Raw genomic sequence first — 57,032 nt, forward strand, 5'->3', positions numbered from 1 at the left:
GCGTCGTCCAGGCGGACGAATCGCTGGAAGATCCGGTCGCGGTCGGCGGGCGGCACACCCGGTCCGTCGTCGGTGACCGACAGCACCACCCGCTCGTCGGCGGCGTGGTCCACGGCGACGTCAACGGTGTTCACGGCATGCCGCTGCGCGTTGTCGACCAGGTTGCCCAGGACGCGGGCGAGCTGAGTACGGCTCCCGGTGACCGCGACGGGCTCCTTCGGTGTCGCGATCCGCACGGCGACCCGATCACGCACACGGTGCTCCAACTCCTCGCGGACCAGGACCGTCAGGTCCACTCGATCCGCACGCGGTTGCTCACCCGCGTCGAGGCGGGCCAGGAGCAATAGGTCGGCCGCGAGATGTTCCAGCCGGATGGTGTCGCCGATCAGTCCGTCCACTTCCAGCAGTTCGGGGTGTGCCTGGGCCACCTCGAGCTGGGTGCGCAGGCTCGCGATTGGGCTGCGCAACTCGTGTGCGGCGTCGGCGATGAACCGGCGCTGGCGCTCCGTGGACTCCTCCAGCGCGGCGAGCGTGGCGTTGGTAGTGCTCGCCAGTCTGCCGATCTCGTCGCGAGATCCCGGCTCCGGCACGCGGCGGGAGAGATCGCCGTCCATGATCTCGGCGAGCTGCCTGCGAATCGCCTCCACCGGGCGCAGGGCGCGCCGGGTGACCAGCCAGGTCACCAGGGCGACCACGGCGAGCAGCGGGGGCAGGCCGATCAGCATCGCTTGCCGTGCGTCCGCCACCGCGCTGTCGGCGGTCGCCAGCGAGGAGCCCGCGTAGACGGTGGCGGGCTGTCCGCCCCGGATGGTCACCGCGAGGGCGGCGACCCGGAACGGATGCGGCCCGTCCTCGTCGTCCACCGTCAGCCGCACGTCGCCGAATTCGGCGTCGGCCGCCGTGGGGTCCGTGGGTTGCGACAGGCTTTCGCGGTCCGGCTTCTCGTCCTCGTCCTCTTCGTCCTCCTCGTCTTCGTCATCGTCATCGGAAGTCTTGGCGTACGGGCCGAACTCGGCCATGGGCGGTTTGCCCGCGAGGTCGTCGTCGGCCGCGAGCACGCGGCGGTCGAGCGAAACGACCTGCACCGGTTCGCTTTCGGCATCGGGAAGCCGCAGCCGGGCGAGATCCGTGCCCGTCGCGAGCTGCGTCGCCACGTCCTGCGCGGTGGACTCCGCCCGCATTTCGGCGCTGTGCACCAGGTTGTGCCGCAGCACGGCCAGCACCACGAGCCCGGCCGCGGTCAGCGCCACCGCGACCACGACCGTCGCCGCGACCGTGGTGCGCACGCGGACCGAGCGCCACCAGGCCCGCGCGGTTCGCTCAGGCACGATCGGCCGTCAGCCGGTAGCCCGCACCGCGAACGGTGGTGATCGATCGGCGCCCGAACGGCGCGTCGATCTTGCGGCGCAACGTGCTGATGTAGACCTCGACGATGTTCGGGTCGCCGTCATAGGCGAAGTCCCAGACATGGTGCAGGATATCGGCTTTCGACACCACCTCCCCGGCGCGGACGGCCAGGTGCTCGAGCACGGCGAACTCCTTGGCGGTGAGCGTCACGTCCTGCGTGCCGCGACGGCAGGTCCGGGTGCCCGGGTCCACGGTCAGATCACCGACGCGCAGCAGACGGGCGCCGCCGCGGGTCCGGCGGCGCAACAGCGCACGGATGCGGGCCAGCAGCACCAGGTAGGAGAACGGCTTGCTGAGGTAGTCGTCCGCGCCGGTGTCCAGGCCCTCGGCCTCGTCGTATTCGCCGTCTTTCGCGGTGAGCATGAGCACGGGCGTCTCGTGGCCACCGGCGCGCAGCGCGGCGCAGACGCGGTAGCCGTTCATGCCGGGCAGCATGATGTCGAGGATGATCAAGTCGTAGTCGGTTGTCGTCGCCAGATGCAGGCCCTCGGCGCCGTCGTGCACCACATCCACGGCGAATCCCTCGGCAGACAACCCTTTTGCCAGCGTGCGAGCCAGACGTTTCTCGTCTTCGACGATCAGCAGACGCATCCCCCAAGAGTGGCAGACGGATCCTGAAACCGTCTTCAGGTGACTTCAGCTCGCCTTCAGCTCGGTTCGCCACAGTGAACGCATTCGAGATCATCACTCGCGCAGGAGGTTTCCCATGACAACCGTATTCCGCCGTGCTTACGCAGGTCTTCGCTGGCTACTCGTCGGCACGGCCGTCGCGGCCGCCGTCGTCGGTCTGAGCGCGGTCCTGTCCGCGGTGGCCACCGGCGGTCCGGACGATCACACCGTCGCGTTCCGCTCGGTCGCGGCGGACCGGTCGCTGGTGGCCGATACCGGTATCAGCAGGCAGCAGGCCATCGACAAGGCCCTGGCGGCCGTGCCGGGCGGACGGGTCACGTCCATTCAGCTCGACACGGACCAGGGGGTCGCGGTGTGGGAGGTGGAGCTCACCACTCCCGCGGGCGTGGAACACGACGTGACGATAGATGCCGACAGCGGCCAGGTCCGCACCGTGGTCGACCCCGACTGACCGCCTCGGCGGACGCAGGTGTGACGGGTCGGTGCGGGGGTAAGCACGAGGTGTTTGCTGCCGGGCGGCAGGGATCCGGAGGGGGATTCCGGCCGTGGCTTCGCCGGTATCCGTGGTCCGTGGCCGACGTAACGCGTGACGCCCCGGAGACGCGTTCGCCGAGCATCGAAGATTTGCCCCGCGGGAGGTTTGCCCGGGAGTAGCCTCAAGTTGTCCACTCGAGGAATCGAGGTCCGGATGCACGAGATGGCCATCACGCGCGGCGTCATCGACGCCGTCTGTGAGCACGCGGCGGGCCGGCGGGTCCATTCCGTCACCGTCGAGGTCGGCGCGCTGTGCGCTGTGGTGCCCGATGCCATGCGGTTCTGTTTCGAAGTCGCGGCCGAGGCGACGGTCGCCGAGGGCGCGGACCTGGTCCTGGTGGAGATCCCGGGGGTGGCGGCATGCCGTACCTGTGGCGCCGAGTTCCGGCTGCCGGACCCGATCCTGCTGTGTCCCTGCGGCAGCGCCGATGTCGAGATTCGGTCCGGGCGCGAGCTGCGTATCCGATCCATGGAGGTGAGTGAGGCATGTGCGCAACCTGCGGGTGCGGCGACGACGCCGCCGCGCTGATTCGCGTCCCGCACGATCACCAGCACGCCGACGGGCACGATCACGCCCATGCGGACCATGAGCACACGCACGAGGACCCCCATCCACACGAGCACGGCCCCGGCGCCGACCACGTCTACGTGCCCGCCACCGAGACGGTCACCTTGGAGCTGAAGGTCCTCGCCAAGAACGACGAACTGGCGCAGCGCAACCGGGACTGGCTGGCCGAGCGCGGCATCCTCGCGCTCAATATGACGAGTTCGCCGGGCGCGGGTAAGACCACGCTGCTGGAGCGCACCATCCGTGAGTCCGGCCAGGCCCCGATCGCGGTGATCGAAGGGGATCAGGCGACATTGCTCGATGCCGACCGGATCAAGGCGACGGGGTGCCGTGTGGTGCAGGTCAACACCGGCGCGGGATGTCACCTCGACGCGGAGATGATGTATCGCGCGCTGGAGACGCTCGACCCGGCGCCGGGCACGCTGCTGTTCGTCGAGAACGTCGGCAACCTGGTCTGCCCGGCGCTGTTCGATCTGGGGGAGCGGGAGAAGGTGGTCGTCATCTCGGTGACCGAGGGGACCGACAAACCGCTGAAGTATCCGCACATGTTCCAGGCGGCGGGGCTGGTCCTGGTGAACAAGACCGACCTGCTGCCGTATGTCGATTTCGATTTGGACCGATGCCGGGAATACATCCATTCGATACACCCCGGCGTCGAGGTCCTGCCGCTGTCCGTGAGCAGCGGAACAGGCCTGTCTACCTGGTACGACTGGCTGGCCGAGCAGCGTCGCGCGGCCGGTCCGGCGGCTCTTGAGGAAGCCGCCGGGCGCGCTTAAAGTGAAGTGATCAGGATCACATCTGCGGGTGACCCCTTCTTCGAGAAAGGCGAGATTCGGCCCCCGTGGTCCGCTGCGGAAGGTGGCGAGAAATGCCCACTCAGGAAGCAGTACGAGCCGAAGAGACGCTGATCCACGTTCTGTGGATCAACGCGGGACTCAGTTGTGACGGTGATTCGGTCGCCCTGACGGCGGCCACGCAGCCGAGCGTCGAAGAGATCGCACTCGGCGCGCTTCCCGGTCTGCCGAAGATCGCCGTGCATTGGCCGCTGATCGACTACGAGTGCGGCCCCAACGGCGGTGCGGACGACTTCCTGGAGTGGTTCTTCAAAGCCGACCGCGGGGAACTCGAACCGTTCGTGCTGGTGGTCGAGGGCTCGATTCCGAACGAGCAGATCAAAGAGGAGGGCTACTGGTGCGGGTTCGGCAACAATCCCGCCACCGGCCAGCCCATGACGACCAGCGAATGGCTCGACCGTCTCGCGCCGAAGGCCACGGCCATCGTGGCGGCGGGCACCTGCGCGACCTACGGTGGCATCCACGCCATGGCGGGCAACCCCACCGGCGCGATGGGCGTGCCGGACTATCTCGGCTGGGACTGGAAGAGCAAAGCGGGTATTCCGATCGTCTGCGTGCCGGGCTGCCCGATCCAGCCGGACAACTTGTCGGAGACGCTGACCTATCTGCTCTACATGGCGACCGGCCAGGCGCCCATGATTCCGCTCGACGACGCGTTGCGGCCCAAGTGGCTGTTCGGGGCGACGGTGCACGAGGGTTGCGACCGTGCGGGTTACTACGAGCAGGGTGAGTTCGCCACCGAGTACGGCTCGCCGAAATGCATTGTGAAACTCGGCTGCTGGGGGCCCGTGGTCAAGTGCAACGTGCCCAAGCGTGGCTGGATGAACGGCTTGGGCGGCTGCCCGAACGTCGGCGGCATCTGCATCGGCTGCACCATGCCGGGATTCCCGGACAAGTTCATGCCGTTCATGGACGAACCACCGGGCGGAAAGCTCTCGTCCAGCGCATCGGGGCTCTACGGATCGGTGATCCGCAGCCTCCGTCACATCACCGGACGCACGGTCGACAAGGAGCCGCACTGGCGGCACCGCGGCCGGAAGCTGGAAACCGGCGCGACCCGCACCTGGTAGGAGGTTCTCTGATGACCCAGATCATTCCGGAGCCGTCGCACAAAACGATCGAGCCGGACCGCCTCGTCGAGATGGCGTGGGACCCGATCACTCGCATCGTCGGCAGCCTCGGCATCTACACCAAAATCGACTTCGAGAATCGGGAAGTGGTCGAGTGCCACAGCACCTCGTCCATCTTCCGCGGCTACTCGATCTTCATGAAGGGCAAGGACCCGCGCGACGCGCACTTCATCACCAGCCGCATCTGCGGCATCTGCGGCGACAACCACGCCACCTGTTCGTGCTACTGCCAGAACATGGCCTACGGCGTGCGCCCGCCGCACCTCGGCGAGTGGATCGTCAACCTGGGCGAGGCCGCCGAGTACATGTTCGACCACAACATCTTCCAGGAGAACCTGGTCGGCGTCGACTACTGCGAGAAGATGGTCTCCGAGACCAATCCGGGCGTGCTGGCCAGGGCCGAGAACACCGAGGCGCCGCACGCGGGCGACCACGGGTATCGCACCATCGCCGACATCATGCGCGCGCTCAACCCGTTCACCGGTGAGTTCTACCGGGAGGCGTTGCAGGTCAGCCGGATCACGCGCGAGATGTTCTGCCTGATGGAAGGCAGGCACGTCCATCCGTCCACGCTGTATCCCGGTGGACCGGGCACGGTCGCGACGATCCAGTTGATGACCGACTACATGTCCCGGCTGATGCGCTACGTGGAGTTCATGAAGAAGGTCGTGCCGATGCACGACGATCTGTTCGACTTCTTCTACGAGGCGCTGCCGGGCTACGAGAAGGTCGGCCTGCGGCGCACGCTGTTGGGTTGCTGGGGCTCGTTCCAGGACCCGGAGTTCTGCAATTTCGAGTACAAGGACATGGCGGACTGGGGCCGCAAGATGTACGTGACCCCCGGCGTCGTGGTCGACGGCAAACTGCTGACCACCTCCCTGGTCGACATCAACTTGGGACTGCGGATCCTGCTGGGCAGTTCGTACTACGAGGACTGGACTGATCAGGAGATGTTCGTCAAGACCGATCCGCTGGGCAACCCGGTGGACCGCCGCCATCCCTGGAACCAGCACACCAACCCCCGGCCGCAGAAACGCGACCTGGACGAGAAGTACAGCTGGGTCATGTCGCCGCGGTGGTTCGACGGCACCGATCACCTCCCCCTGGACACCGGCGGCGGCCCGCTGGCCCGGCTGTGGTCGACGGCGCTGGCCAACCTCATCGACATCGGCTACGTGAAGGCCACCGGGCACAGCGTGCAGATCAATCTGCCCAAGACCGCGCTCAAGGGGCCGGTCACGCTGGAGTGGAAGGTGCCGGTGCACGGCAGCAACACCCTCGAGCGCAACCGCGCGCGCACCTATTTCCAGGCGTACGCGGCGGCCTGCGCGCTGCACTTCGCGGAGAAGGCGATGGCGGAGATCCGGGCCGGCCACACCAAGACCTGGGAGAAGTTCGAGGTGCCGGAAGAAAGCATCGGCTGCGGCTTCACCGAGGCCGTGCGCGGCGTGCTGTCGCATCACATGGTGATCCGGGACGGCAAGATCGCGAACTACCACCCGTACCCGCCGACGCCGTGGAACGCCAGCCCGCGCGACAGCTTCGGCACGCCGGGTCCCTACGAGGACGCGGTGCAGGGCCAGCCGATCTTCGAGGAGAACGACCGCGAGCACTTCAAGGGCATCGACGTCATGCGCACCGTGCGCAGTTTCGATCCGTGCCTGCCGTGTGGCGTGCACATGTATCTAGGCAAGGGCAAGACGCTGGAGAAGCTGCATTCACCGACGCAGACGCTCACTCCCGAGTGAGTCCGCGTCGGGCGAAACGACCCGGAGGTGACGGTGGAGGATCGCCCGGACGACCGGGACGACGCGACGCTCGACGACTCCCGGTGGCGCGAAGCCGGTGATCGCATCGAGACCTTGCTGGAAGCGAGTTCGGCGGGCGGTGCGCTCGCCCGCGAACGCGCGGAGCAACTCGTGCGCGAACTGGTCGAACTCTACGGCGCGGCGCTGACCCGCGTGGTCGAGCTGCTCGACGACGCGGCGGTCGAGCGGTTGACCCGCGACGATCTGGTCGCGAGCCTGCTGCTCGTGCACGGGTTGCATCCGCACGATGTGACCACCCGCGTAGGGAACGCGCTGGACAGCGTGCGTCCGTATCTCGGTTCCCACGGCGGCGACGTCCACCTGGTCGACATCGTCGACGGCGTGGTGCGCTTGGAACTGGCGGGTAGTTGCAAGAGCTGTCCGTCCTCGTCGGTGACGCTCGAACTGGCCGTCGAGGACGCGGTGCGGGCGGCCGCGCCGGAGATCGAGTCCATCGAAGTCGTCGCCGCGCAGACCGAGTCGGCGGGGGTGATCTCCGCCGACTCGCTGTTCTCGCGCGTGCGCGCGGACGGCGCGCGGTCCGGCAACTGGGTCGCGGTCCCCGAACTGGCCGAACTCGACGCGGGCGAGGTGGGCGGCTTCGACGTCGCCGGGCTGACGGTGCTCGCCTGCCGGGTGGGAACGGAGCTGTACGCCTATCGCGACCACTGCCCCGGATGCGACCGCTCGCTCGCGGGTGCGGCGCTGGAGCGGCGCGTGGGGTTCCCGGCCGGTGACGCGGTGCTGCGGTGCCCGACCTGCCGGGCGCACTACGACGTGGTGCACGCGGGCGCCCGGGTCGACGGTGACGGTCACCTCGAGCCGCTCCCCGTGCTCGTGCGCTCCGGCGAACTGTCGGTGGCGGTGCCGGTGGAGGTCCACGGGTGAGCACACCGTTTCGCGCGCTCCAGCGGATCGCCGCCGATCGCGGGCCCGCCCCCCGGCCCGGCGAGCGGTGCGAGATGTGCGCGGAACCGATCGCCGACCGGCACCAGCACGTGGTGAACGTCGAAGGCAGGCAGCTGATGTGCGTATGCCGCGGCTGCTACTTGCTGTTCGTCGACCAGAACGCGGAGCTGCGATATCGCGCGGTGCCGGACCGGTATCTCACGTTCCCGGATTTCACGATCAGCCGGGCCGAATGGGATGCACTGGACATCCCCGTGAATCTGGCGTTCTTCTTCCGCAATTCCGCACTGGACCGGACGGTGGCGTTCTATCCAGGACCCGCCGGCGCTACGGAATCGGAATTACCTCTGGAGCAATGGAATTCGATCATTCACCGGCATCCCGAGCTGGACGTGCTCGCCCCGGACGTGGAAGCGCTGCTCATCCGGGTGCCCGACCGCCGCACCGAGCGGGCGGCCTGCCTGCTGCTACCGATCGACGCCTGCTACGAGTTCGTCGGCCGGATGCGGCTGCTGTGGCACGGATTCGACGGCGGCCAGGACGTGCACCGATACCTGGAGGAGTTCTTCGCCGAGGCGTCGGCGCGCGCGAAAACCGGCGGTGCGGCATGAGCCCGGTGTACTCGACGACGTTCGCCGTGCTCGAGATCAAACCCGAGCCGTACGCCGTCGCGCCGATCCTGTCCGCGCGCGTCGGCATCGCCGCGCTCGCGGAGGAGCCCGTGCACGCCATCGCCCTGCGCGCGCAGGTGCGCATCGAGCCGTTCCGCCGCGGCTACTCCGACGAGGAGGCCGCGGGGCTGGTCGATCTGTTCGGCCCGCGCGAACGGTGGCACGAGACCCAGCGCTCGTTTCTCTGGATGCATTGCGCCACCATGGTTCCGAGTTTCACCGGCGGCACCCAAGTGGACCTGCCGATGCCGTGCACCTACGACTTCGAGGTGACCGGATCGAAGTACCTGCACGCGTTGCGCGAGGGTGTGGTTCCGCTGCTGTTCCTGTTCAGCGGGACGGTCTTCATCCGGGGCACGACCGGATTCGCCATCCAGCAGATTCCATGGGACCGGGAGGACAAGTTCGAGATGCCCGTATCGGTGTGGCAGGGCCTGATGGACGCGTACTTCCCGAATACCGGGTGGGTGCGGCTGCACAACGACACGCTCCGGGCGCTGGCCACCTACAAGTCCAGCCACGGCCTGCACGGCTTCGACGACGCGGTGACCCGCCTGCTGACCAGCACCGAGGAGACGCCGTGACGACCGCCGAAGCTCGTGCCCGCGCCCGCGCCGTGGCCGACGCGGTGCTCTACGAGGGCTACCTGCTGTACCCCTACCGGGCCGACGCGCGCAAGAACCAGTCGCGCTGGCAGTTCGGCGTCCTGGGGCCGCACGGGGCCGCCGCGGCGGGGCTCGGCGAGGAGTCGACGCTGTCGGCGCAGTGCCTGATCGACCCGGAGGAGAATCCCGAACTCACCCTCACCGTGCGGTTCCTCCAGCTCCAGCGCCGCCAAGTGGTGGACGGGGACGGTACGCCCGTCGCCGAGGTGACCGACGGCGCGCGGTCGTGGCTGTCCTGGGACGAGGCGGTCGAGCAGGAGATCACCGTCGGCCCGGTCCCGCCCGCCCGCGCGATCCTGCCGCTGGACATCCCGGGCGGCTCCGACGCCGAGCAGATCGCCACCGCGGCCGTCTCCGCGCCGGGCACGTTTGTGCGGACCCGGCTGCCGCTGACGGGTGAGCTGGAACTCGCCGCCGACCGGGACGACGGCTTCCTACGGCTCACGGTCGTCCTGCGCAACGTGGGCGCACCCGCGACCGACAAGCGCGACGCCATCGCCCGCTCGCTGATCGGCGCGCACATCATCGCGGAGATCACCGGCGGACAGTTCGTCTCCCTGCTGGAACCGCCGCCCGACGCCACCGCCGTGGCCGCCCGCTGCGATCGGTACCGGTGTTTCCCGGTGCTCGCGGGGCCGCCCGGCGACTACAGCGTGCTGCTCATCTCGCCGATCATTCTCTACGACCACCCGGAGATCGCGGAGCAGAGCGAAGGAGCGCTGTTCGACTCCACCGAGATCGACGAGATCCTCACGCTGCGCATACTCACCATGACCGATGCGGAGAAGGCGAGCGCCCGAGCCACCGACCCGCGCGCGGCGGAGATCATCGACCGCTGCGAGGCCATGTCGCCCGACGCGATGCGGCAGTTGCACGGGGTGCTGCGCGACCCGCACGCCGAGGGGCCCGGGTTGATCCCGGAGATTCCCGAGGGCGTCGATTGGTGGGACCCGCTGGCCGACAGCGCCGTTCGCCCGGACTTGGACGCTGTGCCGGTCGCGGGGGCGCTGGTGCGCAAGGGCAGCCGCGTCCGGCTGCATCCGGCGCGCCGGGCCGACGCCCAGGATCTGTTCTTCGACGGGCAGTGCGCCCGGGTCGTCTCGGTTCACGAGGACGTGGACGGACAGGCGCACGTCGGGGTGGTGCTGGACGCCGATCCGGCGGCCGAGCTGCACGAATGGTACGGGCGCTACCTGTATTTCGCGCCCGACGAACTGGAGCCGCTCGACGGCACCGAGGAATGAAAGGAAGTCCGCTATGGAAACCGTGGGAGTGGTCTCGACGACCGTCGTCGCCGTGCTGGTGGCGGCGGGAGTGTATCTCGGCGTGCGGTCGCTCCCGGATCTGCGGCGATATCTGAAGATCCGGCACATGTAGCGGGGACCGGAAAGGAGCATCATGGGTGAGCATCGCGAAGAGCCGCAATCGGCACGTGGCGCGCCGGGTTCGCGCGACGCGGGCACGGGCGTCGCGGCCGGAGGCCCGGCGGACCGGGAACCGGGCCACATCGGTCACGAGGAGATAACCTCCGCGCATCCGGAAGACGCCAAGAAGGGCACCGAGTTCTCCTCGGAAGCCCCGACCGGCACCGAAGCGGCGGCACCTCCGTACGACGAGCGCAAGGACACCGCCAACGCCCCCGCGGAGACGGCGACCGGAAAGGTCGACGACGCGCGAGTGGGCGGCGCGACGACACCCACCGAGAAAGAGGGGTGACTCGACGGCCGCGGTGCTGATCGCCGGGATCGGCAACATCTTCCTCGGCGACGACGGATTCGGACCCGAGGTGGTGCGGAGGCTGCCGCACCACCCCGACCCCGGTGTGCGCGCGGTGGACTACGGCATCCGCGGCATGCACCTCGCCTACGACCTGCTCGACCCGTGGGCGGCGCTGCTGCTGATCGACGCGCTGCCCGACCGCGGCGCGCCCGGCCGGGTCGAGGTGTTCGGCGCCGAGCCGGAGGACACCGGCGCCCAGCTCGACGCCCACGCGATGAGCCCGGACGCCGTCTTCGCCGGGGTACGCGCGCTGGGCGGCGTGTTGCCGCCCACGGTGGTGATCGGCTGCCAGGTCGCCTGCGTGGAGGAGGGCATCGGCCTGTCCGCGCCGGTCGCGGCGGCGGTGCCGGAGGCGGTCGCCGCCGTCGGCGAGGTGCTCGCCGCGTTCCTGCCCGCCGGGACATCCGATGGCTCCCCGCTTCCGCGGGCCACAGCGCGACAGGAGGACTGACCGATGTGTCTGGGCATCCCGGGACAGGTGCTGGCCATCCCTGACGGCTACCACGATCAGATCGCCTTGGTCGACGTCTCCGGCGAGCAGCGGAAGGTGAACATCGGGCTGCTCGACGACGATCCGGCCCGGCCGGGTGACTGGGTGATCATCCACATGGGCTTCGCGGTGGAGAAGACCGACGCGGCGGGAGCCGAGGCGGCGCTGCAAGGGCTGCGTCTGCTGCAACGCGGGGACCAGTCATGAACACTGTGCGGCTGCGGCGGCGTCTGCTGGTGCGCGGTGTGGTCCAAGGCGTCGGATTCCGGCCGTTCGTCTACACCACCGCCGCCGAACTGGCTCTGTCCGGCAGCGTGAGCAACAACAGCAACGGCGTGATCGTCGAGATCGAGGGAGCGGCCAGAGATCTGGACGAGTTCGCCCGGCGGCTGCGCCTGCGACCGCCGCCGCTGGCGGTGATCGAGTCGGTCGAGCAGGCCGACATCCCGGCGCGCGGCGGCACCGGATTCCACATCGCGGGCACCACACGCGAGGGCGGCGGTCGCACGCTCGCCTCACCCGATGTCGCGATCTGCGCCGATTGCGAGCGCGAGTTGCGCGATCCGCGCAATCGCCGTTATCGCCATCCGTTCGTCAACTGCACCAACTGCGGTCCGCGTTTCACCATCATCGCGAGCCTGCCCTACGACCGCGAGCGCACATCGATGGCCGACTTCGCCATGTGCGAGCGGTGCGCACGGGAATACGCCGATCCCGCCGATCGGCGCTTCCACGCGCAGCCGATCGCCTGCCCCGACTGCGGCCCCACGCTCGCCTATACGGGACCGGGAGCCGGTACGCCGCTGACTGCCGCGCGGCAACTGCTGCGCGCGGGCGGAATCCTGGCGGTCAAAGGCATCGGCGGATACCACCTCGCCTGTGACGCCACGAACGAGGCCGCCGTCGCGGAACTGCGGCGTCGCAAACGCCGTGGTGACAAACCTTTCGCCGTCATGGTCCCGGATCTGGCCACGGCACGGGCCATCGTCGCCGTCGACGACGCCGCCGAGACGCTGCTGACCAGCCCGGCTCGCCCCATCGTGTTGCTCGCTCGCCGATCCTCGCCCGAGGAGCTCCCTTCGAACGACGGCCCGGCGGTCTCGCCATCGGTGGCGCCCGGTAATCCAGACCTGGGCGTGATGCTCGCCTACACCCCGCTGCACCTGCTGCTGTTCGGTCTGCCCGGCGACCCGCCCGGCCCGCAGGTGCTCGTGATGACCTCGGGCAATCTCGGCGGCGAGCCGATCTGCTACCAGGACGACGACGCACGCACCCGCCTGGCCGGGCTCGCCGACGGCTGGCTGTCGCACAACCGGCGCATCCTGGTGCCCTGCGACGACTCGGTGGTGCGCTCGCTCGACGGCCGCGAACTGCCGGTCCGGCGCTCGCGCGGCTACGCGCCGCTGCCGCTGTTGCTACCGGTGCCGCTGCCGCCGACGCTCGCCGTCGGCGCGGACCTCAAGAACACCTGCGCGATGGCCGACGGCCGCTACGCCTGGTTGAGCCAGCACATCGGCGACATGGACGACCTGGCGACGCTGCGTTCCTTCGACGCCGCGCAGCGCCACCTCGGCGAACTCACCGGCGTCCGTCCCGCGCAGCTGGTCGCCGACGCGCACCCCGGCTACCGCTCCACCGCCTGGGCGCGCAGGCACGCGGGCCAGCGAGCCGTCTACACCGTCCAGCACCATCACGCGCACATCGCCGCCGTCATGGGCGAGCACGGGCTCGGCGCGACCGAGCAGGTGGTCGGCATCGCCTTCGACGGCACCGGGTACGGACCGGACGCGGCGGTGTGGGGCGGTGAGGTGCTGCTGGCGGGCTACAAGGGCTACCGGCGTCTGGCGCACCTGAAGTACGTGCCGCTCGCGGGCGGCGATCTCGCCGTGCGCAGGCCCTACCGCATGGCGCTGGCTCATCTGCGCGCGGCCGGGATCGACTGGTCCGAGGACATTCCCGCGGTCGCGGCGTGTCCGCCCGCCGAGCGTTCGGTGCTGGCCCACCAGTTCCGGACCGGACTGGGCTGCGCGCCCACGTCCAGCATGGGCCGGTTGTTCGACGCGGTGTCCTCGCTGTGCGGCGTGCGGCACGTCGTCGACTACGAAGCCCAAGCGGCGATCGAATTGGAAGGACTCTCGCGCGCGGGGGCGGAAGGCGACGCCGCCTACCGATTCCCGCTCGCGGACGGAGATCCCGCCGGGATCGATGCCGCGCCGGTGATCGCGGACGTGGTCGCCGACGTTCGCGCGGGCGCGCCCCCGCAGGTGGTGGGCGCGCGCTTCCACGCCGCCGTCGCTCGGTTGGTGCTCGACCTCGCGGCGCGTTACGCCGCCCCGGGGACGGTCGTCGCCCTGTCCGGCGGCGTGTTCCAGAACGCCCTGCTGCTCGCGCGATCGTGTGCGCTGCTGCGCGACAACGGGTTCACCGTGATCACCCACCACAGACTGCCGCCCAACGACGGCGGCCTCGCGTTCGGGCAACTCCTCGCGTGCAGCGAGGGATGAGCGAAGGAGAGCAACGATGTGTCTTGCGGTACCAGGCAAAGTGCTCAGCCTGCACGAGCGGGACGGCACGCTGATGTCGGTCGTCGACTTCGGCGGCGTGCACAAGGACGTGTGCCTGCAATACATCCCGGACGCGGCGATCGGCGATTACGTCGTGGTCCACGTCGGTTTCGCGATCCAGCGTCTGGACGAGGAGTCCGCGCTGCGGACCCTGGCCGAGTTCGAGCACCTCGGCGTACTGAACGAGGAATTCGGCGACGGTTTCGCCATCGCCGCGAAGCAGGCGGGCCTGGACAATCCCGCCGCCGAGCCGTCCCGCGAGGAACCGGAGGCGAAGTCATGAAATATCTCGACGAGTTCAGCAACCCCGAGCTGGCCCGGCATCTGCTCGATGGGATCCGCGCCGCGACCAGCCGCCGCTGGGCGATCATGGAAGTTTGTGGCGGACAGACACATTCGATCATCCGTCACGGCATAGACCAACTGCTGCCCGACCAGATCGAGATGATCCACGGCCCCGGCTGCCCGGTCTGCGTCACCCCGTTGGAGGTGATCGACAAGGCGCTGGAGATCGCCGCGCGACCGGGCGTGATCTTCTGTTCGTTCGGTGACATGCTGCGCGTGCCGGGCAGTTCCAAGGACCTGTTCCGGGTGAAGAGCGAGGGCGGTGACGTCCGAGTGGTGTACTCGCCGCTGGACGCGCTGAACCTGGCCAAGGAGAATCCCGACCGCGAGGTGGTGTTCTTCGGCATCGGATTCGAGACCACGGCTCCGGCCAACGCCATGACGGTCTACCAGGCGAAGCGGCTGGGGATCAGGAACTTCTCGCTGCTGGTGTCGCACGTGCTGGTCCCGCCCGCCATCGCCGCCATCATGGAGTCGCCGACCTGTCGGGTGCAGGGGTTCCTCGCCGCCGGGCACGTCTGCACCGTGATGGGCACCGACGAGTACCCGCCGCTGGCCGAGCAGTACCGAGTGCCGATGGTGGTCACCGGATTCGAACCGCTGGACATCCTGGAGGGTATCCGCCGCACCGTGCTGCAACTGGAGTCCGGCAGGCACGAACTGGAGAACGCCTACCCGCGCGCGGTGTCCGCTGCGGGCAATCCCGCGGCGAAAGCCATGCTGCAGGACGTCTTCGAGGTCACCGACCGGGGCTGGCGCGGCATCGGCGTCATCCCGCGCAGCGGCTGGCGGCTGTCGGAGCGCTATCGCGAGTTCGACGCCGAACACCGCTTCGCCGTGGGCGACCTGCACACCGAAGAATCGACCATCTGCCGCTCCGGCGAGGTGCTGCAGGGGCTGATCAAACCGAACGAGTGCGCCGCTTTCGGCAAGCAGTGCACGCCGCGGAATCCGTTGGGCGCCACCATGGTGTCCTCCGAAGGCGCGTGCGCCGCGTACTACCTGTACCGGCGCTTGGATCTGCCCGCGGAGGTGGCCCATGCGTGAAAAAGGCGCCGCGCCCGTGACGATCGATGAGGGCTGGGTCTGCCCGATGCCGCTGCGGGATTCGCCGAACATCGTCATGGGCCACGGCGGCGGCGGCGCGATGTCCGGCGAGCTGATCGAGCATCTGTTCCTGCCCGCGTTCGGCTCCGCCGCGAACGCGGACCTGACCGATTCCGCGGTCGTCACGCTCGACGGCGCGCGGCTGGCCTTCTCCACCGATTCGTTCGTGGTGAAGCCGCTCGTCTTCCCGGGCGGCACCATCGGTGAGCTCGCGGTCAACGGCACGGTGAACGATCTGGCCATGTCCGGTGCGCGTCCGATGGTGCTGTCCACCGCGTTCATCCTGGAGGAGGGCACCGCGCTGGCCGACATCGCACGCATCGCGCAGGCGGTCGGGACCGCCGCGCTGGCGGCCGAAGTCCAGCTGGTCACCGGGGACACCAAGGTGGTCGACGCCGGGCACGGTGACGGGATCTACATCAACACCGCGGGCATCGGCGTGGTGCCCGCCGAGGTGGACATCCGGCCGCAACGCGCGACCCCGGGCGACGTCGTGCTGGTCAGCGGCGAGATCGGGGTGCACGGTGTCGCGGTGCTCAGTTGCCGCGAGGGTCTGGAGTTCGGTACCACCGTGCTCAGCGACACCGCGCCGCTGCACGGTCTGGTCGCGGCGATGCTGGCCACCGGCGCCGACGTGCACGTGCTGCGCGACCCCACCCGCGGCGGCGTCGCGGCCTCGCTCAACGAGATCGCCCGTGCCGCGAGAGTCGGCGTGGCCCTGGACGAGCGGCAGCTTCCCGTGCCGGACGGCGTGCGCGACGCGTGCGGGCTGCTCGGCCTGGACCCGATGTACGTGGCCAACGAGGGCAAGCTGCTGGCGTTCGTCGCGCCCGAGGACGCCGAACGCGTGCTGGCGGCGATGCGGGAGCACCCACTGGGCGCGCAGGCCGCCGTGATCGGCCGATGCGTCGCCGAACATCCCGGCATGGTGGTCGCCCGCACGGCACTCGGCGGTACGCGGGTGGTGGATCTGCCCGCGGGCGAGCAGCTGCCGCGGATCTGCTGACAGGGGACCGGTATCGGCCCGGAGCCAGAAGGCGAGGTGTGGATCATCGTTCGGATCGCCGAGACGCCTGCGGCGTCGCGTGCCCCGCTGGACGGACGGCAGCGGCGCGGCGTCGCGGGGATGGCGTCGGTCGTGGTCATCCTGCACGTCCTCGGGTGGTCGGCGCTGCTGCTGCTCGTTGTCCCCGGTGGATACGTGGTGGACGGTGCGGTGTTCGGCGTCGGCCTCGGCGCCACCGCCTACACGCTAGGCATGCGGCACGCGTTCGACGCCGATCACATCGCCGCGATCGACAACACCACCCGCAAACTGGTCGCGGACGGGCGCAAGCCGCTGTCGGTCGGATTCTGGTTCTCCCTCGGGCACTCCACCATCGTGTTCGTCCTCGTCGCGCTGCTGGCATTCGGCGTCAAGGCGCTGGCGGGCAACCTGCGCGACGACAACTCCGGGTTGCAACGCTGGACCGGCCTCTTCGGCACCGGCATCTCCGGCACTTTCCTGCTCGCCATCGGGGCGTTGAACCTGGTCTCGCTGATCGGCATCTGGCGGGTGTTCCGTTCGATGCGCCGTGGGAGCTACGACGAGGCCGCGTTGCGGCAGCGGCTGCACGACCGCGGCGCGTTGCAGCGGGTGACCGGGCCGCTGACCCGGGCGGTGCGCGCGCCGTGGCAGATGTACCTCGTCGGGCTGCTGTTCGGCCTCGGCTTCGACACCGTCACCGAGGTGAGCTTGCTGGTGATCGCGGGCGGCGCGGCGGCGACCGACCTGCCGTGGTACGCGATCCTCGTGCTGCCCGTGCTCTTCTCGGCGGGCATGACGCTGTTCGACGCGCTGGACGGCGCGTTCATGAACTACGCATACGGATGGGCGTTCGCCGGACCGCTGCGCACCGTCTACTACAACATCGTCGTCACCGGTCTGTCGGTGGCCGTGGCGCTGCTGATCGGCGCGCAGGAGATGATCTCCTTGCTGGCCGACGAATTCGGCATCGCCGACGGACCGCTGGCGTGGGTCGGCGGGCTGGATCTGGGCGCCATGGGCTTCGTCATCGCCGGACTGTTCCTGCTCACCTGGGCGGTCGCCGTCGGAGTGTGGCGATTCGGCCGGATCGAGCAACGGTGGTCCCCGGGCCGGGCGGGCGGAGGGCCGTGCTGATGGCGGGCAGCGGAGCGGAGATGTTCGCCCGGTACGCCTACGCGCCCAATCGGCTGGGCTACTGCGGGCCGCCCGACGCGGCCGCCCTGCGCGACGGCTCGGACGAGCAGGTGCGGGCGGTGGCGCGCCGGTTCACCGGAGCGTGGCCGTACCTGCGCGTGATGGCGCGCATGACCGGTATAGCGGACCCGCTGGACCGCAGGCTCGTCGAGGCGTACTGGCTGGGCGGCGGCGTCGGCGCGGAACTGGATGCCCGTGAGTTCACCGCCGAACTGCTGGATCTGCTCGGCCCGGTCGCGGGCGGGTACTGGACATACCTGACGCCAGGGCTGGCCGAGGAGGCGGCCGCCAACCACTGCTTCCACGTCTTCGGTGTGTATCCCTGGTCGCGGCTGCTCGGACACGGCAACGAACAACCCCTGCACGTGCTCGACAACTGCCGGATCGGCTGGGGAACGGTGCTCGATCGTGCCGGCGGCGAGGTCGTGTTGCGCTGCCGTGCGCTGAGCTGGGACGGCGAACGTCTCGCGTTGTCGGCGGAGACGGCGCGGTCGGTGCCGATCCGGGTGGACGGGTACGCGGCGCTGCCGGATGTCGCGGTAGGGGAGCGGGTCGCGGTGCACTGGGGGCGGCTGTGCGGGCGCTTGGACGACGCCCAGGTGAGTGCTCTGGAGGTGGGCACGGTGCGTCAATTGGAGCTCACCAACCGACGACTCGCCGCACAAGGGAACCCCGCGATCAGCTGACGAGCACGTGAGTTGCCGGTCGTTCACACCCGACACCGAGGCGGGCTGCTTGCTTACAGCGCCGATATGTCGCGGCGGTTGCCGATGAGAAAGTTTCGATTCCCCAGTCAATCGTGGCGAACTCGACGGTTCGCGAATTCGGCAGATCCGCGAGGCGTGTTTGGCTCACCTAGGTGCGCGTATCCTGTATATAGCTGTCGAGCCCGACCTCGGGGAGCGACACGTGTATTTCACCGATAGTCGTCCGGCGAAAGTCCGACCTGTTCCCGGATGATTCATCCGGTGTGTCGGCGCGTCCTCCCGCCATCGTGCCCGACGGGCTGATCCGCATTTCGGATCTCACCCGAAGGGAGGTGAACTACAGTGTTGGATCAGATGATGGGGATGATTCGCGACATGTGGAACAACATGTTCCCGGGCATGCCGATGCCGATGCTTCCGATGATGTAGTAGCCGTCCCACAAGCCGGAAAACCGCAGTTGTGCAAGCGTCCGACAATTCTGCGTCGAGGCGATGGGTGCGGCTTTTTCGAACGAGGTGTGCAATTTCCGTACGGTGGTACATCCACTTTGTGGCCTACCGTATTCGATGCGATATTCCCGTATACAGGAGAGTGGAATCCGTCGGCCATCTGCGCGCGGGCGGAGTGAAATGACTCGGCGGACCGTGGCCGAGCCTCGGCCCCGTGGCCGGTCGGCGGATGCGAAGGCGATCGACCTCGATGGAGGTGCGCCATGACCGAGGATCCGCAGCAGGCGAAGCGGCCGGTGAGCGCCGCGCTGGCCGGCCCGTACGGGCACCCATTCCATCCGATCCTGGTCACCGTCCCGATCGGCGCATGGGTCGCCAGTCTGGTGTTCGACCTCGCGTCCCGAGTGGTGGACGATCCGGAGTTCCTGGTCAAGGGGTCGTCGTGGCTGATCGCGATCGGCGTGCTCGGCGCCTTGGCCGCCGCGACGATCGGGTTCCTCGATCTGCTCGCCATCCCGACGGGTACGCCCGCCTTCCGCACCGGCCTGCTGCACATGACCCTCAATCTGCTGGTCACTGTCGCCTACGCGGTCGGTTTCGTCTGGCGGCGGGGCGCCGACACCACACGCGCGGTTCCGGCCGGGCCGCTGGCGCTGTCGGTGGCGGCCCTGGTGGCATTGGCGATATCGGGGTATCTCGGGGGCAAGCTCGCCTACCGGTACGGCGTACGTGTCGCCGACGAGGCAACCCAGGCGAGCGGCTTCAAGCGCTGAATCCCTTCCCAACGTCAGGAGGCACACCATGGGCATCGCCGCATTGATCTTCTGGCTGCTCACCGCGGGCGGCGGTTTCTTCCTGCTCGGCACCTGGATCGCCAAGGGCGGCACGCGTCAGCCGAATTCGACCCAGCTGCCCGCGCCGGTATTGTTCGGGCACTTCCTGCTCGCCGTGGCCGGACTGATCGTGTGGATCGTGTACCTCGTCGTCGACAACACGGCGTGGGCCTGGATCGCCTTCGTGCTGCTGATTCCGGTCGCCCTACTCGGATTCACGATGTTGGCGCGCTGGATTCCCACCTATCGAGAGCGTTCGGCCGCGGGAACGGTCGAACGCCGCTCCGCCGCGGGAACGGCCGAACCGCCCGAAAAGCACTTTCCCGTTGCCGTCGTCGCGGCGCACGGCGTTTTCGCCGTGACGACCGTCGTGCTGGTGTTCCTGACCGCGCTCGGCGTCGGCAGCTGACCTCTCGTCCCAGACGAGAGCCACCGGTGGGTGGCCGCGACGGCGGGAGTACCCGGTCATTTCGCGCAGGCCGCGGGCGGCGATGGTTGGGTACTGTCGCAGGCCGGGGCGGTGAGGTCGTAGACCGCGACGTTGCCGATGTGTACCGCGCTGTAGTGCGCCGACACCCACTCGGCGATGTCTTTGTGCCCGGCCGGCCGCCACCATCCGTTGTCCGGGGCGTCGCTTCGGCCGGCCCCTGCGGGCTGGTCGCGCACCCGCCACGAATCGGGCAGCCGCACCTCCTGCGCGAGGTAGTACGTCACCTGATGGGTACGCACCATGGTCTTGAACTCGTCGAGGGTGGGCACCGGATCGTCGGAAGTGAAGCCGCCGATCGCGACTACCGAGGTGTGGGTGGCGAGTTCCAGCGACGCGGCGACCGAGGACCGGTCCACGGCAGCCGACCAGGGGGTGGAGGTGTCGCGCAACAGCGTGGCGAGTTGGGGTTCGACCTCCCCGTCGACGAACGCGGTCACCTCGCGGCGCATGTCGCTCGACGGATCCGCCGTCGTGGGCCGTGCCGGGCCCACGGTAGGACTGCCGCCCGTGTGCGCCTGCGGCAGAGTGGCCGCGGCGTATGCCGTCGATCCGCCGATCCCTGCGAGCACGCCCACGGCGACGAGCACCGATACGGCTCTGGCTCGCACCCGTCGCGCCCCGGCCGGGAAGGCGGCGGCGACCAGTCCGAGCGCCACCGCCAGCGAGATCGCCACGAGCGTCCAGCGCAGCGGCGGCAGCCACCCGGGATTGCGGTTCAGCAGGACGAAAGCCCACAGTCCCGACGTCAGCACCAGTGCGGCGGCGCCGACACGCCCGAACGCCTCCGACCGGCGCCGCCACACCTCGGCCACCCCGATGGCGAACATCCCGGCCACGGCCGGACCGATCGCCAACGTGTAGTAGGCGTGCATACCGCCGCGCATCACGGTGAACGCGACGCCGTCGACGACCAGCCACAGCCCGAACGCCAGCGCGGCCGCACGAACCGGGTCCGTTCGTGGCGTACCCCGGCGGGAGACGAGCACCAGTGCGAAGGCGAGCAGGGCGGCCGGAAGCAGCCAGGAGATCTCGAAACCGATCTCACCGGTGAACAGGCGAGCCGGGCCTGGTCCGCTGAAGCCGCCGAACCCGCCGCCGGTGTGCCCGCCGGAGGTAGGCATCTCGTACCCCGGAGGCAGCGCGAATCTGTTGCCGCCGTGGTGGTTCTGTCCCAGGAAGCGAGCGAACCCGTTGTAGCCCAGCACCAGATCCATGAACGTGTTGTCCGTCGAGCCTGCCAGGTACGGCCGCGCCGTGGCGGGCCACAGCACCGTCAGCAGCACATACCAGCCGGACGAGACGACCAGTGCCGCCGCGGCGGCCGACAAGTGCAGCAACCGGTTTCGCACCGAGGTCGGCGCGACGATCAGATAGGTGAGCGCCAAGGCGGGCAACACCATGAGACCTTCGAGCATCTTCGCCAGGAACGCGAACCCGAGCGCGACGCCCGCCAGCATCAGCCAGCGCGCGCTCGCCTGCCGCGCCGACCGAAGCGTGCAGTACGCGCCCGCGGTCATCAGCAGCACCATCACGGCATCCGGATTGTTGAACCGGAACATCAACGCCACCACCGGCGTTGCCGCCAGCGCGGCTCCGGCGAGCAGACCGGCGGCCCGGCTGGTCGTCGCCCCGGCGACCATCGCGTACATCAATGCCACCGCGGCGACAGCCATCAGCGCCTGCGGCACCAGCATGCTCGCGCTGCCGAATCCGAACAGCTGCCCCGAAACACCCATCACCCATTGCGACACCGGCGGCTTGTCCACCGTGATGAAGTTGCCCGGGTCGAGCGAACCGAACAGCACCGCTTTCCAGTCCCGCGCACCCGACCAGGCCGCCGCGGCGTAGAAGCCGTTGCCCATGCCGTTGACCGTGATGTGCCACAAGTACGCGGCCGCGGTCCCGAGCAGCAATGCCGCCAGCCCTGCGCGCTCCCATAGCCGCGCGGGCGGTAATCCCCCCGGCTCGGGACGGGTGGCAATCGGATTCGCATCGGGCAGGGCGGCCTCGGCGGGGATCGCTGTCACCGCAGGAGTCTCGCAAGCGTCCTGGTGAATCTCCTGCGCGCATCCTGGCAATCAGCTGTGAGTACCGGACGTCCACCGGCCGACGAGCATTCGGCCCGCCGACGGTGGATCGTTGCGCCGGGCCGTCAGATCTTGCGGATGACCGTGACGACCTTGCCCAGAACTTGGGCGTCGTTGCCGGGGATGGGCTCGAAGACCGGGTTGTGCGGCATCAGCCAGACGTCCTTGCCGGTGCGCTTGAAGGTCTTCACCGTGGCCTCACCGTCGATCATCGCCGCGACGATATCGCCGTTCTCGGCGACGTTCTGCTGCCGCACGACCACCCAGTCGCCGTCGCAGATCGCCGCGTCGATCATGGATTGACCGACGACCTTCAGCAGGAACAGCGAACCGTCGCCGACCAGCTCGCGCGGCAGCGGGAAGACGTCCTCCACGGCCTGCTCGGCCAGGATCGGGCCACCGGCGGCGATGCGGCCGAGCACCGGAACGAAGGTGGGAACGGGACGGTCGACGTCGACGGTGATCTCACCGTCGTCGACCGCGGCGACCGGCAAGCTGGTCACCGACCGGACCACTTCGTCCAGGCCCCTGACGTCCACGGCACGCGGGCGATTCGGGTCCCGGCGCAGGTAGCCCTTGCGTTCCAGGGCGCGCAGCTGATGGGCGACCGACGAGGTGGACGTGAGGCCGACGGCGTCACCGATCTCCCGGATGCTCGGCGGGTAGCCGCGCTCGCTCACCGAGGTGCGGATCACCTCGAGCACTTTGCGCTGACGCACGGTGAGATCCGCCCCGCTACCCGCCGCGTCGGCGCCGCTCTCGGTCTCGTCACCCGTGTCGTCCGTCTGCCTCACCGCAACCGCCCTTTCCTGCTGTGCCAGGCCGGTCCGCGCCCGGCATGTGTCTTCTCGGCCTGTCGTGTCTTCGGTCCTTCGAATCTAGTCCGGTAGCGCCGCTGGATCAAACATCTGTTCGACGCATGTCGGGTGTTTCTGCTGACTTTGTCGTCGCGGCGTGGTAGAAATCGAACACCAGTTCTTCGAACATGTGAGCGAATGAGCGCGGAACGTGTGTTCGAACGGCTCGACCGGCAACGGAGCACCCACTACGGAGGTTTGTCCGATGAGCACTGCGATCAGCCATGTCACCCCTTCAATCGCCGCGGCGGAGGCCGAAGCCGAGCGCCGCGTCGCCGATTCGGCCCCGGCGCAGGATGATCTCGGGTATGAGACTGCTCGGCGGCTGCTGTGCGGCGGCGCGCGCCCGCGCACGCTGACGCCCGCGCATCGATCCGCGGTCGATCGGCGCCCACCCGGCGCGCGTCCCGGTGCGGGCATGCTCGCTTATGACCGGGGCGTAAGCACTTTCGCGCGGCGTCGTCCTCGTGGCGAACATCCGATGCGCCGGGTCGAGCAGGCGCAGATCGGGTTCGCCGCCCTCGCCGTCGCCGCCCTGCTCACCGCTTCGACGGTGGTGGGCTTGATCGCTTTGTCGCATGTGCGCGCGGGTGAGTGGGGCGGTGGGTCCGGCCGGTCGGTGCCGGCCGTGGTGGATGGCCCGAGCGTGCCGATGGGTGGCAATTCGCGCTGAACACAAGGGAAATCGGCCACCCTGGGCGGCCGGAATTGTTGATCGAAAACTAGAACGTGTTGCTACCGTGCTGAAAACGTGATCCGGGCGACGCCGCCCGAACGATGTCGGGACTTCTCAGCACATGACACTCCTTACCGCAGGGCGCTCGGTTCGCGTCTTCCCCCGCGTTGCCGCCTTGTCCCTCTGCCTGGTCTTCGGGCTCGGCACGGCAGCCATCGCCAGAGCGGAGCCCGCCTACGCGGCGTATCTCGATCTCCCGTCCGTCAATGGCGACGGTGCGGGGCCGGGTGGACTCGATCCGCTTCTCCCACTGAGCGAATTCGACCTAGCGGAGGCGTTGCGGCAGGCACGGGCCGACGGAGTGCCGCCGCGCAGATACGCGACGCTGCTGCACCAGTACTGGCTGGTGGTCGCCACCCGCAACGCCGACATCGACCTGGCGGCCTGGGATCCCGGTCGGGGCCCGCGCGCGAACGAACGCACGTTCAATCAGGTGTACGTCAACTACCTGCGGCTGGCCACCCAGCACCCGGAGTTCTACTGGGCGGGACTCGCCGGAATCGCGGGCGGATCGTTCGCCTCCGGATTCTTCGACATGAGCGACGCGGGTTTCGTCCTGGACCTGCCCGGCATCCATCGGCTCGGCGACACGGTCGCCGATCTCCTGCGCGCCACTCCACCGGAACTGGCGGCTGCGCTGCCGGAGGACATCCGGCTGCTCGCTACCGAAGGTTCTCGGCTGACCGCGGCGGACGTCGCCTGGTACCAGACACGCCTGATGATCATGCAGAAGCACATCTTCACGGATCTGGTGCCGATGCACGAGGCCTACGTCGCGCTCGGCATGCGCGGAATCGATGAGATGCACGCGGCCGGTGTGCTGGACGACGACATCCACGCCGCTTGGCGGTCGATCGCCTCGGGCACCCGGGACGGCTACATCGACGCGCTCGTCCGGATGACCGATCGGGAGCAGAACCACGTCGTGGCCGACCAGTGGGACGAGACGTCGGCGGGTCGCGCGCCGATCGGCCGCGTGCTCACCTATGTCAGCACCATCGCGGGTAAACCCGCTGTCCCGGGCGTTCGCGCGCCAGGCGTGTTCGCCCCGACGGTGGTGAGCGCCGAAGTCGGAGGCCGCGGCCTCGCGCTGCGCGTCCCGTTGCCCGGCTTCAACTGGGCCGACCGCGACACCCGATGGAACTACATCACCGGTGACCTGGTGCCCCGCCACATCGATATGGAGACCGATCCCGCGTCGGCCGGCGCCGTCCTCGGCGAGGCGTTCTGGAACAAGCTGGCGCGCGGTCGCCTGGCCGCCCGCTTACCGGAGCTGCTCGCGGACCTGACCGCGCACTGGCAGATCTCCGGATGACCGAGCGGCGTCCGATAGCCGGGGTGAGTGCGACAAACCGGAAACTCGGACGGGTATCCTCGAAGTGTTATGCAGGTATTCCGCGTGTCGCACGAGGAATACCTGGTGCCGGGGTATAGACCTCTGTACACGGGCTCGCCGGACCGATCGCCGCGATCGGTGCCCGGTCCGGACGCGAGCACGCGCATCGACGAAGGATTTCTCGGATGCATTGCCCGTACTGCCGACACCCCGACTCTCGGGTGGTGGATTCGCGCGAGGCCGACGAAGGCGCGGCCATCCGTCGCCGTCGCGCCTGCCCGCAATGCGGGCGGCGGTTCACCACGGTGGAGACGGCCATTCTGTCGGTGGTCAAGCGTAGCGGCGTCACCGAGCCGTTCAGCCGTGAGAAGGTCATCCGGGGTGTGCGCCGGGCCTGCCAAGGCCGTGAGGTCGACGACGACGCGCTGAACCTGCTCGCCCAGCAGGTGGAAGACGCGGTGCGGGCGAAGGGTTCTCCCGAGGTGCCAAGTCACGAGGTGGGCTTGGCCATTCTCGGCCCGCTGCGGGATCTGGACGAGGTGGCCTACCTGCGCTTCGCCTCGGTCTACCGATCGTTCACCTCGGCCGACGACTTCGAACGCGAGATCAGGGAGATGCGCCGGGCGCGTGCGGAAGCGTTGTCGGCCGCCGACTGACTCAGCGCCGCACAGCGGCGATCGCCTTCTCGATTCGCTTGGCCGACACCGGAAACGGGGTGCCGAGCTTCTGCGCGAACAGGCTGACCCGGAATTCCTCGATCATCCACCAGATTTCGGTGACCGCGGGTGCATGCTTGCGGTTCTCCGGTAGCGACGCGACCAGGCGGTCGTAGGCGGCCAGCGCCCGATCGAGTTCGGCCATGCCCTGCCGATCGCGAACGGCGGAGCCGGGCAGCGCCTCCAGTCGCGCCACCGCGGCCTGGAGATAACGGGGCAGCTCACGCAGCCTCGTCGCGCCCGTCTCGGACACGAAGCCGCGGAACACCAGGTTGTCGAGCTGATGACGGACGTCATCGGCGATGTCGCGCTCGCTCGTTCGCTCCAGCGCCGCGGAGACCTGGTGTGCGCCGGCGAGGATCGGCACGACCAGGCGCACGAAACGAGCGATGGTAGCGGTGAAATCGGGCCGGATCCGGGCGACGAGCGCGTCGAACTCCGCCGGGTCGTGCACCGGCCCGCCCGCGGCCGCGAGCAGTTCGTCGGCGGCGGCCGCGCGGCAGTCCTCGAGCAGCGCCTCCAGCGAGCCGTACGGATTCTGACTCAGGGCGAGGCGGTCCGCGGGCGACAGGCCCGCGGTGGCGGAGCGGACCGACGTCGGCAGTGCGTGCAGCAGTAACGCTCTGGTGCCGAGGCGCATGGCGGCGGCCTGCTCCGCGGGGGAGCTGAGAACCCGGAGCGCCACGCCGTCGCCTTCGGCGACGAGCGCGGGATATCCGGTGACGGTCTGGCCGGCCACCTCGCGCCGCACCGTCGGCGCGATGGTGCCGAGCGATTCGGAGGTCCACACCGTGGCCGGAGGGCGTTCCGCGCCGGCGGTGGCCCGGGCGACCGAGGCGGAAACCTGTTCGGCCAGCTGCGTTTTCAGCGCGGCGAGGCTCTTGCCGCGCGCGAGCGTAGCCCCGTCGCCGCCGACGGCCGCGAAGGTCATGCGCAGGTGGTCGGGCAGCGCGGCGGTGTCGAAGTCGGTGGGGGCGATCGGCACCGAACCCAGCCGGGACAGCTCGCGCGCCAGCCCCGCGCGCAGCGGCTCCGCACGCGGGGTGAGCGCCGCCAAGGCGGCGGTCGCGAAATCGGGGGCGGGAACAACGCTGCGCCGCAAGGCCTTCGGCAACGTCTTGATCAGAGCGGCGGCCAGTTCTTCGCGCATGCCCGGCACCAGCCAGTCGAAACCGACGGCGCGAACGTGGGCGAGCTGTTCCACCGGGATCCGCACGGTGACGCCGTCGTCCTCGTTGCCCGGTTCGAACTGGTAGGAGAGCGGGAAACTGAGTTCGCCCTGCCGCCAGGAGTCGGGGAACGCCGCCGGGTCCAGCGCGGCCGCGCCCTCGTTGACCACGGTGGAGGTGGAGAAGTCCAGCTGCGCCGGGTCCTCCCGGCGTGCGGCGCGCCACCAGCTGTCGAAGTGCCGCACCGAGACGATGTCGGCGGGCAGGCGCTTGTCGTAGAACTCGAACAGCACCTCGTCGTCGACCAGTATGTCGCGGCGGCGGGCGCGGTGCTCCAGGTCGGCGACATCGTCCAGCAGCGCGCGATTGCGGTGGAAGAACTCGTGCCGGGTCTGCCACTCGCCCTGCACCAGGGCATGGCGGATGAACAACTCGCGTGACAGCTCCGGGTCGATGCGGCCGTAATCCACGGGCCTGCCGGTGACCAGGGGGATGCCGTACAGCGTCACCCGTTCGTAGGCGCGCGCCGCGCCTCGCTTGGCCGACCAGTGTGGTTCGGAGTAGGTGCGCTTGACGAGGTCGCCCGCCAGCCGCTCGGCCCATTCGGGCTCGATCTTCGCGGCCATCCGCCCCCACAGCCGTGAGGTCTCGACCAGTTCGGCGGCCATCACCCAGCGGGGCGGCTTCTTGGCCAGCGAGGAACCGGGGAAGATCATGAACTTGGCGTTGCGGGCGCCGAGGAACTCCCTGGTTTCCGCCTCGCGGACGCCGATGTGCGACAGCATGCCCGCCAGCAGCGCCTGATGGATGGCGGTGGCATCCCAGGGGAGTCCGTCGTCCACGACGGCCGCGGTGGCGGACCTGCCAGGCTCGGAGCCTGCGCGTCCGTCGCCACCGCGACCCCTGCGTGACCTGTTGCCGGACTTGCGATCCGGTGCCGCCGCTTCGGCTCGGTCCGGTTTCGCGCCGTCCTCCGCGTTCTCCGCGCGCGTCGACCAGCCGAGGCCCCTGGTGATCGTGCGCAGCTGCCCGTGGAGATCCTGCCACTCCCGGATCCGCAGGTAGTGCAGGAACTCCTCCCGGCACAGACGGCGGAACTGATTGGACGACAACGACTTGCGCTGTCCGCCGAGGTATTCCCACAGGCGCAGGTAGGCCAGGAAATCGGAGCCGTCGACGGTGAACCGCGCGTGCTTGGTGTCGGCGGCCTGCTGCTGATCGGCGGGCCGCTCGCGGACGTCCTGGATCGACAGCGCCGCGACGATGACCAGCACGTCGGCCAGGCACCCGGTGCGCTGCGCCTCCACCAGCATCCGCGCCATCCGGGGATCGACGGGGAGCTGGGCCATCTCGCGGCCGATCGGCGTCAGCGACAGTGCGGCGTCCTCGCCACTCGCCCTGGCCCCGCCGTCCCGCCGCGCGAGTGCGCCGAGCTCCTCGAGCAGGGCGACGCCGTCGCGGATGGCGCGGCGGTCCGGCGCCTCCACGAACGGGAAGTTCTCGATGTCACCGAGTCCGAGCGCGGTCATCTGCAGGATCACCGCGGCGAGGTTGGTGCGCAGGATCTCCGGATCGGTGAAGGTGGGCCGGGATTCGAAGTCGTCCTCCGAATACAGGCGGATGCAGATGCCGTCGGCGACGCGACCGCAACGCCCGGATCGCTGCCGCGCCGATGCCTGGGACACCGGTTCGATCGGCAGCCGTTGCACTTTGGTCCGCATGGAATAGCGCGAGATCCGCGCGGTGCCCGGGTCGACGACGTACCGGATCCCTGGCACCGTGAGCGAGGTCTCCGCGACGTTCGTCGCGAGCACCACCCGGCGCCCGGTGTGCGGGGCGAACACGCGGTGCTGCTCGGCGGTGGACAGCCGGGCGTACAGCGGAAGGATCTCGGTGCGCGGCAGCTTCAGATCGCGCAGCGCGTCCGCGGTGTCGCGGATCTCGCGTTCGCCGGACAGGAACACCAGCACGTCGCCGTCGCCCGCGGCGAACAGTTCGGTCACCGCGTCACCGATGGCGTCCACCGGGTCTCGGTCGACGATGCGGGTATCTTCGTCGTCTTCGTCCTCGGCGGCGCTCGGCAGCTCCAGCGCGAGCGGCCGGTAGCGGATTTCCACCGGGTACGAGCGCCCGGAGACCTCGACGATCGGTGCCGGCGTGCCCTGTTCGTCCGCGAAATGCCGGGCGAACAGCTCGGGATCGATGGTCGCCGAGGTGATGATCACCTTGAGGTCGGGCCTGCGGGGCAGCAGCTGTTTGAGGTAGCCGAGCAGGAAGTCGATGTTGAGACTGCGTTCGTGCGCCTCATCGATGATGATCGTGTCGTAGCGGCGCAGCAGCCGGTCGCGCTGGATCTCCGCGAGCAGGATGCCGTCGGTCATCAACTTGACCAGAGTGTGTTCGGAGGCGTGGTCGGTGAACCGCACCGTGTAGCCGACCACGTCGCCGAGTTCGGTACCCAACTCCTCGGCGATGCGCTCGGCCACGGTGCGCGCGGCGAGCCTGCGGGGCTGGGTGTGCCCGATGGTGCCGCGGATGCCGCGGCCGAGTTCGAGGCAGATCTTCGGGATCTGGGTGGTCTTGCCGGAGCCGGTCTCGCCCGCGACGATGACCACCTGGTGCTCGGCGATGGCAGCGGCGATGTCCTCGCGGCGGCCGGTGACCGGTAGCTGCTCCGGGTAGCGGATCTCCGGCACCGCGGCACGCCGCGCTTCGACGCGCATTTCGGCCGCTGTGATCTCGGTCTCCACCTCGCCCAGGTCGCCGCCGCGCGCTTTGTCGAGCCTGCGCCGCAACCGGTGTTCGTCGCGAAGGGAAAGATTCGCCAGGCGGGTGCGAAGGTCGCTGAGATCGGTGGCGGCTGTCCTGGTCATTGCATCGACCAGCCTAGCGAAATCCGCCAGCGGATTTTTCCACCAGGCGGTGCGTCCGGTAGCCGAGAGTAAGCCGGAGGTGCGCGACCGGCGCGGTGTCACGCCCGGATATGCGCTGTTCAGCGCCGGTGCGCGCGGTGCATGCGTCCGGTTCGCGGAGCGGTCGCGGTATTCGAAGGTATGGACCGCGGCCGGGGAACCGGTAAAGGTGGAAGACATGAACGCGCTATGGCATGGCTTCGCCGACATGGGCGCCGTCGAGCGGGACGGAGCGTTCGTGGTCGCCCGCGGGGAGGGCGCCTACGTCTTCGACCGGGCGGGCAACCGCTACCTGGACGCCACCGCGGGCCTGTGGTTCGCCAACGTGGGCCACGGGCGCGCCGAGATCGCCGACGCGGTGGCCGCGCAGCTGCGCACGATCGCGCACTACTCCAATTTCGGCGACATCACCGAGCCCGCCACCCAGGAACTCGCCGAGCGGCTCGCGGGGCTCGCGCCGGTTCCCGGCAGCAAGATCTTCTTCACCTCGGGCGGCTCCGACTCCGTCGACACCGCGACCAAGCTCGCCCGCCGCTACTGGCACGAACTAGGGCAGCCGGGCAAGACGCTCATGGTCGGGCGGCGGATGGCCTACCACGGCATGCACGTGGGCGGCACCGCGCTCGGTGGCCTCCCGGGAAACCGCGAAGGCTATGGCGAGCTGATGCCCGCGGCGCGCACCGTGGAATGGGACGACGCGAAGGCACTGCTCGCCCTCATCGAGGAGGTCGGCGCCGAGCGGATCGCCGCGTTCTTCTGCGAACCCGTCATCGGCGCGGGCGGTGTGTATCCGCCACCGGCGGGTTACCTCGCCGAGGTGCGCCGGATCTGCCGCGACCACGACATCCTGTTCGTCGCCGACGAGGTGGTCACCGGTTTCGGCCGCATCGGCGGAGCGTGGTTCGCCTCGTCCCGGCTCGCGCTCGAACCCGATCTTATGACCACCGCGAAGGGGCTGACCTCCGGATATCTCCCGATGGGTGCGGTATTCGCCGCGCCGCGCGTGGCGGAGCCGTTCTTCGCGGGCGGCGTCTGGTGGCGGCACGGCTACACCTACGGCGGCCACGCGGGCGCGGCGGCCGCCGCGTTGGCGAATCTCGACATCGTCGAGCGGGAAGACCTGCTCGCGGCCGCTTTGCGCCTGGAATCCAGCCTGCACGATCAGCTGTCGGTGCTCGCCGAACATCCCAGGGTCGCCGAGGTGCGCAGCGGATTCGGCGCTGTCGCGGCCATCCAGCTAGCCGATCCCGCCGAAGGGCCGCGCCTGGTCAAGACGTTGCGTGCGCACGGCATCTCCGGTCGCGCCGCGGGCCAAGGGGCCATGCAGGTCTCCCCGGCCTTCGTCATGACCGACGACCAGGTCGCCGAACTCGTCGAGGGATTCACCCGCGCGTTGAACGATGCTTGACGTCAGAGGTCACGGCTCATGAAGACGCTGTGTGGATCAGGGCGGTAGTCACCGAACGGCGGGCAGTGGGCGAAGCCGTGGGCGGCGTAGAGCCGTCGTGCGGGCCGGAAGAAATCATGCGCACCCGTCTCGAGGCTGAGGCGGCGATAGCCGCGCGCGGTGGCCTCGGCGAGCAGATGACGCAGCAGGGTGGTCGCGATACCGCGGCGTTGGTGCGTCGCGGCGGTGCGCATGGATTTGATCTCGGCGTGGTCGTCGTCGAGGCGCTTCACCGCGGCGCATCCGGCGAGGGCCGCACCGTCCCATGCGGTCCAGAACGTGACGTCCGGATGACGCAGCGCCGCCAGGTCCAGCGCGTGCATGCTCTCCGCGGGCGAGTGCGCGGCCATCTCGGCAAGGTGCTCGGTGAGCAGTGCCGCGACCTCCGGGCCGGTGAGGTCGTCGACGACGATGCGCAGACCGTCGCGCTCGATCTCGGTGACGTGTTTGCCGGCCTGGTGGGACATGGCTCCATCATGGCGGGTCGCTCGGTTCCATCCGCATCCCGCCACTGACTCGGCATCTCGCCGAGGCCGCACCCGAGCGTTCCCCGGGCGGCCTCGAATCGAAGAGCGCCGCGCGGAGCCGACTTCCGCGACACGGCGGAGCACGCTGCGAAGTCGTCGCCGGGACGGCAGGCCGTGCTCAGAACGTAAGTATCTGTCCGACAGCAGGCTTCAACAGCATCGAAGTAGCACGCTGTCAGCGCTGTCTTCAGGGTAGATCGAAACCACTGTCGTTCGACCGAATCCGCGATGCGGCGCGCACCCCGGAACTCGGCCATGAGGGCAGGCGATCGAACTGCTGAGGTATGGCTTCCCTCTGCGTCCTACATGATGTGCGCGATTTGAAAATGACACCTCGAACGCTCCGGGATGCGAGCATGGAAGGGCGACGACCGTGGTCGCCGTGCTGAGAGGTGGTGGGGTGTGGCGCAGTTCGTGCAGGAGTATGCCGTATTGCGGTGGATGATGGTGTCGGCGTTCGTGATCGCCGCGGGGATCGTGCTGTCGCGGGTGGCGGCGGCCGCGACGTCGTCGACCGGGTCCGTCGCGCAGACGCGGCCACCGTCGGAGGCCTCGGCCGGGCACTCCGAATCCGATGCGGCCCACCTGGTGATGTGCCTGGTGATGCTCGGCATGCTGGTGTTTCCCTCGGGCGCGAGCCCGCATGCGGTGCGCGGCGTACTGACGGCGATGGCCGTGGTGTTCGCCGGGTTGCTGACGATCCGTGCCGTGGAGCACGCCACCCAGGGGCGGCCATTCCCGATCGACCGGCTGGTACCGCTCGGCTACCACATCGTCGCCGCCGCGGCGATGCTCTACGCGATGTCCGGCCATACGGGTTCCGGCCATGTGGGCGGTCCGTCCACCGGACCGGCGCTCGTTCTCGCCGTCCTGTTCCTGCTCGACGCGCTTCTGGTGACCTTCACCGCCTGTACCGGCCGGACCCGGGCGCACGTGCCGGGGCCACTGGGGCTGCTGGTGCGTTCCGGCGGCTGCGTCGCCGCCCTCACCGGTCCCGCGAAACCGTGGGCGGCGGTGCCGCATGTGGTGATGGACGCGGGCACCGCATACATGCTCGTGGCCGTGATCATTCGGTGACCGTGACCAATCCGGTTTCCCGCGCATACCGAACCCCTGTGCATGCAGGCACGGGATTCGGCCATGAGCAACGAACACGGTTCTGCTTCACCCCATCGCTCCGGCGGTCCGGCACGTGCGCGCGAGGAGACCGATGCCCCGGCGCTCGCGTGCCCGCTGCCCACCGGCTACGACCGAGCAGGGGTGACCCGCGCCAGCCGTGAGCTCGCGGCGCTGCTTGCCGCCGCAGGCGCGGGCGATCGCGGCGCGTTCACCGAGTTCTATCAGCTGACCAGTCCGCGTGTGTTCGGGCTCGCGGTGCGAGTGCTGCGCAGTCATGCCGCCGCGGAGGAGGTGACCCAGGAGGTCTACCTCCAGGTCTGGTCGATGGCCGATCGTTACGATGCCACGCTGGCCAGTCCGGTCGGCTGGCTCATGATGCTCGCCCATCGCAGGGCGGTGGACCGGGTTCGCGCGGAGAGTTCGGCCACCAGCCGGGACCTCGTCTACGCGCACGAGCAGCTCGGGCGCGCCCACGATGTCGTCGCCGAATCGGTCACCCAGCGCATCGAGGAGCAACAGGTGGCAGGCTGCCTGGAGAGGTTGACCCCCACGCAGCGCGAAGCGATCGTGCTGGCCTACTACGGCGGGTGGACCTACCGGGAGGTCGCCGATCGTCTCTCGGTGCCGCTGCCCACGATCAAGACCCGCATCCGCGACGGGCTGAAACGATTGGAGCAATGTTTGTCCGGGGAAGGCAGCGATGGTTGACACCTCGCCGCGCTCGGAGGCGGACCTCATCGACCTCGCCTACCCCTGCGCGCTGGACGCGGTCGCCGATATCGAACGCAGGCACATCGATGCCCGTCTGGCGGCCGCGGACCCGGAAGTGCGCCAGGCGTTCTCCGACACCGTGTGGCAGGTGCGTGACGTCATGGGGCGGCTGGCCGTGCTCGGTGAGCTCGCGCCGCCGCCGGAGCTGGAACGCCGCATCCTGGCCGCGCTGCCCGACGAGCGCGCCGAGCGGTCGAGCACGCGGATCGCGTCGTGGCGGCGCTCGCTGCGCTGGGTGGCGCCGATCGCGGCCGTATTGTGCCTGGTGATCGGCGGCAGCGTGGTGACCGCGCAGCTCCTCGGCTCCCACTCGGACCCGGCCGCCGCCGATCGGGTGCACATGCGGACGGTGAACGGATCGTTCGCCGGGGGTGGGCTGCTCGTCGTCGACGCCTCACCCGAACTCGGACGCGCGGTCGTCGTCTTCGATCGGGTCGCTCCGCCGCCGTTGGGCCGGGTGTATCAGGTGTGGCTGGTCGGTTCCGACGGGCAACCACGCTCGGCGGGATTGCTGAGCGACGTGCCGTCGACCGAGCGGCCGTTCGTCACCGGTTTCCGGTCCGGCGAAGTGCTGGCGGTGAGCGTCGAACCGGACGGCGGTTCGGACGCACCGAGCGGCGATCCGATCGTGGGCGTGACCCTGCCCTGAGCGGCGTCAGATCTCCACCGGCTGGTCCGCGGCGACTCGGCCGCCCAGATGCACCCAGCCGTCGGAGTCCCACCGGGTGAACAATTGCGAGCCTTTGCCCTGGGTGATGACCAGTCCCTTGCGCAGCAGCGCCGTCAACGCCACGGCCGCGGCTCCGGTCGCCTCGTCCTCGGTGATGCCCATGGTCGGCGCGAACATGCGCGATCGCAGGGCCGCGCGATGCTCGTCGGTCCACGCCCACAGGTAGTGCGGACCGCCGGGAAACTCCTCCGGCCGCAAGGTGGCCAGCTCCTCGGCGTCGTCCAGTTGATGGAAGGTGAACGCGGGCGCCCACTCGCCGCGAGCGGTGATCCAAGTCAATCCCTCGGTGAGTTCCACGGCCACCGGGCCCGCGGGGACGTCCAGCGTCCGCACCGCAAGGCCCTGCGACGCGAACCACCACGCCGTCCCCACCGAGGGGTGCCCGGCGAACGGAAGTTCCATCGTGGGGGTGTAGATCCGCACCGCGGCGGTGCCGTCCACCGGCTCCTCGACGACCACGGTCTCGCTGTATCCGGCCTTGGCGGCCAGCGCCTGCCGATCGGCCGCGGCCACGTCGGCCGCCCGTGCGATACCCAACTCGTTGCCGAAGCGTCCGGCGGCGTCGGTGAACACTCGCACCACATCGACCTGTGTGCTCATGCTCGCCGAGCCTACTCGGATGCCGCGGGCGCGAGCTGTCACGCAGACCACAATGGAACGCGAAAGAGGCCCCCGTCGCAGGACAGGGGCCGCTTTCCCAGCGAAATCAGATCGCGGCCGCGGTGAGGGCCTCGGTCGACTGCACCGCCTGGCCGACACCGGCCACGATCGCGGCGGCGCGCAGCGATTCGAAGATCACTTCGCGGGATACGCCCGCTTCGCGCAACGTGTGCTCGTGCGCCTCGAGGCAGTGCGCGCAACCGTTGATCGAGGAGACCGCGAACGACCACAGCTCGAAGTCGGCCTTGTCGACGCCCGGTGTGCCGATGATCTGCATGCGCAGCCCGGCCCGCAAGTCGTCGTAGCGACCGCCGAGGAACGCCTTGCCCCGGTAGAACACGTTGTTCATGCCCATGATCGAGGCGGCGCCGAGCGCGGCGTTGTACGCCTCCGCCGACAGCGCGTCGGCGGCTTCCTCGGCGATCTCGCGCAGCGTGGTCGTCGACCGGGTGGCGGCCGCCGACGCGAGCAGGGTGCCCCACAACTGCTGTTCGTTCAACACCGTGGTGCGCGCGATGGATGACAGATTGAGCTTGAGGTCCTTGGCGTACTCGGGAAGGGAGTTCTTCAGGTTCTCAATGCTCATGCGGCGATTCCTCTACTCGAAGCGATCCCGTGCGGGGACCAGGTCGGTTCTCGATGTTGTGGGGTTGGGACGTACCAGGAAGCCCGGATGCGACTGCGGTTTTCAGACGCTGGCGGACAGGAGTTCGCCCGCGTTGATGGTGGGGTCGCCCTTCTTCCAGTTGCAGGCGCACAGCTCGTCGGACTGCAGGGCGTCGAGCACGCGCAGCACCTCGTCGACGTTGCGGCCGACCGAACCCGCGGTCACGGAGACGAACTGGACCTCGTTGTTCGGGTCGACGATGAAGGTGGCGCGGTCGGCGACGCCGTCGGCGTTGAGCACACCGGTGGCCGCGGCCAGTTCCCGCTTGAGGTCCGAGAGCATGGGGAAGGGGAGGGTCTTGAGGTCCTCGTGCTGAGCGCGCCACTGGAAGTGCACGAACTCGTTGTCCACCGACGCGCCGAGCACCACGGCGTCCCGGTCCTCGAATTCGTCGTTGAGCTTGCCGAACGCGGCGATCTCCGTCGGGCACACGAAGGTGAAGTCCTTCGGCCAGAAGAAGACGATCCGCCACTTGCCCGCGTGGTCGTCGCTGGTGATCCGGGTGAAGTAGTCGTCGGGCTGCTGAGCGTCGACCTTCGACAGGTCACCGCCGATGACCGCGGTGAGGTTGTATGCCGGGAATTGGTCGCCGATGGTCAGCAGGGCCATGCTCGTCTCCTCGTCATTTGATTGCCAACTGTGTTCTGCGGTATTGCCGAACCGTTGCCGTGAAAGTCGGCCACCGACTCGAATTCAGCACTCACACCGCGGGTGAAAAGCTCATGGGCGATCTTGCCCAAGGGGCGGTAAAAGGTAAAGGTGATCAGTCGCACTACACTGATAGGGGTGACTGATCAGACTTATCAGCCCACCCTGTCACAGCTGCGTGCGTTCGTGGCGATCGCGGAATACCGCCATTTCGGCACCGCGGCTGCCCGTCTCGGTGTGAGTCAGCCCACGCTATCGCAGGCGCTCGCCGCCCTGGAACACGGGCTCGGGCTCCAGCTGATCGAACGCAGCACCCGGCGCGTGCTGGTGACCGCCGCCGGGATGCGGTTGCTGCCAAAGGCGATGGCGACACTGGAGGCCGCGGACCGTTTCGTCGCGTCGGCCACCGGTGACGGGCTCGGCGGCACGCTGCGGATGGGCATCATCCCGACGGTCGCCCCCTATGTGCTGCCCGGGTTGCTGCCGGAATTGCGCAAGCGGCTGCCCGAGCTGCGCCCGCAGATCATCGAGGACCAGACCACCCGGCTGCTGGACGGGCTGCGCACCGGCGTGCTGGACGTCGCGCTGCTCGCGGTCCCCACCGAGATGCCGGGCCTGGTCGAGATTCCGCTGTACTCCGAGGAATTCGTGCTGGTCACGCCGCGCGGCCACGAACTGGCCGGGCGTGGCGACCTGGCGGCGTCGGTGCTGGACGCCCAGCCGCTGCTGCTGCTGGACGAGGGGCACTGCCTGCGCGATCAGACCTTGGAGGCGTGCCGCTCGGCCGATGTGCATCCCGCCGCCGTCGGCGACACCAGGGCCGCGTCCCTGTCCACCGTGGTCCAGTGCGTGGCGGGCGGGCTCGGTGTCACGCTGATCCCGCAGATGGCGGTCGCGGCGGAGACCGCGCGCGGCACGTTGGACGTGGCGCACTTCTCCGCTCCCGCACCCGGCCGCACCATCGGCCTGGTTTTTCGCACGTCCAGCGCCCGCGCCGACGATTACGAATACCTGGCCGCCATCATCCGTGCTCAGCGGCCGATGTAGCTGCGTCGAACGCGCCGGCCGGGCACAGTGGAGGCCGGTGAGAGGAGAGGTGAGTTGGCATCGGCGGCGCTGGGAGAGGGGCGGCTCGGCCGCCTGTCCGGATCGGACCATGCGTTGTTCGTCTACGGCACCCTGCAGTTCCCCGAGGTGTTGACGACGCTGCTCGGGCGAGTGCCATCGCTCGAACCGGCCGAGCTGGCCGGGTGGCGCGCCGCCGCGCTGCCGCGGCGGTTGTATCCGGGACTGGTCGCCGCGGCGCACGGGCGCGCCCGCGGCGCCGTGCTGACCGGTCTCAGCGCGACGGACTGGAGGATTCTCGACGCGTTCGAGGACGACGAGTACGACCTGCGCCAAGTGCGCCTCGAGGGCCGGAACGCTCCGGTGTGGACCTACGTCTGGACGGTGGCGGCGGACTCGGCGGACTGGGAACGGGACCGGTTCGCCGCCGAGCATCTCGCGCGTTTCGCCGTCCGGTCCGCGCGGTGGCGGCAGGACCCCGCGAGCTTCTCGGACTCGGCCGGACCCGGCTGGTCGGATCCCTCGGCGTGAGGCCAGATGTGCGGCTGTTGCAATTCCAAGACGACCGGTCGTATATTCAGCGCATGGCACGACCGCGACGCAGCCAGGACACCCGGCGTCTTCTCGTCGAAGAGGGCGCCGCGGGGTTTCTGACCAACGGCTACCACGGCACGGGGATCAAACAGATCCTGGACAAGGTCGGTGTGCCGAAGGGCTCGTTCTACAACTACTTCGACAGCAAGGAGAGCTTCGGTCGCGCGATCATCGAGCACCATTCGGTCTGCGTACAGCGCAATCTGACCGAGGCGTTCGGCGCGGAGCCGGACCCGGTGAGCGGCTTGCGGGCGTTCTTCGGACGGCTGATGGACGATTTCGTCGCGGCGGATTTCACCGGCGGGTGCCTCATCGCGAATCTCGGGGGCGAGCTGGAAGGCAGTGAGCTGTTGCGGGAATCGCTGTCGGTGGCTTGGCGCGCATGGCGCGATCGCGTCGCCGAGCAACTCGTGCAGGCGCAGCGCCTCGGCATGATCCGCGCCGACATCGAGGCGGTCGAGCTGGCCGATCTCCTGCTCGAATCCTGGGAAGGGGCGGTCATCAGGATGAAGATGGAGCGCACCCTCGCGCCGCTGCACAAGTGCCTCGATCGTCTGCTGGGCGATTACTTCCTGCCCTGATTCCAGGGGCGGCACCTGTCCGGCGTCTTCGGCTACCCGTTCCAAGACGACCGGTCGTATATAAGAAAGGATCACCATGGTGAAGACCGTCATCGTGACCGGTTCCTCGAGCGGAATCGGTCGCGATATCGCACGGGCGTTCGTGGAACGCGGCGACAACGTCGTGCTCAACGGCCGAGACGCGGAAAAGCTGACCCGGGTGGCTGCTGAACTCGGTGCGCCGGAGCGTGTGGCCACGGTGCCGGGCGATATCGGCGCCGCCACGACCGCGGCGACCCTGGTGCGCGTCGCGGTGGAGCGATTCGGTGGCGTGGACGTGCTGGTCAACAACGCGGGCATCTTCGGAGCCAAGCCGTTTGTCGAGGTGACCGAGCAAGACCTGGACGTCTATCTGAACGGCAACCTCAAAGGCACCTACTTCACGACGCAGGCCGTGGTGCGGCAGTTCCTGACGCAAGCCAGGGGCGGCAGCATCGTGAACATCGGCACCGTGCTGATCGATCACGCCCTCGCCGGGTTGCCCGCCACCGCGGCTTTGGTCAGCAAGGGCGGCATACACGCGTTGACCACCAGCCTCGCCGCCGAACTCGCCGCCGAGGGCATCCGGGTCAACGCTGTCGCCCCCGGCATCATTCGCACACCGCTGTTCGGCGACGGCGACGAGCCTGCTTCGGGCAGACTCGCGCTGTTGAACCGCATCGGCGAAGTCGCCGAAACGACGGCCGCGGTCTTGTATCTCGCCGACGCGGCCTTCACCACCGGACACATCCTCCCCGTCGACGGCGGGTTCATCTCTGGAAGGGCGGCCTGAAATGCCTTATGTGAACATCAAAGTCACCGACGAAGGCGTGACCCGCGAGCAGAAGGCGCGGCTGATCAAGGGTGTCACCGATCTGCTGCAGGACGTGCTCGGCAAATCGCCCGCGAGCACGTACGTCGTGATCGACGAGGTCGCGCTGTCGAACTGGGGCGTCGGCGGAGTCGACGTCGAGCAGTGGCGCGCGCAGCAGCCCTCCTGAACCAACCGGGACCAGCCGCCCGTCGACCCGGCGCGGCTCTGATCGGACACGAAACGCCGAATGCGCCGGTTCCGGATCCGGAACCGGCGCATTCGGGCGCCGTTGCCTAGACCCGCAGGGCGTGCGGTTCGATCGCGCCGCGCTCCAGCGCCCTGGCGTCGATGGTCTCGGGCCGGTAGGGCAGCTGCGCCAGGCGATCGGTCATCCCGCCGACCGGGTCGTCGCTCTCCTCGACCAGGCCGAACAGGAACGACCACTCGTGTTCGTCGCTGCCGTAGTGCACCACGGTGCCGAACTGCTCGTGGAAACGCTGCCAGGACCGCTTCAGGGTCTCGTTGCGCCACATCGTCGCGCAGCCCGCCTGGGCGCACAGCACACCGCCGGGCGCGAGCAGCGCACGACATCGGGACAGGAACTCCGCCTCGTAGAGGCGGTTGTGCTGCGCGTCCTCGACGCGCTCGTCCGGCAGGTCGATCACGATGACGTCGTACCGGGTGCCCGCCCGCTCGGCCTCGGCCAGGAAATCCCAGCCGTCGGCGTAATGGACCTTGATCGGCCCCTCACCCTTGACCGCGGCGGCCAGTTCATCCCTGGTGTAGCCGTAGGGCAGGTGCTCGGCGCACAGCTCGACTTCGAGCTGGTCGATGTCGACGTGGTCGACCAGAGTGGCGCCCGCCGCGACCGACATCTGGCTGGCGACGCCTTCCCCGGAGCCGATGATCAGCACCTTGTCCAGCTTCTCGGCCAGCACGAAGGCGGGGACCATCATCGCCTCGTGGTAGGTGACCTGGGAGAACTCGGTGGACTGGCGGTCGTCGTCGGAGAACAGGCTGATGCCCTGCTCGGTCCGCGCGATGATCATGTGCTGGAACGGCGTGTGGGTGTCGACGATCACGTCGTGCAGGTCCCAGATGCGGGTCAGGCCCGCGCCCACCGGCTCCTCGATCCGCTGACTGCCGTGTCCCCTGCGGATGACCTGCATCCGAACGTCCTTGGGCGCCAACGCGTCCCGCAGTAGCTCGACCGCCTTCGACGCGCCCGCGCCGATGCTGCCGCAAGTGAAGACGTCGACGAAGATGTCGCCGGACTCCGGATAGGTGTGAATCGAGGCGTGGGACTCCGACAACAGCGCGAGGACGGTCACCCCCTGCGGTTCGAACTTCTTGTGTACGACATCGCAGATGGTGACGCCCGCCGCGATCAGAGACTCACGCAACGCCGATTCGAGTCGTTCGAGATCGTCGCAGAGGGCTGCGTCGACACCACCGAACTCGGCCAGCACATGCCAACCGGTGAATTCCGCCGTCATGGGCAAACTCACTCTCGCTCAGCGCCCGAGACATGAACGGTCAAGGGCGGAAAACCATTGAAGGACACCGACGAATAGCTCGCGGTATAGGCACCGGTGTCGAGGATTCGAACGCGATCACCGGCTCGCAACGTGGTCGGTAGGAGGACTCGCGTGCGTTGATACAGTACATCGTCGCCGTCGCAGGTCGGACCGGCCACCACCGCCTCGTCGACGGGGTCGCCGTCGCGATCGGTGACGAACCGGTAGGCGATGTACTCGTTCTCGGTCTCGGCCATGCCGTTGTAGCGGCCGATGTCGAGATACACCCAGCGCCGACCGTCCGGCGCGGTGCGGACGCCGACGACCTCGGCGTGAATCGTGCCCGCCGAACCGACCAGTGCCCGGCCCGGTTCGACGACCAATCCGATATTCCCGGAAAGGAATTCGGCCGCCGCGTGGTTCACCACCGCGGCGATCTCGCCCAGCGCGGGCGCCGCGTCGGCGTAGGAGATCGGCAGCCCGCCGCCGATGTTCACCGAGCCGACCGCGATATCCTTGTCGGCCAATGCCTCGGCGATCCGGCCCGCCTGCTCGATGCCGATCCGCCACGCGGTGGGATCCAGTTGCTGAGAGCCGACGTGGAAGTAGGGTCCGGCGACGACCAGCCCGAGATCCCTGGCCCGGACCAGCAGCCGGAACGCCTCGCCGGGGCTGCAGCCGAACTTCGTGCCGAACGGGGTGCGCGACTCCGGCGCCGAGGCGAGGAAGCGGCACTCCACCTCGGAGCCGGGCGCGTGCTCGGCGATGCGCAGCAGATCGTCCTCGGTGTCGAAGGCGAAGCGGCGCACCCCGAGGGCGTAGGCGCGGGCGATGTGCGCGGCCTTCTTGATCGGGTTGCCGTAGCACAGCCGCTCCGGCGCCACGCCGAGTCCGAGGCAGAGGTCGATCTCGCCGATGCTGGCTACGTCGAATTCCGCGCCTTCCTCGTCCAGCAGGCGCACGATCTCCGGCACCGGGCTCGCCTTCACGGCGAAACGGATCCTCGTCGCGGCACCCGTGCCCGCGGACAGGGCGGCGTCGAGCGCGCGGTAATTCTGGCGGACACGCTCGGGATGGATGACAAGGTACGGCGATTCGGGCATAGTTGATCTTTCGCTTCGGCAGCGGGGGAGAGAGTATCAGCGGCCCCTACCCAGTAACGAATCCGTCCAAACCTGAATTCGCCCCATGGTGGCGCAACCCTGTCATCAGGCCGCGACGGAGCTGCTGACCTGCGGGAACAGGTGGCCGGTAGGTGATGCGGGCTCAGCCGGCGGACACGGTGACGTCGTCGAAGACGACCTCGCCCGCGGCGTCGGACTCGGCCAGATCGACCACCGCGTCGATCGACCAGCCGTGGTCGCCCGCCGGGTCCTCCAGCACCTGCCGCACATGCCAGAATCCGGGTCTTCGTTCCACTTGGAACAGTTGCGGTCCCCTGGCGTCGGGTCCGGTGCCGATGCGCTCGTATTCCGCGTAGTAGTCCGCGAGTGCCTCGGCCCAGTCCGGGCCGGGACCGAGTGCCGCCAGCTCGTCCCAGCGTCGCAGCGCGGCCAGTTCGACCCGGCGGAACATCGCGTTGCGGACCATCACCCGGAACGCGCGTTCGTTGGCGGAGATCGGGCGCACGGTTTCGGCGCCGAACGCGATCTGGTCGGCGTCGGTCTCCGCGCCCGGGTTGGTCAGTTGCTCCCATTCGTCGAGCAGGCTCGAATCGACTTGCCGCACAAGCTCTCCGAGCCACTCGGTGATGTCGTCGAGTTCTTCGGTGCGCGCCGATTCCGGCACGGTGCGCCGCAGCGCGCGATAGGCGTCGGCGAGGTAGCGCAGCACCACGCCCTCGGATCGGGCCAGCTCGTAGAAGGAGATCAGTTCGGCGAAGGTCATGGCGCGCTCGATCATGTCGCGCACCACCGACTTCGGCGCCGGCGCGAACTCCGACACCCACGGGTGTCCGGCGCGGTAGGTCTCGAAGGCCGGTTCGATCAGTTCGGCCAGCGGCTTGGGCCAGGTCACCTCTTCGAGCAGCTCCATCCGCTCGTCGTAGTCGATGCCGTCGGCCTTCATCTCCGCGATGGCCTCGCCGCGCGCCTTGTGCTGCTGGGCCATGAGCAGCTGGCGCGGATCCTCCAACGTGGATTCGATGAGCGACACCACGTCGAGGGTATAACTCGGGGACTGTTTGTCCAGCAACTCCAGCGCGGCCAGCGCGAACGGCGACAGCGGCTGGTCGAGGGCGAAGTCACGCTGCAGGTCGACGGTCAGGCGGGCGCGGCGGCCCTGCGCGTCGGGTTCGGGCAGTTGCTGCACCACCCCGGCGTCGCGCAGCGCCCGATACAGCCGGATGGCGCGCAGAATGTGCCTGCGCTGGGCGGGCCGCGGCTCGTGGTTGTCTTCGAGCAGATGGCGCATGGCGGTGAAGCAGTTGCCCGGCCTGGCGATCACATTCAGCAGCATGGCGTTGGTGACCGTGAAACGCGACACCATCGGCTCCGGCTGCGCGGCGACCAAGCGGTCGAAGGTCTCCTCACTCCAGGAGACGAAGCCTTCCGGCGGTTTGCGCCGCTGCACCTTGCGCTGCTTCTTGGGATCGTCGCCCGCCTTGGCCAGCAGCCGAGTGTTCTCCACCTCGTGCTCCGGAGCCTGCACGACGACGGTGCCCATGGTGTCGTAACCCGCCCGGCCCGCGCGGCCCGCGATCTGGTGGAACTCCCGCGCCTTGAGCCTGCGTGTGCGCACGCCGTCGAATTTGGTCAGCCCGGTGAGCAGCACCGTGCGGATGGGCACGTTGATGCCGACGCCGAGGGTGTCGGTGCCGCAGACCACCTTCAGCAGGCCGTCCTGGGCCAGGCGCTCCACCAATCGCCGGTACTTCGGCAGCATGCCCGCGTGATGTACGCCGATGCCGTGCCGGATCAGCCGCGACAGCGTCTTGCCGAATCCGGCGGCGAACCGGAATTCGCCCAGCGCGTCGGCGATCGCGTCCTTCTCGGCGCGCGTCGCGAAATTCACACTCGTCAGCGCCTGCGCGCGTTCGAGCGCGGCGGCCTGCGTGAAGTGCACGACGTACACCGGAGCCTGGTGGGTGGTGACCAGCTCTTCGAGCGTCTCGGTGATCGGGGTGCGGGCATAGGAGAAGCTCAGCGGCACGGGGCGCTCGGTGCCCGCGACGATCGCGGTGGAGCGGCCGGTCCGGCGCTCCAGGTCACGGGCGAAAAAATCGACCTCCCCGAGGGTGGCCGACATGAGCAGGAACTGGGCGCGGGGAAGTTCCAGCAGCGGGACCTGCCAGGCCCACCCCCGATCGGGGTCGGCGTAGAAGTGGAATTCGTCCATCACCACTTGGCCGACGGCGGCGTCCGCGCCTTCGCGCAGTGCCAGATTGGCCAGGATCTCCGCGGTCGCGCAGATGATCGGCGCGTCCGGATTCACCGCGGCGTCGCCGGTGACCATGCCGACGCGTTCGGCGCCGAATACCTCGCAGAGGGCGAAGAATTTCTCGCTCACCAGCGCCTTGATCGGAGCGGTGTAGTACGTGCGCAGGCCCTGGGTGAGGGCGAACAGATGCGCGCCGACCGCGACGAGTGACTTTCCGGAACCGGTTGGGGTGGCGAGGATGACGTTGGATCCGGATGCCAGCTCGAGCAGCGCCTCGTCCTGCGCGGGGTAGAGCGGGGTGCCCTGCTCGGCGGCCCAGATGCCGAACGACTCGTAGAGCGCGTCGGCGTCGGTCCCCGGGATGTCGAGCAGTTCGGTCAGATCCACTCCGACAACCCTACGGCCTCGCCCGTGAGCACGTTTGCAGGGGCGATCGGGACCAGGCGGCCGGGCGGATCAGTCCTGTTCGCCCTCGTCGTCGTCGGTGTAACGGCCTTGCTCGGCGAGGAATCGCTCGAATTCGGCGCCCAGCTCGTCGCCGCTCGGCAACTCGCCGTCACCGACCAGCAGGCTCGACTGGCGTTCCTGCGCGGTGACGAAGCTGTCGTACTGCCGCTCCAGCGCGTGCACGACGGTCTCCACCTCGGCATTGCCCGCGATGTGCTCGTTGACCTGTTCGCGTACCCGGGCGGCGGCCTCGCCGAGCGCGGCCAGCGGGAACTCCAGGCCCGCGTTGTCGGCGACGTTCTCCAGCAGCGTCTGCGCGGCCTCCGGGTAGGCGGTCTGTGCCAGGTAGTGCGGCACGTGCACCGAGAAGCCGACCGACTCGTGACCGTGCTGCGCCATGCGGAATTCCAGCAGCGACGACGCGCTGCCAGGAACCTGCAGCTCGCCCGGCCACCGCTGGTGCTCGGAGATCAGGTCGCGGTTGGAGGAGTGCGCGGTCACGCCCAGCGGGCGAGTGTGCGGAATCGCCATCGGGATGGCGCTCAGGCCGATGCTGCGCCGCACGCCCAGCTGGTCGGCGAGCAGCCGCACCGCGGTGGTGAACTTCTCCCAGCGTAGGTCCGGCTCCAGACCCGCGAGCAACAGGAACGGGGTCCCCGCGGTGTCGCGCAATGCCCAGAGGTTGAGTTCCGGCTCGGCGTAATCGGAGAAATGATCGGTCTTGAACGTCATGAGCGGGCGCCGCGACCGGTAGTCCAGCAGCTCGTCCACGTCGAACGAGGCGACCAGTTCGCTTTCGAGGCTTTCGCGCAGGTGCGTGGTCGCCAACCGCACCGCGTGCCCGGCGTCGGTGAAGCCTTCCAGTCCGTGCACCAAGACCGGGCCCGCGCCGTCGGCGGACGACAGCTGCGGAGCGGGGAACTCCAGTTCGTACATTCGCGACTCGTAGTCCATCGCGTACTCCTTCCTGCGCGGCTCCTGCGGCCCGGACGCGTGCCTCACGCGCCAGTGTGGTTGCCTGCCCGATCGTTCGCCACTCCTGGTGGTGCGAGACGAGCAGTCGTCCGAACCGGGGACCACTGTCCATTGTCCCCCATGCCGTCGTGGTCGCCGCGCACGGCCGGACACCGACCCGTACTCCGAGCCAACAGCATCGGTGGGCCGCGCATTCCCGGCCCGGCGGCGTGGCATCGCCGACCGGACACGAGGAGTTTGGCACAGTGGGGATGTGACCGTGGCGGATTCGAGGCGCATGCGGCTGGGCCGGGTGGCACCCGTCGTCTGCGCGGTGCTGTTAGCAGGATGCGGGTCGACGGTACCGGGGCGCCCGGTCTCGTCGGCGCCGACCGCGGTGACCCGGCACGTCAGCGCGGAACTGCCGACACTGCTACCGGATCCGAGCCAGTTTCCACCGCCGTACGCGGCGGTGGTGCTGCCCCAGGACGCCGTGGCTCAGGCGGCGGGCGACCTGGACGGCATGGGCCGCGGTGCGAACGTCCAGCCCAGCCGGTGCGTGCCGCCGAATCAGGACTTCGGGCCCGATCGCACCGCGATGGCGGTCGGCACAGACGACGCGACCCGCGCGACGCTGACCGTCGAATTGATCCGCAGCGGCGAGCCGCTGGCCGCCCTGCGCGCTCGGCTGGAGCAGTGCGGATCGGTGCGGGTCAACCGAGCGGGCGCCGCTACCACCGTGACGTCCGAGTTGGACTCGCCGCCGCCGATCGACGCCGACGACACCCTCTCGCTGCGCAGGACGGTGCGGCCGGAGTCGGGAGGCGCCCGGCTGACCCAAACCATGCGCACGCACGTCGCGCAAGTGGGGGACGTGCGAATCTCGGTGACCTACATGTCGTTCGCCGAGGGCGAACCGGATACCCCCGCGCTGGATGCGCTGTTCGCCACGGCGGTGCGCAAAGTGCGCGAGAGGTAGCGCGGGCGGCACGGTAGCAGGCGCCTCCGACACGAATCGCGATCCCGCCGTCGTGTCGGTCGAGTCGTGCACAGCGCGAAGCGGATTCCCCAGGTCGGCGGAATCGCCAGGTCGGCGTCGAAGACCGGAGTCCACCGAGCCGCATGGTCGAAGCATGACCACTTCCGCGAACCCGTTTCGAGCCCCCGAACCGGTCGATGCCGGACATGCAGGCATGGACGACGAATCGCGGCCGGATTCCGGCCGCAACCATCCATCGAGGTGCGGCGCTCGCTCCGACACCGCGCCACGCGCCGTTCCCGCAGCGATCGCCGCGCCGCACTCGCATTCGCGCGCGGCGGAGGACGGAACAGACGCGTGGACTCCCGGTGGTCGATCTCGGCACGCTCGATGCGGCGAAGATCCTCCGCAGTTCCATGGTGCTCCGGAACATGTTGTGTGCGTGGATGATCCGGCGGAGTTGATTGCCGCGGTGCCCGCGATGCTCGGATTCACCCCGGAACGGTCGGTGGTCGTGCTCGTCCTGCGGCACGGGACGCCCGGCGGTGCGACGGTCGACGCGGTGGTGCGCTTCGATCTGGATTCGCCCGGTGGCCGCCGCGTGCGAGGTGCGACGCTGGCGGCCGCGGTCGCGCGGATCTGCGCGCACGACCAGGCGGCCGAGGTCATGGCCGTCGTCGTCGACGAACGCGCCGTGGAGCCGGGCGCCGACCGGTCGAGATGCGCGGCCGGACGATTCGACGCGCTGGTCGGCTCGCTCGGCAGGCGGCTGGCAGCGTGTGACATCTCGCTGGCCGGAGTCTGGGCGGTGCCTGCGATCGCCGCCGGGCAGCAGTGGTGGACCTTGACGGGACCACGGCGGCGCGGAGTGCTCCGTGATCCCGCGGCCTCTCTGGTGACGCTGACCCACGTGCTGGAAGGCAGGCCGATCCGCGGTTCGCGCTCCGAACTCACCGGTCTGGTCGCGCCCGATCCGCTCGCATGTGCCGAGATGGCGGCGCACCTGCCGGACGCGCTCGCGCGTGCGGGCGAACGTTACGCCCGGGCCGCGCGTCGCGGCGATCCGATCGGATACAGCAGGCAAGCGCTGGACTATGTGCTGTGGCAGATCGCCAACACCGCCTCGGGCGCGGCGCTGATGGCGCCCGAACTCGCGAAGATCACCGCGGCCCTGCGCGATCGGGCGGTGCGGGACACGATGTTCGCACTGGCCGTGGGCGACCACGCCGCCGCGGCGGAGGTGGTGTGGATCGCGCTGACCCGCGCGCTGACCGGCGCGGATCGTGCCGAGGCCGCCGCGCTGCTCGGCTACAGCGCCTATGTCCGTGGTGACGGACCACTGGCGGGCATCGCGCTGGAAGCCGCGCTGGAGGCGGATCCGGGGCATCCGATGGCGATGCTGCTCGACACCTCGCTGCGCCTGGGCATGCGCCCGGAACAGTTGCGTCGCCTCGCGCGCAGCGGCTACCGGACCGCCGCTGGTCTCGGTGTCGACCTGGGGGAACCGGCGCCGTGAAGCCGGATATGCGGATCGGTGACAACGAGTTCGCGATGCTGCCCGCGCCGGATCACCGTGACGATTCGGCGGAACACCGTGCTTCGTTCGGGCAGGTGTCGTCGCGGCGAAATCGGCTCCGGGGCCGTTGCGTCGGCGCCGCGGCCCGAGTCGGTGCGGGGTCGACTCGGACCGCAGGTGGCGGATTATCGCGCGCTGTGCGCGCGGGAGCCGAGCGATCGGAGGAAAGCCCAAGCGTCAGTGACGATTTCGTCGAGATCGTTGTGCTCGGGACGCCAGCCCAGCTCGGTGATGGCGCGTTCGCTGGACGCGATGAGCGTCGCCGGGTCGCCGGGACGACGGGGCGCGTCTTGCGCGGCGATCGGCAGGCCGGTGACGCGCTCGCAGGCCGAGATCACCTCGCGAACGGAGAATCCGGTGCCACTGCCGAGGTTGTAGATCCGGTGGGTGCCCGGCTCGGCGGTCGTCAAGGCCAGCAGATGGGCCTGAGCGAGGTCGCGGATGTGGATGTAGTCGCGGACCGCGGTCCCGTCGGGGGTGGGCCAATCGGTGCCGAAGACCGAGATCGCCTTGCGGTGCCCGGCCGCGACTTGCAGGACCAGCGGGATGAGATGCGTTTCCACCACTCGGTTCTCGCCCAGTCCGCCATAGGCGCCTGCGACGTTGAAGTACCGCAGGCTGGTCGCCGCCAGCCCGTGCGCGATCGCGTAGGAGGTGATGGCATGGTCGATGGCCAGCTTCGACGAGCCGTACGGATTGGTCGGGCGGGTCGGGGCATCCTCGGTGATCGGCACCTGCTCCGGTTCCCCGTAGACCGCGGCGGTGGAGGAGAAGACCAGCCGCGGCGTTTCCGTGCGCCGCATCGCCTCCAGCAGCTCGAACGTCTTCACGACGTTGCCGTGCCAGTACTTCTCCGGCTGCTGCACCGACTCGCCGACCAGCGACTGGGCCGCGAAATGCAGAACAGCGTCGAAGGGTTCGGCGGCCAGCAGCTCCGGCGCGGCGACCGCCACGTCACCCTGGACGAACCGGGCGGCGGAGGGCACGCCCTCGGCATTGCCGGTGGACAGATCATCGACCACGATCACCTCGTGGCCGGCTTCCAACAGAACTTGGGCGCAGACGCCGCCGACGTAACCCGCGCCACCCGTGACGAGAAGTCTCACGTGTCAGGCCAGCTTCACCTGGACGGCGTGCGCCATCTCGTCGGGCAGTTCGAAGCCGTCGTGGCCGGGTACGGTGATGATCACCGAACCCTGCCTCGTCTCCACCGTGACGCGGGCGTCGGGCACCACGCCCGCCTCCCGCAGCCGGCCGATGACCTCGGGGTCGGTCTGGATGTGCTCGGCGAGCCTGCGCACGACGACGGCGTGCTGCTGGCCGTTCGGCAGATCCGACAGGCGAAGCAGCGTCTCGTCGGCGGCGGCGGGCGGAATGATGCCCAGTTCGTCCAGGCCGGGAATGGGGTTGCCGTACGGGGAGGTGGTGGGGTGATTGAGCACCTCGACCAAACGGCGCTCGACGTCCTCGCTCATCACGTGCTCCCAGCGACAGGCCTCCGCGTGCACGTTCTGCCAGTCCAGGCCGATGATGTCGACCAGCAGCCGTTCGGCCAGCCGGTGCTTGCGCATGACCGCGACGGCCATGCTGCGCCCCTTCTCGGTCAGTTCCAGATGACGGTCGCCGGCGACGAGCAGCAAGCCGTCACGTTCCATGCGCGCGACGGTCTGGCTCACGGTGGGACCACTCTGTTCGAGGCGCTCGGCGATCCGGGCGCGCAGGGGCACCACGCCCTCCTCCTCGAGGTCGTAGATGGTACGGAGATACATCTCCGTGGTGTCGACCAGATCCTTCACCTGTTACCCCTTCGTCGGCACGAATTCTACCCACGCACGACGGCACCCCCGTGTGCCGGATCGTGTCGCTCCACGCTGCGCACGACATCTCCGGCGGCATTGCGGGAACGTGATCGGCGCACGGCAGGCGGCCGTGAGCATACTTTCTTGTATTTGTACTGCATAGGAACGTTTCGCGGGGTTCCTTGCTTCCCGCTAGCGTTGCGATCATGGCCACTGCACCGCGCGGCGAACCTCGGGCGCCGATTTCGCCCGGAACGAGCCGCCCCGCAACTGTCGTCTGGACCGAGCGGTTCCTGGATTACCGCTGGACTCCGGAGCACCCGATGCAGCCCGCGCGCCTGAAGTTCACCATGGCGCTGGCGGAGAGTCTCGGCTTGCTCGATGGCGTCGAAGTGCTCGAGCCCGCCGCCGCGGAACGCCCCGATCTGCTGCGCGTCCACACGCCCGACTACCTGGACGCGGTCGAACGCGCCGTGCCGCCGGTGGGTTCGCCTGCCGCTCCACCCTTCGGCCTCGGTTCCCCGGACAATCCCGTTTTTCCGCGAATGCACCAGGCGGCGTCCACGATCGTCGGCGGCACGCTGGCCGCGGCCAGGGAGATCGCGGAGGGCCGCACCAACCGGGCGGTGAGCATCGGCGGCGGCATGCACCACGCGATGGCCGATTCGGCTGCGGGGTTCTGCGTGTACAACGACGCGGCGGTTGCCATTTCCTGGCTGCTGGACCACGGTTTCGACCGGATCGCCTACATCGACGTGGATGTGCACCACGGCGACGGCGTGCAACGGGCCTTCTACGCCGACCCCCGGGTGCTGACCATCTCGCTGCACCAGCATCCGGCCACCCTGTGGCCCAACACCGGTTGGCCGGAGGAGATCGGCGTTGGCGCGGCGGAGGGCACGTCGATCAACCTGCCGTTGCTGCCGGGCACCCGGGACGCTCAGTGGCTGCGAGGGTTTCATGCCGTGGTCCCGGGCGCGGTGGAGGCATTCCGTCCGCAGATCGTGGTCAGCCAGTGCGGGGTGGACAGCCATCGGGAAGATCCGCTGGCCGACCTGGAACTCACCGTCGACGGACAGCGCGCGGCCTTCCGCGCCATGCGCGAACTCGCCGACCGCTATGCCGAAGGACGCTGGCTGGCCGTTGGTGGTGGCGGATACGGGTTGGTCCGGGTGGTGCCGCGGGCCTGGACCCACTTGCTGGCCACCGCGTTGGATCGCACCATCGATCCCGCGACAGCGATCCCGCAGGACTGGATCGACCTGATCGGCGCGGCGGTGCCGCGGGCGGACCCGCCGCGCACCATGGGCGACGGCGGTGACATCGCCTACCGTCCATGGGACGGCCCCGGCGGCACCGGTGAGACCGGTGACGTACGGGTCGATCGCGCCCAACGTGCCGTCGACATGGCCGTGCTGGCCACCCGCCGAGCGACTTTCGGGTTGCTGGGTCTGGACCCGGAGGATCCTCGTGACTGACTTTCCCGACACCGCGGACACTCCCGCCACCCCGCCCCCGCCGCCGCAGCACTGGTTCGCCGACGTGCTCGCCTCCGACGGTGGCGTCGTACGACTGCGCCCGATCACTCCCGCCGACGCCGAGCGGCTGCAGGAGTTCCACGGCGCGCTGTCGGACCGCACCAGGTATCTGCGATATTTCGGCCCGTACCCCAGGATCTCGCCGAAGGATTTGTATCGCACCACGCATGTCGACTATCACGACCGGGTCGGCCTGGTGCTGGAACTCGGCGAGGCGATCGTCGCGGTGGGCCGCTACGAGTTGCTGGAGCGGGACGGGCCGCGGGCGGCGGAGGTCGCGTTCGTGGTCGCCGACGGCCATCAAGGGCGCGGGCTCGGCTCGATCCTGCTGGAGCATCTGGCCGGCGCCGCCGCCGAGAACAAGATCGAGACCTTCGTCGCCGAGGTGCTCGCGGAGAACACCGTCATGGTGACGGTCTTCCGCGACGCGGGCTACCAGGTCGAGCGCAGCCGGGACGGGTCGGTCCTGCATCTCGAGTTCGCCATCGACCCCACCGAAGCATTGCTGTCGGTGCGTGATTCGCGCGAACGCGCATCCGAAGCGCGCAGCGTGGGCAATCTGCTCACGCCGCGATCGGTGGCGGTGATCGGCGCTACCCCCGCGACCGGGCGGGTGGGCGGGGCGGTGCTGGCGAATCTGCTGTCGGGTCTGTTCCAGGGCCCGGTGTTCCCGGTGAACCCGAACCGCAAGTCGGTCCGCGGGGTACGGGCGTACGCGACGGTCAGGGAGATTCCCGACGAGGTCGATCTCGCCGTGGTCGCGGTGCCGCCCGCGGCGATCGGGTCGGTGCTCGACGACTGCATGGCCAAGGGGGTCAAAGGCCTCGTCGTGCTGACCGCTGGTTTCGGTGAGACCGGCGCCGGGGGATCGGCGGCCGAACGCGAACTGGTGGCGGCCGCTCGTGGGCACGGCATGCGCGTGGTCGGGCCGAGCGCGCTCGGCATCGCGAATACCGATCCGGCGGTCGCCATGAACGCGACCCTCGCCCCGGTGTTGCCCGGTCGCGGACGTATCGGCTTCTTCTGCCAGTCCGGGCCCTTGGGCGCGGCCATCCTCGGGGAGGCGGCCGCCCGCAATCTCGGTTTGTCGACGTTCGTGTCGGCCGGTAACCGTGCCGACGTCTCCGGCAACGACCTGCTGCAGTACTGGGACAGCGACCCGGACACCGATGTGGTGCTGCTGTACCTGGAAAGCTTCGGTAATCCGCGCAAGTTCTCCCGGATCGCGCGCCGGGTGGCCCGGACCAAGCCGATCGTCGCGGTGAGCAGCGGCCGCTCGGTCGCTCAGCCCGCGGGGGACATGGACCGGTCGATCGTGCGGGATCTGTTCGCCCAGGCCGGAATCGTCCAGGTCGACTCGATCTCCGAACTGTTCGACTGCGCCGCTCTGCTGGGCTATCAGCCGTTGCCGCGCGGCTCGCGGCTGGCGGTCGTCGGCAACAGCGCGGCGCTCAACTGGCTGGCCGTCGACGCGGCGCAGGGGGAGGGCCTCGAGGTCGGCGAGCCGGTCAACCTCGGTCCGCAGGCGACGCCGGGCGCGTATCTGGACGCTGTGGTCGCAGCGTTGCGCTCGGACGAGACGGACGCCTTGATCGTCGTTTTCGCACCTCCGGTGCCGCTGCCGACCGCCGGTTTCGCCGACGCGATCCGAGCGGCGGCGGCCGCGGTGCCCGAGGCGAAGAAGCCGATTCTCACCACGTTCGTCGCCGAGCAAGGGATTCCGAACCTGCTCGCGGTGCGTGGTCCCGGCGCCACGGCGGCGCACGGCTCGATCCCGTCGTATCCGGATCCGGAACGCGCGGCTCGAGCGCTGGCCCGGGTGCGGCGATACGCCGAATGGCGAACCAGGCCGGTCTCGCCGGTGGTGCGGCCGGAGGGCATCGACACCGACCGCGCGCGTCAATTGGTGGCCGATTGGATGGCCGGTTCGGGCGGTCGGCGGCTCACCGATCTGGAAACGGTGGAACTGCTTGCTTGCTATGGCATCTCGGTCGTCGAGTTCCGCGAGGTGCGCAACGCCGAGGAGGCCGTCGCCGCCGCGGAAGAACTCGGCTACCCGGTAGCGGCCAAGGCGACCGGCGAATTATGGCGGCGTAGACCGGATCTCACCGGCGTCCGGCTCGATCTGTGGCGTCCCGAAGCGGTGCGACAGGGATACGCGGACTTGGCGGAGTTGTGCGGTGATCCGGTACTGCACATCCAGAAGATGGCCACCAAGGGTGTCGGCTGCATCCTGCGCGTCCAGGACGACCCGTCGTTCGGCTCGGTGATCGAATTCGGCCTGTCCGGCCTGATCATCGAGTTGCTCGGCGACCGCGCCTATCGGGCACTGCCATTGACCGCCGACGAGGCGACAGCCCTGATCGACGCGCCGCGAGCCGCACCGTTGCTGTCGGGTACGCCGGCGAGTCCCCGCGTGGACAAAGCGGCCCTCGCCGAACTGGCCCAGCGCATTTCGGCGCTGTTCGACGACCTGCCGGAGATGCGGGAACTGTCCTTCGATCCGGTGCTGGCCTCGCCGACATCGGCGGAGATCCTGTACGCACGCGCCCGGATCGGCCCGCAGCCCAGCCGTTTCGACACCGGTCCGCGCCGGTTGGGTTGAGCCTCGGCGGATCCGCCGGGCGAATTCGCTGCGCAGCACGCCCCGCCTATCGCGTGGCACGGCTGAGACATCGGCTCGCACACGTCACACGCGAAATGTCCGATAACGGACGATCGCTTCTGCCGCGATCTGGGGATGTCACGTTCGTCCGTCAGAAAGGCCTGCTCGCCATGAAGATTCGCAGTGTTGCCGTCTTGTCGCTGCTCGCGGCGGCGCTCACCGCGTGTTCCGTCACAATCGGCACCCCGAAGGTGAAGGAGGCCGACTTGGAGAAGTCGGTCAAGGACTCGCTCACCGAGAAGGTCGGGCAGGAACCCGACGCGATCGATTGCCCCGGTGATCTCACTGGCAAAGAAGGGACCACCATGCGTTGCACGCTCACCGCGGCCGGGGACACGCTCGGTGTGACGCTGACGGTGACCTCGGTGGAAGGCGACACCGTGAAATACGACATCGCGGTGGACCAGAGCTGAGCCGACGCGGCGCGGAGAAGGGGATACGACACCGCCGACCGGCCCGCGCGACGCCCGGAGGGGACGGGCACGCGCGCATACCGGTCGGCGCGGGAAGGTGACCCCGGCGGAAGGGCCACCGAGCCGAACGCCGGCGCTGTCTCGGGGCGGCCGGCGCCGGACGATCAGCTGGCGTAGGCGCGGAGCCGGTCGGCCCGCTCACCCTTGCGCAGCTTCGCCATGACTTCACGCTCGATCTGACGCACCCGCTCGCGGGAGAGACCGAAGAGCTTGCCGATCTGGTCCAGCGTGCGCGGCTGGCCGTCGTCCAAGCCGAACCGCAGCCGGATGACCTGCTGTTCGCGCTCGTCCAGGGTGGCGAGCACGCTGCGCACATCGTGGTGCAGCAGACCGGCGATGACCGCGGACTCGGCCGAGGTGGCCTCGGAGTCCTCGATGAAATCGCCCAGCGGGGCCTCTTCGTCGTTGCCGACCGGCATGTCCAGGCTCACCGGGTCGCGGCTGTGGTCGAGCAGATCGGAGATCTTGTCGACCGGGATGCCGGATTCGTTGGCGAGTTCCTCGTCGGTGGCCTCGCGGCCCAGCTGCTGATGCAGTTCGCGCTTGATCCTGGCCAGCTTGTTCACCTGCTCGACGAGGTGGACGGGCAGGCGGATGGTGCGGCTTTGGTCGGCCATGCCGCGAGTGATGGCCTGCCGGATCCACCAGGTGGCGTAGGTGGAGAACTTGAAGCCCTTGGCGTAGTCGAACTTCTCCATGGCGCGGATCAACCCGAGGTTGCCCTCCTGGATCAGGTCGAGCAGCGGCATGCCGCGGCCGGTGTACCGCTTGGCGAGCGAGACAACAAGGCGCAGGTTGGCTTCGAGCAGGTGCGACCGGGCGGCCTGACCGTCGCGCACGATCATCGCCAGATCACGCTTGCGGGACGCCGACAGTCGCTTGCCGGTTTCCAGCAGGTACTGCGCGTAGAGGCCCGCCTCGATGCGCTTGGCCAGCTCGACCTCGTCGGCAGCGGTGAGCAGCGCGGTGCGGCCGATTCCGTTCAGGTACACACGTACCAAGTCGGCGGCAGGGCTCTGAGCGTCGAGGTCCGAATCGCTGGTGCGCACACGAGTGGTGGCGGGGCTTGTCATGACTTGCCTCCTGTCGGTGGTGTCTCACTCCGATAAACGGACCCGACAGGGAGAAAGTTCCCCGTTACGGCTGGCATAAACCGCTCTGAGCAGCGGTTTTCGCCCTTCTCGTCTGAGAAGTTCCTGAGAAGCGCCGCAGCGCGGGGACGATCCCCGGCCAGGACCTGCACCGGCCGGCGCGCGGCTGCCGTTTCTCACACGGGCTTGATCAATCCGTGCCGTACCAGGCCGGTGACCACGGACAACGCGTCGGCGGCGAACTCGGTGCCCACCGCATCGGATCCATGGGCGAGCGCCAGCAGTTCGATCAGGTCGTACAACGGCAGGCCGTCGGCGTGCATTCCCGCCAGCAGTGAGATCGTCGCCTCATCCACTTCGTGCTGCCAGCGCGGGCCGTCGCCGCGATGCAGTCGCGCGACCTCCGGCGCCCATCCCTCGGCGTCGTGCAGATACACCCGCTCCAGCGCCGTCGCCCGGTCCACGACGAAACGTGAAGACCAGGCGAGATTTTCGTCGCCGGCGACGGCCCGCAACCAGGCCGAGCGCTCGAAATACCGGAAGGCCTCCTCGCCGAGCGGATCATCGAAGCCGTGGGTGAGGTCCTCGGCGAGCAATTCGGTCGGCCCATCGATGGCGCGCAGGTAGACGAATCCGAACCCGATGCCCGCCACGTCGGCTGCCTTGAAGGCGTCCAGCCAGCGCTCCGCGCGGGCCTGCGTGGCGGGATCGCGCGGGTCCGCGCCCGCGTCGCGCAACCAGGTGCCCACGTACAGGGCTGGGTCGGCCACGTCACGTTGCACCACCCAAGCGTCCACCCCGTGCGCGGGCAACCAGGAGGAGACCCGCCCGCGCCAGTCCTCGTCGTCGACATGGGCCCACGCGGCGAGCATCGCGGCGGTACCGCCGGGCGCCAGCAAGTCGGCGGCCTGCGAGATGACCAACTCGCTCGCGCCGTCCAGTGCGAGGCCGGAATCGCGATAGGTGTGCTCGACACGCCCCGGGCCCACCACGAACGGA

The 57,032-nt window shown here is 69.1% G+C and carries 55 protein-coding genes (1 of these 55 running past the window's edge); 37 read left to right on the plus strand and 18 right to left on the minus strand.

Features of this window, described 5'->3' with window-relative positions; all coding sequences use genetic code 11:
* On the minus strand, positions 1-1,328 hold a 1,328-nt coding region (locus ABZ824_RS03955), incomplete at its 3' end, for a HAMP domain-containing sensor histidine kinase (protein ID WP_356961504.1).
* Positions 1,321-1,998, minus strand: coding sequence for a response regulator transcription factor (locus ABZ824_RS03960; RefSeq protein WP_356961506.1), 678 nt, complete (start codon positions 1,996-1,998; stop codon positions 1,321-1,323). The genes ABZ824_RS03960 and ABZ824_RS03955, both read right to left, overlap by 8 nt.
* 115 nt (positions 1,999-2,113) lie before the next feature.
* On the opposite strand from ABZ824_RS03960, the gene ABZ824_RS03965 reads away from it, so the two are divergent.
* The 18 genes from ABZ824_RS03965 to ABZ824_RS04050 all read left to right on the plus strand — a co-directional run bounded on the left by ABZ824_RS03965 (position 2,114) and on the right by ABZ824_RS04050 (position 18,368).
* A complete protein-coding gene (locus tag ABZ824_RS03965; protein WP_356961507.1) occupies positions 2,114-2,488 on the plus strand; it encodes a PepSY domain-containing protein in 375 nt (124 codons plus the stop codon).
* Positions 2,489-2,725: 237 nt separating this feature from the next.
* On the plus strand, positions 2,726-3,100 hold the full coding sequence (locus ABZ824_RS03970) for a hydrogenase maturation nickel metallochaperone HypA (RefSeq protein ID WP_355071017.1): 375 nt from the start codon (positions 2,726-2,728) through the stop codon (positions 3,098-3,100).
* Positions 3,058-3,915 (plus strand): hydrogenase nickel incorporation protein HypB, encoded by an 858-nt coding sequence (gene hypB, locus ABZ824_RS03975; RefSeq protein WP_356961509.1) that lies wholly within the window; start codon positions 3,058-3,060, stop codon positions 3,913-3,915. Before ABZ824_RS03970 ends, hypB begins: the two co-directional genes overlap by 43 nt.
* A gap of 92 nt (positions 3,916-4,007) precedes the next feature.
* On the plus strand, positions 4,008-5,063 hold the full coding sequence (locus ABZ824_RS03980; RefSeq protein WP_355070263.1) for a hydrogenase expression protein HypE: 1,056 nt from the start codon (positions 4,008-4,010) through the stop codon (positions 5,061-5,063).
* 11 nt (positions 5,064-5,074) lie between these two features.
* The gene (locus ABZ824_RS03985) at positions 5,075-6,871 is read left to right on the plus strand and encodes a nickel-dependent hydrogenase large subunit (protein ID WP_355070264.1); all 1,797 of its coding nucleotides are present in this window, start codon (positions 5,075-5,077) and stop codon (positions 6,869-6,871) included.
* Between the two features lie 33 nt (positions 6,872-6,904).
* Positions 6,905-7,819, plus strand: coding sequence for a NifU family protein (locus tag ABZ824_RS03990; RefSeq protein ID WP_356962448.1), 915 nt, complete (start codon positions 6,905-6,907; stop codon positions 7,817-7,819).
* The gene (locus ABZ824_RS03995; protein WP_356961512.1) at positions 7,816-8,451 is read left to right on the plus strand and encodes a DUF5947 family protein; all 636 of its coding nucleotides are present in this window, start codon (positions 7,816-7,818) and stop codon (positions 8,449-8,451) included. The genes ABZ824_RS03990 and ABZ824_RS03995 overlap by 4 nt, the downstream gene beginning before the upstream one ends.
* A complete protein-coding gene (locus tag ABZ824_RS04000) occupies positions 8,448-9,095 on the plus strand; it encodes a DUF6084 family protein (protein ID WP_356961514.1) in 648 nt (215 codons plus the stop codon). Before ABZ824_RS03995 ends, ABZ824_RS04000 begins: the two co-directional genes overlap by 4 nt.
* Positions 9,092-10,420, plus strand: coding sequence for a hypothetical protein (locus ABZ824_RS04005; RefSeq protein ID WP_356961516.1), 1,329 nt, complete (start codon positions 9,092-9,094; stop codon positions 10,418-10,420). The genes ABZ824_RS04000 and ABZ824_RS04005 overlap by 4 nt, the downstream gene beginning before the upstream one ends.
* Positions 10,421-10,574: 154 nt before the next feature.
* The gene (locus tag ABZ824_RS04010) at positions 10,575-10,892 is read left to right on the plus strand and encodes a hypothetical protein (protein WP_356961518.1); all 318 of its coding nucleotides are present in this window, start codon (positions 10,575-10,577) and stop codon (positions 10,890-10,892) included.
* A 13-nt stretch (positions 10,893-10,905) separates the two neighbouring features.
* The gene (locus ABZ824_RS04015) at positions 10,906-11,406 is read left to right on the plus strand and encodes a hydrogenase maturation protease (RefSeq protein ID WP_355070274.1); all 501 of its coding nucleotides are present in this window, start codon (positions 10,906-10,908) and stop codon (positions 11,404-11,406) included.
* A 3-nt stretch (positions 11,407-11,409) separates the two neighbouring features.
* Positions 11,410-11,652, plus strand: coding sequence for a HypC/HybG/HupF family hydrogenase formation chaperone (locus tag ABZ824_RS04020; protein ID WP_355070275.1), 243 nt, complete (start codon positions 11,410-11,412; stop codon positions 11,650-11,652).
* Positions 11,649-13,949, plus strand: a complete 2,301-nt coding sequence (gene hypF, locus ABZ824_RS04025) for a carbamoyltransferase HypF (protein ID WP_356961519.1) — start codon at positions 11,649-11,651, stop codon at positions 13,947-13,949. Before ABZ824_RS04020 ends, hypF begins: the two co-directional genes overlap by 4 nt.
* 16 nt (positions 13,950-13,965) lie before the next feature.
* Positions 13,966-14,292, plus strand: coding sequence for a HypC/HybG/HupF family hydrogenase formation chaperone (locus ABZ824_RS04030; protein ID WP_356961521.1), 327 nt, complete (start codon positions 13,966-13,968; stop codon positions 14,290-14,292).
* Positions 14,289-15,401 (plus strand): hydrogenase formation protein HypD, encoded by a 1,113-nt coding sequence (gene hypD, locus ABZ824_RS04035; protein ID WP_355070278.1) that lies wholly within the window; start codon positions 14,289-14,291, stop codon positions 15,399-15,401. Before ABZ824_RS04030 ends, hypD begins: the two co-directional genes overlap by 4 nt.
* Positions 15,394-16,467 carry a hydrogenase expression/formation protein HypE gene (gene hypE, locus ABZ824_RS04040; RefSeq protein ID WP_356961523.1) on the plus strand — a complete coding sequence of 358 codons (1,074 nt, stop codon included), beginning with the start codon at positions 15,394-15,396 and terminating at the stop codon, positions 16,465-16,467. Before hypD ends, hypE begins: the two co-directional genes overlap by 8 nt.
* Before the next feature lie 87 nt (positions 16,468-16,554).
* Positions 16,555-17,622, plus strand: a complete 1,068-nt coding sequence (locus ABZ824_RS04045; RefSeq protein WP_356962450.1) for a HoxN/HupN/NixA family nickel/cobalt transporter — start codon at positions 16,555-16,557, stop codon at positions 17,620-17,622.
* Complete coding sequence (locus ABZ824_RS04050; RefSeq protein WP_356961524.1) at positions 17,622-18,368, plus strand: DUF6390 family protein; 747 nt, start codon at positions 17,622-17,624, stop codon at positions 18,366-18,368. Before ABZ824_RS04045 ends, ABZ824_RS04050 begins: the two co-directional genes overlap by 1 nt.
* A 371-nt stretch (positions 18,369-18,739) precedes the next feature.
* Here the strand turns inward: ABZ824_RS04050 and ABZ824_RS04055 are convergent, their stop codons facing one another.
* Positions 18,740-18,913, minus strand: a complete 174-nt coding sequence (locus ABZ824_RS04055) for a hypothetical protein (RefSeq protein ID WP_356961526.1) — start codon at positions 18,911-18,913, stop codon at positions 18,740-18,742.
* A 189-nt stretch (positions 18,914-19,102) separates the two neighbouring features.
* Here ABZ824_RS04055 and ABZ824_RS04060 point away from each other — a divergent pair, with 189 nt between their 5' ends.
* Positions 19,103-19,612 carry a DUF2231 domain-containing protein gene (locus ABZ824_RS04060; RefSeq protein WP_356961528.1) on the plus strand — a complete coding sequence of 170 codons (510 nt, stop codon included), beginning with the start codon at positions 19,103-19,105 and terminating at the stop codon, positions 19,610-19,612.
* A 28-nt stretch (positions 19,613-19,640) separates the two neighbouring features.
* Positions 19,641-20,081: a hypothetical protein gene (locus ABZ824_RS04065; RefSeq protein WP_356961530.1), complete on the plus strand. Its 441-nt coding sequence runs from the start codon at positions 19,641-19,643 to the stop codon at positions 20,079-20,081.
* A gap of 56 nt (positions 20,082-20,137) precedes the next feature.
* Here ABZ824_RS04065 and ABZ824_RS04070 read toward each other — a convergent pair whose 3' ends face one another.
* Together ABZ824_RS04070 and lexA are read right to left on the minus strand one after the other, a co-directional pair.
* Complete coding sequence (locus ABZ824_RS04070; RefSeq protein ID WP_356961531.1) at positions 20,138-22,189, minus strand: glycosyltransferase family 39 protein; 2,052 nt, start codon at positions 22,187-22,189, stop codon at positions 20,138-20,140.
* A 125-nt stretch (positions 22,190-22,314) separates the two neighbouring features.
* Positions 22,315-23,043 (minus strand): transcriptional repressor LexA, encoded by a 729-nt coding sequence (gene lexA / locus ABZ824_RS04075; protein ID WP_356961532.1) that lies wholly within the window; start codon positions 23,041-23,043, stop codon positions 22,315-22,317.
* Between the two features lie 268 nt (positions 23,044-23,311).
* Between lexA and ABZ824_RS04080 the strand changes: the two genes are divergently transcribed.
* From ABZ824_RS04080 to nrdR, 3 genes are all read left to right on the plus strand, one after another.
* Complete coding sequence (locus tag ABZ824_RS04080) at positions 23,312-23,779, plus strand: hypothetical protein (protein WP_356961534.1); 468 nt, start codon at positions 23,312-23,314, stop codon at positions 23,777-23,779.
* 124 nt (positions 23,780-23,903) lie between these two features.
* Complete coding sequence (locus ABZ824_RS04085) at positions 23,904-25,157, plus strand: hypothetical protein (RefSeq protein ID WP_356961535.1); 1,254 nt, start codon at positions 23,904-23,906, stop codon at positions 25,155-25,157.
* Positions 25,158-25,363: 206 nt separating this feature from the next.
* Positions 25,364-25,834, plus strand: a complete 471-nt coding sequence (gene nrdR / locus ABZ824_RS04090) for a transcriptional regulator NrdR (RefSeq protein WP_355070293.1) — start codon at positions 25,364-25,366, stop codon at positions 25,832-25,834.
* Between the two features lies 1 nt (position 25,835).
* Here the strand turns inward: nrdR and hrpA are convergent, their stop codons facing one another.
* Complete coding sequence (gene hrpA / locus ABZ824_RS04095; protein WP_356961537.1) at positions 25,836-29,936, minus strand: ATP-dependent RNA helicase HrpA; 4,101 nt, start codon at positions 29,934-29,936, stop codon at positions 25,836-25,838.
* Between the two features lie 217 nt (positions 29,937-30,153).
* On the opposite strand from hrpA, the gene ABZ824_RS04100 reads away from it, so the two are divergent.
* A complete protein-coding gene (locus tag ABZ824_RS04100) occupies positions 30,154-31,383 on the plus strand; it encodes an aminotransferase class III-fold pyridoxal phosphate-dependent enzyme (protein ID WP_356961538.1) in 1,230 nt (409 codons plus the stop codon).
* A 2-nt stretch (positions 31,384-31,385) separates the two neighbouring features.
* On the opposite strand, the gene ABZ824_RS04105 is transcribed toward ABZ824_RS04100, so the two are convergent.
* Positions 31,386-31,889, minus strand: a complete 504-nt coding sequence (locus ABZ824_RS04105; RefSeq protein WP_356961540.1) for a GNAT family N-acetyltransferase — start codon at positions 31,887-31,889, stop codon at positions 31,386-31,388.
* Positions 31,890-32,351: 462 nt separating this feature from the next.
* On the opposite strand from ABZ824_RS04105, the gene ABZ824_RS04110 reads away from it, so the two are divergent.
* The 3 genes from ABZ824_RS04110 (at position 32,352) to ABZ824_RS04120 (ending at position 34,488) form a co-directional block, all read left to right on the plus strand.
* Positions 32,352-33,026: a DUF5134 domain-containing protein gene (locus ABZ824_RS04110; protein WP_356961541.1), complete on the plus strand. Its 675-nt coding sequence runs from the start codon at positions 32,352-32,354 to the stop codon at positions 33,024-33,026.
* Positions 33,027-33,089: 63 nt separating this feature from the next.
* On the plus strand, positions 33,090-33,776 hold the full coding sequence (sigK, locus tag ABZ824_RS04115) for an ECF RNA polymerase sigma factor SigK (protein ID WP_356961543.1): 687 nt from the start codon (positions 33,090-33,092) through the stop codon (positions 33,774-33,776).
* Positions 33,769-34,488 carry an anti-sigma factor gene (locus ABZ824_RS04120; RefSeq protein ID WP_356961544.1) on the plus strand — a complete coding sequence of 240 codons (720 nt, stop codon included), beginning with the start codon at positions 33,769-33,771 and terminating at the stop codon, positions 34,486-34,488. The genes sigK and ABZ824_RS04120 overlap by 8 nt, the downstream gene beginning before the upstream one ends.
* Positions 34,489-34,494: 6 nt before the next feature.
* Here ABZ824_RS04120 and ABZ824_RS04125 read toward each other — a convergent pair whose 3' ends face one another.
* From ABZ824_RS04125 to ABZ824_RS04135, 3 genes are all read right to left on the minus strand, one after another.
* Positions 34,495-35,169: a PhzF family phenazine biosynthesis protein gene (locus tag ABZ824_RS04125; RefSeq protein WP_355070307.1), complete on the minus strand. Its 675-nt coding sequence runs from the start codon at positions 35,167-35,169 to the stop codon at positions 34,495-34,497.
* A 106-nt stretch (positions 35,170-35,275) separates the two neighbouring features.
* Positions 35,276-35,815 (minus strand): carboxymuconolactone decarboxylase family protein, encoded by a 540-nt coding sequence (locus tag ABZ824_RS04130; protein ID WP_355070309.1) that lies wholly within the window; start codon positions 35,813-35,815, stop codon positions 35,276-35,278.
* Between the two features lie 102 nt (positions 35,816-35,917).
* Positions 35,918-36,505 carry a peroxiredoxin gene (locus ABZ824_RS04135; RefSeq protein WP_355070311.1) on the minus strand — a complete coding sequence of 196 codons (588 nt, stop codon included), beginning with the start codon at positions 36,503-36,505 and terminating at the stop codon, positions 35,918-35,920.
* A 177-nt stretch (positions 36,506-36,682) separates the two neighbouring features.
* Between ABZ824_RS04135 and ABZ824_RS04140 the strand changes: the two genes are divergently transcribed.
* The 5 genes from ABZ824_RS04140 to ABZ824_RS04160 all read left to right on the plus strand — a co-directional run bounded on the left by ABZ824_RS04140 (position 36,683) and on the right by ABZ824_RS04160 (position 39,803).
* The gene (locus tag ABZ824_RS04140; protein WP_355070313.1) at positions 36,683-37,591 is read left to right on the plus strand and encodes a hydrogen peroxide-inducible genes activator; all 909 of its coding nucleotides are present in this window, start codon (positions 36,683-36,685) and stop codon (positions 37,589-37,591) included.
* A gap of 54 nt (positions 37,592-37,645) precedes the next feature.
* Positions 37,646-38,140: a gamma-glutamylcyclotransferase family protein gene (locus ABZ824_RS04145; RefSeq protein WP_356961546.1), complete on the plus strand. Its 495-nt coding sequence runs from the start codon at positions 37,646-37,648 to the stop codon at positions 38,138-38,140.
* A 53-nt stretch (positions 38,141-38,193) separates the two neighbouring features.
* Positions 38,194-38,784 carry a TetR family transcriptional regulator C-terminal domain-containing protein gene (locus ABZ824_RS04150; RefSeq protein ID WP_355070317.1) on the plus strand — a complete coding sequence of 197 codons (591 nt, stop codon included), beginning with the start codon at positions 38,194-38,196 and terminating at the stop codon, positions 38,782-38,784.
* Positions 38,785-38,860: 76 nt separating this feature from the next.
* Positions 38,861-39,595, plus strand: coding sequence for an SDR family NAD(P)-dependent oxidoreductase (locus ABZ824_RS04155; RefSeq protein ID WP_356961548.1), 735 nt, complete (start codon positions 38,861-38,863; stop codon positions 39,593-39,595).
* Position 39,596: 1 nt separating this feature from the next.
* Positions 39,597-39,803 carry a 4-oxalocrotonate tautomerase family protein gene (locus ABZ824_RS04160; protein ID WP_356961550.1) on the plus strand — a complete coding sequence of 69 codons (207 nt, stop codon included), beginning with the start codon at positions 39,597-39,599 and terminating at the stop codon, positions 39,801-39,803.
* A 106-nt stretch (positions 39,804-39,909) separates the two neighbouring features.
* Here ABZ824_RS04160 and speD read toward each other — a convergent pair whose 3' ends face one another.
* From speD to ABZ824_RS04180, 4 genes are all read right to left on the minus strand, one after another.
* Positions 39,910-41,112, minus strand: coding sequence for an adenosylmethionine decarboxylase (gene speD, locus ABZ824_RS04165; protein ID WP_356961552.1), 1,203 nt, complete (start codon positions 41,110-41,112; stop codon positions 39,910-39,912).
* 8 nt (positions 41,113-41,120) lie between these two features.
* Positions 41,121-42,236, minus strand: a complete 1,116-nt coding sequence (locus ABZ824_RS04170; RefSeq protein WP_356961553.1) for a type III PLP-dependent enzyme — start codon at positions 42,234-42,236, stop codon at positions 41,121-41,123.
* A gap of 163 nt (positions 42,237-42,399) precedes the next feature.
* Positions 42,400-44,898, minus strand: coding sequence for a DUF3516 domain-containing protein (locus ABZ824_RS04175; protein ID WP_355070326.1), 2,499 nt, complete (start codon positions 44,896-44,898; stop codon positions 42,400-42,402).
* Positions 44,899-44,967: 69 nt separating this feature from the next.
* A complete protein-coding gene (locus ABZ824_RS04180; RefSeq protein WP_356961554.1) occupies positions 44,968-45,912 on the minus strand; it encodes a PAC2 family protein in 945 nt (314 codons plus the stop codon).
* 280 nt (positions 45,913-46,192) lie between these two features.
* On the opposite strand from ABZ824_RS04180, the gene ABZ824_RS04185 reads away from it, so the two are divergent.
* The gene (locus tag ABZ824_RS04185) at positions 46,193-46,891 is read left to right on the plus strand and encodes a sensor domain-containing protein (RefSeq protein WP_356961555.1); all 699 of its coding nucleotides are present in this window, start codon (positions 46,193-46,195) and stop codon (positions 46,889-46,891) included.
* A 442-nt stretch (positions 46,892-47,333) separates the two neighbouring features.
* Positions 47,334-48,407, plus strand: coding sequence for a DUF4192 domain-containing protein (locus ABZ824_RS04190; RefSeq protein ID WP_356961556.1), 1,074 nt, complete (start codon positions 47,334-47,336; stop codon positions 48,405-48,407).
* Between the two features lie 185 nt (positions 48,408-48,592).
* Here the strand turns inward: ABZ824_RS04190 and galE are convergent, their stop codons facing one another.
* The gene (gene galE, locus ABZ824_RS04195) at positions 48,593-49,573 is read right to left on the minus strand and encodes a UDP-glucose 4-epimerase GalE (RefSeq protein ID WP_355070332.1); all 981 of its coding nucleotides are present in this window, start codon (positions 49,571-49,573) and stop codon (positions 48,593-48,595) included.
* 3 nt (positions 49,574-49,576) lie between these two features.
* Complete coding sequence (locus ABZ824_RS04200; RefSeq protein ID WP_355070334.1) at positions 49,577-50,263, minus strand: iron dependent repressor, metal binding and dimerization domain protein; 687 nt, start codon at positions 50,261-50,263, stop codon at positions 49,577-49,579.
* Positions 50,264-50,472: 209 nt separating this feature from the next.
* Here ABZ824_RS04200 and ABZ824_RS04205 point away from each other — a divergent pair, with 209 nt between their 5' ends.
* The 3 genes from ABZ824_RS04205 to ABZ824_RS04215 all read left to right on the plus strand — a co-directional run bounded on the left by ABZ824_RS04205 (position 50,473) and on the right by ABZ824_RS04215 (position 54,882).
* Entirely contained in the window at positions 50,473-51,744 is a 1,272-nt protein-coding gene (locus ABZ824_RS04205) for an acetoin utilization protein AcuC (RefSeq protein ID WP_355070336.1), read from the plus strand.
* The gene (locus ABZ824_RS04210) at positions 51,737-54,409 is read left to right on the plus strand and encodes a GNAT family N-acetyltransferase (RefSeq protein WP_356961558.1); all 2,673 of its coding nucleotides are present in this window, start codon (positions 51,737-51,739) and stop codon (positions 54,407-54,409) included. Before ABZ824_RS04205 ends, ABZ824_RS04210 begins: the two co-directional genes overlap by 8 nt.
* Positions 54,410-54,579: 170 nt before the next feature.
* A complete protein-coding gene (locus tag ABZ824_RS04215) occupies positions 54,580-54,882 on the plus strand; it encodes a DUF4333 domain-containing protein (RefSeq protein WP_356961560.1) in 303 nt (100 codons plus the stop codon).
* 164 nt (positions 54,883-55,046) lie between these two features.
* On the opposite strand, the gene ABZ824_RS04220 is transcribed toward ABZ824_RS04215, so the two are convergent.
* Positions 55,047-56,015, minus strand: coding sequence for a sigma-70 family RNA polymerase sigma factor (locus tag ABZ824_RS04220; RefSeq protein ID WP_355070340.1), 969 nt, complete (start codon positions 56,013-56,015; stop codon positions 55,047-55,049).
* 194 nt (positions 56,016-56,209) lie between these two features.
* Positions 56,210-57,032, minus strand: partial view of a methyltransferase gene (locus tag ABZ824_RS04225; RefSeq protein ID WP_356961562.1) — the 3' portion only. It continues 695 nt past the right edge of the window; 823 of the gene's 1,518 nt are visible here — the last part of the coding sequence; the start codon falls outside the window, past its right edge; the stop codon is at positions 56,210-56,212.

It is taken from the genome of Nocardia sp. NPDC047038 (assembly GCF_040644075.1).
In the GTDB taxonomy this organism is placed as follows: Bacteria; Actinomycetota; Actinomycetes; order Mycobacteriales; family Mycobacteriaceae; genus Nocardia; species Nocardia sichangensis.

Bases quoted from the DNA above. Each gene is read 5' to 3' on its own strand.
- ABZ824_RS03960 (WP_356961506.1), bottom strand. From the start codon at position 1,998: ATGCGTCTGCTGATCGTCGAAGACGAGAAACGTCTGGCTCGCACGCTG.
- ABZ824_RS03965 (WP_356961507.1), top strand. From the start codon at position 2,114: ATGACAACCGTATTCCGCCGTGCTTACGCAGGTCTTCGCTGGCTACTC.
- ABZ824_RS03970 (WP_355071017.1), top strand. From the start codon at position 2,726: ATGCACGAGATGGCCATCACGCGCGGCGTCATCGACGCCGTCTGTGAG.
- hypB (WP_356961509.1), top strand. From the start codon at position 3,058: ATGTGCGCAACCTGCGGGTGCGGCGACGACGCCGCCGCGCTGATTCGC.
- ABZ824_RS03980 (WP_355070263.1), top strand. From the start codon at position 4,008: ATGCCCACTCAGGAAGCAGTACGAGCCGAAGAGACGCTGATCCACGTT.
- ABZ824_RS03985 (WP_355070264.1), top strand. From the start codon at position 5,075: ATGACCCAGATCATTCCGGAGCCGTCGCACAAAACGATCGAGCCGGAC.
- ABZ824_RS04000 (WP_356961514.1), top strand. From the start codon at position 8,448: ATGAGCCCGGTGTACTCGACGACGTTCGCCGTGCTCGAGATCAAACCC.
- ABZ824_RS04010 (WP_356961518.1), top strand. From the start codon at position 10,575: ATGGGTGAGCATCGCGAAGAGCCGCAATCGGCACGTGGCGCGCCGGGT.
- ABZ824_RS04020 (WP_355070275.1), top strand. From the start codon at position 11,410: ATGTGTCTGGGCATCCCGGGACAGGTGCTGGCCATCCCTGACGGCTAC.
- hypF (WP_356961519.1), top strand. From the start codon at position 11,649: ATGAACACTGTGCGGCTGCGGCGGCGTCTGCTGGTGCGCGGTGTGGTC.
- ABZ824_RS04030 (WP_356961521.1), top strand. From the start codon at position 13,966: ATGTGTCTTGCGGTACCAGGCAAAGTGCTCAGCCTGCACGAGCGGGAC.
- hypD (WP_355070278.1), top strand. From the start codon at position 14,289: ATGAAATATCTCGACGAGTTCAGCAACCCCGAGCTGGCCCGGCATCTG.
- hypE (WP_356961523.1), top strand. From the start codon at position 15,394: ATGCGTGAAAAAGGCGCCGCGCCCGTGACGATCGATGAGGGCTGGGTC.
- ABZ824_RS04050 (WP_356961524.1), top strand. From the start codon at position 17,622: ATGGCGGGCAGCGGAGCGGAGATGTTCGCCCGGTACGCCTACGCGCCC.
- ABZ824_RS04060 (WP_356961528.1), top strand. From the start codon at position 19,103: ATGACCGAGGATCCGCAGCAGGCGAAGCGGCCGGTGAGCGCCGCGCTG.
- ABZ824_RS04065 (WP_356961530.1), top strand. From the start codon at position 19,641: ATGGGCATCGCCGCATTGATCTTCTGGCTGCTCACCGCGGGCGGCGGT.
- ABZ824_RS04080 (WP_356961534.1), top strand. From the start codon at position 23,312: ATGAGCACTGCGATCAGCCATGTCACCCCTTCAATCGCCGCGGCGGAG.
- ABZ824_RS04085 (WP_356961535.1), top strand. From the start codon at position 23,904: ATGACACTCCTTACCGCAGGGCGCTCGGTTCGCGTCTTCCCCCGCGTT.
- nrdR (WP_355070293.1), top strand. From the start codon at position 25,364: ATGCATTGCCCGTACTGCCGACACCCCGACTCTCGGGTGGTGGATTCG.
- hrpA (WP_356961537.1), bottom strand. From the start codon at position 29,936: ATGACCAGGACAGCCGCCACCGATCTCAGCGACCTTCGCACCCGCCTG.
- ABZ824_RS04100 (WP_356961538.1), top strand. From the start codon at position 30,154: ATGAACGCGCTATGGCATGGCTTCGCCGACATGGGCGCCGTCGAGCGG.
- ABZ824_RS04105 (WP_356961540.1), bottom strand. From the start codon at position 31,889: ATGTCCCACCAGGCCGGCAAACACGTCACCGAGATCGAGCGCGACGGT.
- sigK (WP_356961543.1), top strand. From the start codon at position 33,090: ATGAGCAACGAACACGGTTCTGCTTCACCCCATCGCTCCGGCGGTCCG.
- ABZ824_RS04120 (WP_356961544.1), top strand. From the start codon at position 33,769: ATGGTTGACACCTCGCCGCGCTCGGAGGCGGACCTCATCGACCTCGCC.
- ABZ824_RS04125 (WP_355070307.1), bottom strand. From the start codon at position 35,169: ATGAGCACACAGGTCGATGTGGTGCGAGTGTTCACCGACGCCGCCGGA.
- ABZ824_RS04130 (WP_355070309.1), bottom strand. From the start codon at position 35,815: ATGAGCATTGAGAACCTGAAGAACTCCCTTCCCGAGTACGCCAAGGAC.
- ABZ824_RS04135 (WP_355070311.1), bottom strand. From the start codon at position 36,505: ATGGCCCTGCTGACCATCGGCGACCAATTCCCGGCATACAACCTCACC.
- ABZ824_RS04150 (WP_355070317.1), top strand. From the start codon at position 38,194: ATGGCACGACCGCGACGCAGCCAGGACACCCGGCGTCTTCTCGTCGAA.
- ABZ824_RS04155 (WP_356961548.1), top strand. From the start codon at position 38,861: ATGGTGAAGACCGTCATCGTGACCGGTTCCTCGAGCGGAATCGGTCGC.
- ABZ824_RS04160 (WP_356961550.1), top strand. From the start codon at position 39,597: ATGCCTTATGTGAACATCAAAGTCACCGACGAAGGCGTGACCCGCGAG.
- speD (WP_356961552.1), bottom strand. From the start codon at position 41,112: ATGACGGCGGAATTCACCGGTTGGCATGTGCTGGCCGAGTTCGGTGGT.
- ABZ824_RS04170 (WP_356961553.1), bottom strand. From the start codon at position 42,236: ATGCCCGAATCGCCGTACCTTGTCATCCATCCCGAGCGTGTCCGCCAG.
- ABZ824_RS04180 (WP_356961554.1), bottom strand. From the start codon at position 45,912: ATGGACTACGAGTCGCGAATGTACGAACTGGAGTTCCCCGCTCCGCAG.
- ABZ824_RS04205 (WP_355070336.1), top strand. From the start codon at position 50,473: ATGGCCACTGCACCGCGCGGCGAACCTCGGGCGCCGATTTCGCCCGGA.
- ABZ824_RS04215 (WP_356961560.1), top strand. From the start codon at position 54,580: ATGAAGATTCGCAGTGTTGCCGTCTTGTCGCTGCTCGCGGCGGCGCTC.
- ABZ824_RS04220 (WP_355070340.1), bottom strand. From the start codon at position 56,015: ATGACAAGCCCCGCCACCACTCGTGTGCGCACCAGCGATTCGGACCTC.